The 57,671-nt window shown below is 47.2% G+C and carries 46 protein-coding genes (1 of these 46 running past the window's edge); 12 read left to right on the forward strand and 34 right to left on the reverse strand.

What is annotated here, in order from left to right; translation table 11 throughout:
• Positions 1 to 275: 275 nt before the first annotated feature.
• Together Q0Z70_RS03755 and Q0Z70_RS03760 are read right to left on the reverse strand one after the other, a co-directional pair.
• Positions 276 to 2,831 carry a hypothetical protein gene (locus Q0Z70_RS03755; protein WP_298072781.1) on the reverse strand — a complete coding sequence of 852 codons (2,556 nt, stop codon included), beginning with the start codon at positions 2,829 to 2,831 and terminating at the stop codon, positions 276 to 278.
• 760 nt (positions 2,832 to 3,591) lie between these two features.
• Positions 3,592 to 4,845 (reverse strand): ATP-binding protein, encoded by a 1,254-nt coding sequence (locus tag Q0Z70_RS03760; RefSeq protein WP_298072783.1) that lies wholly within the window; start codon positions 4,843 to 4,845, stop codon positions 3,592 to 3,594.
• A gap of 424 nt (positions 4,846 to 5,269) precedes the next feature.
• Between Q0Z70_RS03760 and Q0Z70_RS03765 the strand changes: the two genes are divergently transcribed.
• Positions 5,270 to 9,346 carry a two-component regulator propeller domain-containing protein gene (locus Q0Z70_RS03765; protein ID WP_298072785.1) on the forward strand — a complete coding sequence of 1,359 codons (4,077 nt, stop codon included), beginning with the start codon at positions 5,270 to 5,272 and terminating at the stop codon, positions 9,344 to 9,346.
• Between the two features lie 98 nt (positions 9,347 to 9,444).
• On the opposite strand, the gene Q0Z70_RS03770 is transcribed toward Q0Z70_RS03765, so the two are convergent.
• The 4 genes from Q0Z70_RS03770 to Q0Z70_RS03785 all read right to left on the reverse strand — a co-directional run bounded on the left by Q0Z70_RS03770 (position 9,445) and on the right by Q0Z70_RS03785 (position 15,756).
• A complete protein-coding gene (locus Q0Z70_RS03770) occupies positions 9,445 to 11,754 on the reverse strand; it encodes a DUF2264 domain-containing protein (RefSeq protein ID WP_298072787.1) in 2,310 nt (769 codons plus the stop codon).
• A gap of 16 nt (positions 11,755 to 11,770) precedes the next feature.
• Positions 11,771 to 13,057 (reverse strand): BNR repeat-containing protein, encoded by a 1,287-nt coding sequence (locus Q0Z70_RS03775; protein WP_298072789.1) that lies wholly within the window; start codon positions 13,055 to 13,057, stop codon positions 11,771 to 11,773.
• 138 nt (positions 13,058 to 13,195) lie between these two features.
• Complete coding sequence (locus tag Q0Z70_RS03780) at positions 13,196 to 14,287, reverse strand: endonuclease (protein ID WP_298072791.1); 1,092 nt, start codon at positions 14,285 to 14,287, stop codon at positions 13,196 to 13,198.
• Between the two features lie 11 nt (positions 14,288 to 14,298).
• Entirely contained in the window at positions 14,299 to 15,756 is a 1,458-nt protein-coding gene (locus tag Q0Z70_RS03785; RefSeq protein WP_298072793.1) for an aminoacyl-histidine dipeptidase, read from the reverse strand.
• A 191-nt stretch (positions 15,757 to 15,947) separates the two neighbouring features.
• Here Q0Z70_RS03785 and Q0Z70_RS03790 point away from each other — a divergent pair, with 191 nt between their 5' ends.
• The 3 genes from Q0Z70_RS03790 to Q0Z70_RS03800 all read left to right on the forward strand — a co-directional run bounded on the left by Q0Z70_RS03790 (position 15,948) and on the right by Q0Z70_RS03800 (position 17,715).
• Positions 15,948 to 16,133: a hypothetical protein gene (locus Q0Z70_RS03790; protein WP_298072840.1), complete on the forward strand. Its 186-nt coding sequence runs from the start codon at positions 15,948 to 15,950 to the stop codon at positions 16,131 to 16,133.
• Between the two features lie 49 nt (positions 16,134 to 16,182).
• Positions 16,183 to 16,782: an OmpH family outer membrane protein gene (locus tag Q0Z70_RS03795; RefSeq protein ID WP_298072795.1), complete on the forward strand. Its 600-nt coding sequence runs from the start codon at positions 16,183 to 16,185 to the stop codon at positions 16,780 to 16,782.
• A 120-nt stretch (positions 16,783 to 16,902) separates the two neighbouring features.
• Positions 16,903 to 17,715: an alpha/beta hydrolase family protein gene (locus Q0Z70_RS03800; protein ID WP_298072797.1), complete on the forward strand. Its 813-nt coding sequence runs from the start codon at positions 16,903 to 16,905 to the stop codon at positions 17,713 to 17,715.
• A 161-nt stretch (positions 17,716 to 17,876) separates the two neighbouring features.
• On the opposite strand, the gene clpB is transcribed toward Q0Z70_RS03800, so the two are convergent.
• The 3 genes from clpB to Q0Z70_RS03815 form a co-directional block, all read right to left on the reverse strand.
• Positions 17,877 to 20,471, reverse strand: coding sequence for an ATP-dependent chaperone ClpB (gene clpB / locus Q0Z70_RS03805; protein ID WP_298072799.1), 2,595 nt, complete (start codon positions 20,469 to 20,471; stop codon positions 17,877 to 17,879).
• Positions 20,472 to 20,853: 382 nt separating this feature from the next.
• A complete protein-coding gene (locus Q0Z70_RS03810) occupies positions 20,854 to 21,480 on the reverse strand; it encodes a response regulator transcription factor (protein WP_298072800.1) in 627 nt (208 codons plus the stop codon).
• Positions 21,467 to 22,174 (reverse strand): hemerythrin domain-containing protein, encoded by a 708-nt coding sequence (locus Q0Z70_RS03815; protein ID WP_298072802.1) that lies wholly within the window; start codon positions 22,172 to 22,174, stop codon positions 21,467 to 21,469. The genes Q0Z70_RS03810 and Q0Z70_RS03815 overlap by 14 nt, the downstream gene beginning before the upstream one ends.
• 221 nt (positions 22,175 to 22,395) lie before the next feature.
• Between Q0Z70_RS03815 and Q0Z70_RS03820 the strand changes: the two genes are divergently transcribed.
• Positions 22,396 to 22,758: a BlaI/MecI/CopY family transcriptional regulator gene (locus tag Q0Z70_RS03820; RefSeq protein WP_298072841.1), complete on the forward strand. Its 363-nt coding sequence runs from the start codon at positions 22,396 to 22,398 to the stop codon at positions 22,756 to 22,758.
• Positions 22,759 to 22,866: 108 nt separating this feature from the next.
• Here Q0Z70_RS03820 and miaA read toward each other — a convergent pair whose 3' ends face one another.
• The 7 genes from miaA to Q0Z70_RS03855 form a co-directional block, all read right to left on the reverse strand.
• A complete protein-coding gene (gene miaA / locus Q0Z70_RS03825) occupies positions 22,867 to 23,760 on the reverse strand; it encodes a tRNA (adenosine(37)-N6)-dimethylallyltransferase MiaA (RefSeq protein ID WP_298072803.1) in 894 nt (297 codons plus the stop codon).
• A 30-nt stretch (positions 23,761 to 23,790) separates the two neighbouring features.
• Entirely contained in the window at positions 23,791 to 24,354 is a 564-nt protein-coding gene (locus Q0Z70_RS03830) for a hypothetical protein (protein WP_298072805.1), read from the reverse strand.
• Between the two features lie 33 nt (positions 24,355 to 24,387).
• Positions 24,388 to 25,164 (reverse strand): acyl-ACP--UDP-N-acetylglucosamine O-acyltransferase, encoded by a 777-nt coding sequence (lpxA, locus tag Q0Z70_RS03835; protein ID WP_298072806.1) that lies wholly within the window; start codon positions 25,162 to 25,164, stop codon positions 24,388 to 24,390.
• 73 nt (positions 25,165 to 25,237) lie between these two features.
• The gene (locus Q0Z70_RS03840; protein ID WP_298072807.1) at positions 25,238 to 26,623 is read right to left on the reverse strand and encodes a bifunctional UDP-3-O-[3-hydroxymyristoyl] N-acetylglucosamine deacetylase/3-hydroxyacyl-ACP dehydratase; all 1,386 of its coding nucleotides are present in this window, start codon (positions 26,621 to 26,623) and stop codon (positions 25,238 to 25,240) included.
• 3 nt (positions 26,624 to 26,626) lie between these two features.
• Positions 26,627 to 27,667, reverse strand: a complete 1,041-nt coding sequence (gene lpxD, locus Q0Z70_RS03845) for a UDP-3-O-(3-hydroxymyristoyl)glucosamine N-acyltransferase (protein WP_298072808.1) — start codon at positions 27,665 to 27,667, stop codon at positions 26,627 to 26,629.
• A gap of 85 nt (positions 27,668 to 27,752) precedes the next feature.
• Positions 27,753 to 28,982, reverse strand: coding sequence for an HD domain-containing protein (locus Q0Z70_RS03850; RefSeq protein WP_298072809.1), 1,230 nt, complete (start codon positions 28,980 to 28,982; stop codon positions 27,753 to 27,755).
• Positions 28,983 to 29,185: 203 nt separating this feature from the next.
• Positions 29,186 to 29,665 carry a DUF6078 family protein gene (locus tag Q0Z70_RS03855; RefSeq protein WP_298072810.1) on the reverse strand — a complete coding sequence of 160 codons (480 nt, stop codon included), beginning with the start codon at positions 29,663 to 29,665 and terminating at the stop codon, positions 29,186 to 29,188.
• Between the two features lie 238 nt (positions 29,666 to 29,903).
• Here Q0Z70_RS03855 and Q0Z70_RS03860 point away from each other — a divergent pair, with 238 nt between their 5' ends.
• Positions 29,904 to 30,074, forward strand: a complete 171-nt coding sequence (locus Q0Z70_RS03860) for a hypothetical protein (RefSeq protein WP_298072811.1) — start codon at positions 29,904 to 29,906, stop codon at positions 30,072 to 30,074.
• A 3-nt stretch (positions 30,075 to 30,077) separates the two neighbouring features.
• Positions 30,078 to 31,187 (forward strand): alpha/beta hydrolase, encoded by a 1,110-nt coding sequence (locus Q0Z70_RS03865; protein ID WP_298072812.1) that lies wholly within the window; start codon positions 30,078 to 30,080, stop codon positions 31,185 to 31,187.
• 120 nt (positions 31,188 to 31,307) lie between these two features.
• Here the strand turns inward: Q0Z70_RS03865 and Q0Z70_RS03870 are convergent, their stop codons facing one another.
• From Q0Z70_RS03870 to Q0Z70_RS03950, 17 genes are all read right to left on the reverse strand, one after another.
• Entirely contained in the window at positions 31,308 to 33,083 is a 1,776-nt protein-coding gene (locus Q0Z70_RS03870; protein ID WP_298072813.1) for a hypothetical protein, read from the reverse strand.
• A 19-nt stretch (positions 33,084 to 33,102) separates the two neighbouring features.
• A complete protein-coding gene (locus tag Q0Z70_RS03875; RefSeq protein ID WP_298072814.1) occupies positions 33,103 to 35,862 on the reverse strand; it encodes a tubulin-like doman-containing protein in 2,760 nt (919 codons plus the stop codon).
• Between the two features lie 19 nt (positions 35,863 to 35,881).
• The gene (locus Q0Z70_RS03880) at positions 35,882 to 36,787 is read right to left on the reverse strand and encodes a hypothetical protein (protein ID WP_298072815.1); all 906 of its coding nucleotides are present in this window, start codon (positions 36,785 to 36,787) and stop codon (positions 35,882 to 35,884) included.
• Entirely contained in the window at positions 36,784 to 37,830 is a 1,047-nt protein-coding gene (locus Q0Z70_RS03885; protein WP_298072816.1) for a hypothetical protein, read from the reverse strand. Before Q0Z70_RS03885 ends, Q0Z70_RS03880 begins: the two co-directional genes overlap by 4 nt.
• Before the next feature lie 671 nt (positions 37,831 to 38,501).
• Positions 38,502 to 39,326, reverse strand: coding sequence for an orotidine-5'-phosphate decarboxylase (pyrF, locus tag Q0Z70_RS03890; protein WP_298072817.1), 825 nt, complete (start codon positions 39,324 to 39,326; stop codon positions 38,502 to 38,504).
• A 21-nt stretch (positions 39,327 to 39,347) separates the two neighbouring features.
• Positions 39,348 to 40,460 (reverse strand): peptide chain release factor 1, encoded by a 1,113-nt coding sequence (gene prfA / locus Q0Z70_RS03895; RefSeq protein ID WP_298072818.1) that lies wholly within the window; start codon positions 40,458 to 40,460, stop codon positions 39,348 to 39,350.
• A complete protein-coding gene (locus Q0Z70_RS03900; protein ID WP_298072819.1) occupies positions 40,461 to 40,664 on the reverse strand; it encodes a hypothetical protein in 204 nt (67 codons plus the stop codon).
• 86 nt (positions 40,665 to 40,750) lie between these two features.
• Complete coding sequence (locus Q0Z70_RS03905) at positions 40,751 to 41,029, reverse strand: hypothetical protein (RefSeq protein WP_298072820.1); 279 nt, start codon at positions 41,027 to 41,029, stop codon at positions 40,751 to 40,753.
• A gap of 138 nt (positions 41,030 to 41,167) precedes the next feature.
• Entirely contained in the window at positions 41,168 to 42,337 is a 1,170-nt protein-coding gene (locus Q0Z70_RS03910) for an AIR synthase-related protein (protein WP_298072821.1), read from the reverse strand.
• Between the two features lie 235 nt (positions 42,338 to 42,572).
• Positions 42,573 to 43,157, reverse strand: a complete 585-nt coding sequence (locus Q0Z70_RS03915) for a LemA family protein (protein WP_298072822.1) — start codon at positions 43,155 to 43,157, stop codon at positions 42,573 to 42,575.
• Positions 43,158 to 43,210: 53 nt separating this feature from the next.
• Complete coding sequence (locus tag Q0Z70_RS03920; RefSeq protein ID WP_298072823.1) at positions 43,211 to 44,113, reverse strand: YgcG family protein; 903 nt, start codon at positions 44,111 to 44,113, stop codon at positions 43,211 to 43,213.
• 24 nt (positions 44,114 to 44,137) lie between these two features.
• Positions 44,138 to 45,106, reverse strand: coding sequence for an alpha/beta hydrolase (locus Q0Z70_RS03925; RefSeq protein WP_298072824.1), 969 nt, complete (start codon positions 45,104 to 45,106; stop codon positions 44,138 to 44,140).
• An 11-nt stretch (positions 45,107 to 45,117) separates the two neighbouring features.
• Complete coding sequence (locus Q0Z70_RS03930) at positions 45,118 to 45,864, reverse strand: shikimate dehydrogenase (RefSeq protein WP_298072825.1); 747 nt, start codon at positions 45,862 to 45,864, stop codon at positions 45,118 to 45,120.
• A 15-nt stretch (positions 45,865 to 45,879) separates the two neighbouring features.
• The gene (ubiE, locus tag Q0Z70_RS03935) at positions 45,880 to 46,617 is read right to left on the reverse strand and encodes a bifunctional demethylmenaquinone methyltransferase/2-methoxy-6-polyprenyl-1,4-benzoquinol methylase UbiE (RefSeq protein WP_298072826.1); all 738 of its coding nucleotides are present in this window, start codon (positions 46,615 to 46,617) and stop codon (positions 45,880 to 45,882) included.
• Positions 46,618 to 46,923: 306 nt separating this feature from the next.
• Positions 46,924 to 47,904 (reverse strand): dihydroorotate dehydrogenase-like protein, encoded by a 981-nt coding sequence (locus tag Q0Z70_RS03940; protein WP_298072827.1) that lies wholly within the window; start codon positions 47,902 to 47,904, stop codon positions 46,924 to 46,926.
• A gap of 18 nt (positions 47,905 to 47,922) precedes the next feature.
• Entirely contained in the window at positions 47,923 to 48,588 is a 666-nt protein-coding gene (locus Q0Z70_RS03945; RefSeq protein WP_298072828.1) for a YggS family pyridoxal phosphate-dependent enzyme, read from the reverse strand.
• Positions 48,589 to 48,603: 15 nt separating this feature from the next.
• A complete protein-coding gene (locus Q0Z70_RS03950; RefSeq protein WP_298072829.1) occupies positions 48,604 to 49,068 on the reverse strand; it encodes a DUF4494 domain-containing protein in 465 nt (154 codons plus the stop codon).
• Between the two features lie 378 nt (positions 49,069 to 49,446).
• Here Q0Z70_RS03950 and Q0Z70_RS03955 point away from each other — a divergent pair, with 378 nt between their 5' ends.
• Entirely contained in the window at positions 49,447 to 50,010 is a 564-nt protein-coding gene (locus Q0Z70_RS03955) for a DUF4840 domain-containing protein (RefSeq protein ID WP_298072830.1), read from the forward strand.
• Between the two features lie 135 nt (positions 50,011 to 50,145).
• Here the strand turns inward: Q0Z70_RS03955 and Q0Z70_RS03960 are convergent, their stop codons facing one another.
• A complete protein-coding gene (locus Q0Z70_RS03960; protein WP_298072831.1) occupies positions 50,146 to 51,666 on the reverse strand; it encodes a VapE domain-containing protein in 1,521 nt (506 codons plus the stop codon).
• A 651-nt stretch (positions 51,667 to 52,317) separates the two neighbouring features.
• On the opposite strand from Q0Z70_RS03960, the gene Q0Z70_RS03965 reads away from it, so the two are divergent.
• The 4 genes from Q0Z70_RS03965 to Q0Z70_RS03980 all read left to right on the forward strand — a co-directional run.
• A complete protein-coding gene (locus tag Q0Z70_RS03965; protein ID WP_298072832.1) occupies positions 52,318 to 52,557 on the forward strand; it encodes a hypothetical protein in 240 nt (79 codons plus the stop codon).
• Between the two features lie 214 nt (positions 52,558 to 52,771).
• Positions 52,772 to 55,375, forward strand: a complete 2,604-nt coding sequence (locus tag Q0Z70_RS03970; RefSeq protein WP_298072833.1) for a DEAD/DEAH box helicase family protein — start codon at positions 52,772 to 52,774, stop codon at positions 55,373 to 55,375.
• A gap of 29 nt (positions 55,376 to 55,404) precedes the next feature.
• Positions 55,405 to 57,453, forward strand: coding sequence for a site-specific DNA-methyltransferase (locus tag Q0Z70_RS03975; protein ID WP_298072834.1), 2,049 nt, complete (start codon positions 55,405 to 55,407; stop codon positions 57,451 to 57,453).
• Positions 57,454 to 57,590: 137 nt separating this feature from the next.
• Positions 57,591 to 57,671, forward strand: partial view of an HNH endonuclease gene (locus tag Q0Z70_RS03980; RefSeq protein ID WP_298072835.1) — the start only. Its footprint extends 201 nt past the window's final position; 81 of the gene's 282 nt are visible here — the first part of the coding sequence; the start codon lies at positions 57,591 to 57,593; its stop codon lies off the right edge, out of view.

Consider the following 57,671-nt stretch of genomic DNA (forward strand, 5'->3'; position numbering starts at 1 on the left):
TGTGCGCTTAACGTACTTTGTTTCTGTCTTTTCCATAATGTTACTTTTTGTTGTAACGCTATTTCAGGACTAGACAAGTTGATAAAAAAGGGAGGATGTTTGTTGTCCTCCCTTTTTTATGGTCATCCGATATTTATTCCCAAAACGTAATTTCTATATTTGCCACCAATATGTAATATAACGTGAGTTCGAAATAAAATCAAAGTCATGTAAGCTGTCCGTTATTGATAAAATTCACATCAATGGTGTTTTTTTTCAAAGAAACTGTTCTTTTTTTATTTTTTCTTTCCTTTCGGGGTATAGTTAAATCTCCATTGGACGTGGAACATTGCATAGCGTGGTAATACCGTGCGGTAGGTTTCCGTGCGTGCCTGGGCATTCATGGTGTAGGATATGTTGCTTAGGTCATGCAGGATGTCGTAGCCGTCCAGCATCAATAACAGCTTGCCCTTCAATGCCTTGTAGGTCAACCGGGCGTTCCACACAAAGTTGTCGGTGTTCAAAGCTTCGTCTGTGTAACCGCGACGGTTGTAAACCGTAAAATCCGTAGCCAGTTGGAAATTGGCAGGAAGTTCAAAGATGGCGTTCAGGCCCGACTTCACCGTCCAAGTGTTTTGGGGTATGAAACTTGTGCGATTGGATGTGAAACGGTTGTGGCTCCCTTTTGCGTTTAAACCCAGCTGATGTTTGCCGATATGGTATTTCAAATTGAATTCGTCGGAAAAGCTCAGGTCATACACCTTACTGCGAGACAATATGGGAGAATCTTCGCCTACTAAGTCAACACTGGTGGCATGTCCGGCTACTAATTTATTGCTGACGGAAAACTTCCCGCCATGTTTGGCAAGTATAAGAAAGCCAGATGCGTTCCAATTCCCGTTTACATTATAATAACTTGCTTCGCGTATGCCGGTACTTGTGTCGTAGGTATAACCTTGTGACAAAGCATTGGAAATAATCGAATATTTTCCAGCGATTGTTATCTCACTTCTTTTTTCTTTATTTAACGTAAAAGTATATTGGAGTGCTGTATTGAACAATAGTGCATTTTTCAGTTTTTTATTCCCTTTTCGGATATAAAGCGGATTGGTGTCATCGGTAAAATCGATCATTGACTCCATATCGGGCATGCGGCTTTTCAATTCCCATGTCCACCAGGCGTCTTGTTTATTGTTGTCGGTCCAGTTGATTCTTGCATCGCCAATGTCAAAAACAATCGAACGATGTGTAAAAACTGTGTCAACGCGACCGCGTTGGTAGTCGAACTTTCGGTTCATCAAAGTTATGGGAAGTTGATAATAAGCATATATATGCTGGGTATGGCAGTGGTAGAATAGTGAAAACTCATGGCAATTATCCGTACTTCGACTTAGATAGCTGTTGTTAGGGTCAATGGCAGATACATAGTCGATGGCTGAAGGTAATTTACCAAACATGAATTCTTCGATGGATTCGGGTGAATCCAGTTGGAAAAGTGTGGAGGTTTCTTTCCGATAAATGCGGTCGTAGCGATAGGCGAGTTTCAATGTTCCCACAATTAACTTTCGCGAATAACTTATGCCTGCTCTAAATTTGGAATCGAAATCAGGATAATTCTTGAAATAACGGTTGGCTGTCTGTGCAGGAACCGGATTCTGACCGAAGTTTATGTCGTAGTGATTGAAACGTTCGTCATGACGGTTATTGTAACTTCCTGACAGGTCTATTTCTATTAAATCAGGGGTATTGGGTATTGTGAACCCTTGCCATAGATTGGCACCGGCAGAAAGAGAGTGCCCTTTACGGCGGTTCATGTTGAGATTTCGATTGATCAGACTGGTCAACGCCCCGTTGGTGTTACCGCTGTAGATGTTTTGGATGAAGTCAGTGGATATATCGTTGAACGCATCGCTGAAGGTGGCATCCACGTTCTCGTTATAATTATTCCAGTTTTTGTAATTGAAGAAGGGTTCAGTGCTAAGGGCATACCCTTTCTGTGCCTTGTATTGAATCTTGTGTTTGGTGTTAGTTGAAACTGATTTGCTTTCCAAACGATTGAACTGATAGTCGTAAGTATTGCCTGTAACGAGGTAATTGGTGCGTGTCACGTCAGTGCCGTCCGTTTCTCGACTACTTTCGGCATTTACGTTCCCGTTGAACTCCCAACGGCTGCCAATGGGCTTTATACTGTAGTCGAATCCACCTGATATGGTTTTCTGTACACCGGTAGGCATGGTTTCAGGTGTCCATGTGGTTGTCTGTCCTGGTTTGCGGCTGTCGTTGAGGTTGTTTGTGCTGAAATAGGCTGAATATTGTCCTGTAGGTGTAAAGGCCATAGCAAAGAGGCGTCCCAAGTAGCGGTCTTCGCTGCCATATCCTCCCTCCACGTTCAGAGCGGTTCCTATCATGTATTCCTTTTTTAGCTTTACGTCCATTACATACTGGGTATCATCTAAATCGGTTCCCGCTAACTCACCAGCTATTCCTCGTTTGTTGTATAACTCAATGTCTTTCACGGCATAAGCACCCAAATTCTGTAGCAGCAGTTGTTTGTTGCCGTCGAAGAAATGTCTGCCGTTCAGTAACAATTCTTCGACAAACCTGCCATTGACATAGATGGTGCCATCTTGTTTCAATTCTACACCAGGAAGCTGTTGTACAAGTACATCAAGCATGCTCCCTTCGGCCAGGTTGAATGCGTCGGCGTTGTAAACCAATGTGTCGCCCTTGTTATAGAATTTGACTTTAGATGCCTTTACAACCACCTCGTCCAGTATTTCAGACGTTTCCGTAAGGTAGATGGGATCCAACTCGTAATTGAATATTCGTTTGCCGATTTTACTTATGTCCACATTTATCGAAGTAGTCTTATAGCCGATGCAACTAACAGAAAAAATGTATTTTCTCCCTCTTGGAACCTCTACGGTAAATCCTCCTGTGAATAATTTCTGATTGTCTTCTCCAGACACATAATGTTCATACATATATTCTCCGGCTGAAGTGCCAGTGACAAAACTGCTGTCCACAGCGTTCAAGACTTTGATTGTGGCAGAAGCGACCGGTTGATGGAGACCGGAAGCTTCCAGTATCTTTCCTTTTATTCTGATATTATCAGCAAATCCCGTTATAGAGATTGTTGACAAAACAAATAGAACGACTAATGGACGTTGTAGTATTTGAACAGAGAACAAGTGTTTTATCCGATTTTTTTTTCAAAGTTTCTTTTGTTTCCATTGTTTTTAATTGAATTAAAAAAGAAGCAATTCAGCCTTTATAAAAGGCTATTGGTTCGTTAAACGTTAAACAAGAAAGAAGAATGGGTGTCCTCTTCTTTTCTTTTATGATGCAAAGATGTGCTTAATAGATTAATTACTGGTATAAAAAATGAGCAAACAATGTAGAAAATTTATTCATAGATGTCAAATGACGTATTATTCTACCTTGTTTGATTGATTTTTAGAAGTAGACGGTGCTCGTGACCCTTCAATAGACGATGTTCTTAATCGACCATGAAGGGTATTAATGACCTTTGATGATGGGTATTCAATGCCGTTGGTTTCATGCTATGATAATACTCTCATTAACCTAAATTGATTGTCAGAAAGTACCGGCTTATAAAAGAGTTCCCTTTGTATCTTTAAGGAAATCAACGATGTTAATGATTGATATGCCATCCTCATTTACATAAGATGGAACCAAACCTCCGACTATGATAATTTTAGGGAATCCATCTTTGATATAACGAAGGGAATTGGTTTCTTGATCAATTTTCTCTTGAGTAGGCATGTCAAATGCCGATTGGACATATAGACGTTTGTTACCTCTATTGCAGATAAAGTCCACTTCCAACGATTTTCGTTTTTTCTTTCCATCATCTGTTTCTCGTACTTCTACTTGCCCTACATCAACAGAATATCCTCTGATACGCAGTTCATTGTATATGATATTTTCCATGAGGTGCCCGCCGTCAATCTGCCTGTAATTCAAACGGGCATTGCGCAATCCTATATCTTCAAAATAATATTTGGATGGTGTATTGATATAGCGTTTTCCCTTAATATCATACCGGACGGCTCTTTCCAACATAAACGCATCCTGTAGCATACCAAGATAGCTCTGTATAGTTGTATCTGAAATACTGTGACCTTTTACCGATTTAAATGTGTTTTCAAGGTTGGTCGGATTGGTTAAGCATCCGATATTGGAGGCTATGATATCTATAAGCTCACTTAGATCATCATCATTTCTAATAGCATAACGTTCTTTTATATCATGGATATAAGTGCCTTGAAACAACGATTTCAGATATTTTTCCTTTTCCTCCTTTTTCGCAAAGGATACAATCTGTGGCATTCCACCATAAATCATGTAATCTTGCAATGCCGAAAGGTCGTTTTCATGCAGCCCAGCCTTAAGAAACTCGGAGAAGCTCAAGGGATGTACTCTGATTTCATACCCACGTCCACGAAATTCTGTTATTACATCACTTGATAACAAACGACTGTTACTACCGGTCACGTATACATCTGCATTTTTCACTTTCAGATAGCTGTTAAGCACATCCTCAAACTCTGGAACCATTTGGATTTCATCCAATAAAATATAGTACATTCCATCATCCGTCATACAGCTGTCAATATGATCCAATAGTGCATCCGGTTCCCTGATTCGTTTAGAACGGCGGTCTTCCAGATCAACTTGAATGATATGCTTTTCATCCACACCATTTTCAAGTAACGATTGCTTGAACAACTCAAACAGAAGGTAAGATTTGCCACAACGACGTATACCGGTAATGATTTTAATCATTCCGTTGTGCATTACGCTTCTCAGTTCCTGTAAGTATCTATCTCTTGGTATAATCATATTGCAAAAGTAATGAAAACTATCAGTAATCCATTATTCTATTGGAGAAAAATGGGAAAAGTACCATATTTCTCCAATAGCTTACTCTCAACTGGCAAGTGCAAAAATAGCGATTTGTCTGAAGAAAACATTTTTAGGAGAGTCGAAATAGAGTTTTTATCTCGGCTGAGTGTTGACTGACTGCACTCCGCTATGGAGGCGATTTCTTTTCCCGGAGTCTTTCTTTGCAGTAAGGCGAAAATTTGCGACCTTTGTTGCGAGATTAATCGGTAATACATAATGCAACACAAAATTAGTTAATCTCATGGAGATTTCGGCCCATGTTTTTTTATGAAACAGGGTAGAAAAATTAGTCATAATGATTGCTTTTTTCAGCATATTTCATTATTTTTGCCGAAAGCAACAATTAAATTTGTTTAATACGATGAAGAAAATCGGTAACCTTGTATCGCTTATAGTGTGGTTCATGTTTTTCCCTTTGAATGTACGTGCACTTCAGGACGATTTAATTCTGAAACGGATGGGCGTCGAACAGGGGTTGTCAAACAACTACGTGATGGATATTGCGCAGGACAACCGGGGCTGTATATGGATAGCGACGGAGTCCGGGCTTAATAAGTTCGACGGGCGTGAATTTACGGTCTATAACCGGAACAATTCGCCAATCTGCGGCAACGAGCATAACGTGTTGCTTTCCGTGCCGCAAGACAACACTATCTGGATAGGAACGCAACGCGACGGCATCAGCATTCTGGATGTGGGGCAACGGACGTTCGAGACGTTGGACGTACATAACGGACTGATTACAAACGATGTGACCGACCTGAAAATGGCGGCGGACGGGGGCATTTGGATTACCCACTTTCATTTGGGTATCGACCATTACAACCGGAAGACGAAGAAGGTGGAAAGCTATAACACGTCCAATGTCAAGGGATTTTCGGGGCGCAACTGGACTTCGTATGACGACGGGAAAGGCCATCTCTACGTGGGACATGCGGAAGACGGTCTCAGTATCATCGACTTGAAGGCGCGTACTTGCGAGAATTTCCGCCATGCACCTGACGATCCCAAGAGCATCCCGAGCAATACGGTTCATGCCATCCTGATAGACCGCTCGGAGCGGATATGGATCGGCACGGGGAACGGTCTGTCGCTGTTCAATCCCGTCACGAAAGAGTTTACGACCTTCCGCAGCCAGCCCGACAATCCCCATTCTCTTTTATCCAATCAGGTATATGACATCCGCCAGACGCGCGATGGAAACATCTGGGTTTGTACCAACATGGGCGGGGTCAGCATCCTCGATTTGCGCCAGAATTCCTTTATCCGTCCCGATCAGGTGCAATTCCGCAACATCGCGGTGACCAACGGCATTCACGGGCTGTCTTCACCCAATGCCCGCTGTCTGTTTGAAGATTCTTTCGGAAACATCTGGATAGGCAATTACCGGGGCGGGGTGGATGTCATCTGCCGTTTGCAGCCTCAGTTCAAAACACTGCCTTATCAGATGAGACGCTATGGCGCATACGCCAACAAACAGGTGTGGGGCATCAATGTCGATACGGGCGGACGCCTATGGTTGGGTGGAGAGAATGAGGTGGCGATATTCGTCAAGGGGAGGATGAAAGAGGTGCTAAATCCGCAAGCAGTGAAGAATACGCATGTGAATGTCATCTATACCGACCGCTCCGGCGATCTCTGGATGGGCATGTATCTGGATGGGGTGATGATATACCGCCACAGGACGGGACAGATGGAACGGCTCAGTGACGCATATCCCAACCTCGATGTCCGATGTTTCTACGAAGACGAGGACGGCAAGATGTGGATCGGTACGGAGAGCGGCATATATAGCTATGAGAGCGGGCGGTTTGCTTGCGAAGACAGCATCAATAATCAGCTGGCCGACAATATGATTCACAGCATTCTGCGTGACAAACAGGGGAAGCTCTGGATTGGCACCTTCGGCAAAGGCATTCAGATATTGAACAGTCATAACAACTTGGTTTATAGTCTGACTACCGACAATGGGATGGCTTCGAATGCCATTTCCCACTTGTCCATGAGCAGCCGCGACGAAATCTGGGCAGCCACGAGGAATGGCCTTGTCTTCTTCGAGCGGACGGACAACCCGATGGGGTTCCGTATATTTACGGAGAAAGACGGCATAGAGAACGGCTATGTCAGAGCCATACAGGAGGATGAGAGGGGCAATATCTGGTTCAGTACAAACGACGGCATTTCGTGCTATGAGAAGGCGTCGGGTGTGTTCAAAAACTATAATTACCATGAAGGAGTTCCTCGCGGCGATTTTATGGACGGCTCGGTATGTCGGACGGACGACGGCACGATTTATTTTGGCTCGCAGAATGGCGTGTGCTATTTCCGTCCCGCCACGCTTGATTACAGTGAGAAGGTGGCTCCGGTGGTCTTTACGGAGTTTCGGACTTTGACAGGCGACTTGCGGCCGGAGTATGCCGAGAAGATGGTGCCCATCATAAAGAATAAGATCAGGCTTTCTTACCGGAACAATAATCTGAGAATTGGCTTCAATGTGACCGATTTCTCGCAGGCGGGTCAGGTGGAGTATATCTATCAAATGGAAGGATTGAATAATTCCTGGTACAATACGCATGGCGAAAACCAGGTGATATTCAGGAACCTGCCGCACGGAAACTATACGTTCAAGGTGAATGCCCGGATGAGAAATCAAAGCTGGACGAACGACAACATCGCTTCACTGACGTTGATAATCGATCCGCCTCTGTGGCTGACGTGGTATGCCAAACTGTTCTATGTGATTGTGGCATGTCTGCTGCTCTACTATATGTTGCGTTTCTACAAGCATAAACTTGAGTTGGAGAATAAGCTGAACTTGGAGCACCAACAGTTGAAGAATGGGGAAAAGCTTAACGCGGAAAGGCTTCATTTCTATACCAGCATTACGCACGAACTGCGTACACCGCTTACGCTCATTGCCGGGCCTTTGGAGGATCTTTTGAGGGATAAGTCGTTATCGCAGAAACATCTGGAACGCATCGGCATCATACACAGCAATGCCAACAGGCTGTTGGCACTGATTAACCAGATACTGGAATTCCGAAAGGCAGAGACACTGAATCGGAAGCTGCTGATAGAGAAAGCCAATCTCGGTAGGTTGGTAAGGGAAATCGGTTTGGGCTTCAAGGAACTGAACCAGAACAGCCGGGTCAATATTGAGGTGAAGATTGAAACGGAAGAGACGGAACTCTGTTTCGACCCTGAAATAATCACGATTATTCTTAATAATCTGGTGTCCAATGCCATGAAATATACACCGGAGGGATTTATAACTTTGTCTCTCGGCAAACGGGAGGAAGACGGACAGCGATATACCGAAATCAAGGTGAAAGATACAGGATTCGGCATTGACTCGGAGTCAATCCCTCACATTTTCGACAGTTATTATCAGGCGGACGGCGAGCATCAGGCTTCGGGTACGGGCATAGGGCTGGCTTTGGTGAAAGCGCTGGCCGATTTGCATGAAGCAACGATCAGTGTGGAAAGCGAACTGAACGAGGGCAGCTGCTTTACTCTCAGCCTGTTGACAGACAATACCTATCCTCATGCCCGACATAAGCAGGTGGCGGCAAGCGGCGACAAACCGGCTGTAGCCGAGACAGTTGCCAGGGAGGTGTCGGCCGAGGGAGAGGATGCACGTCCCGTTCTGCTGGTGGTGGAAGATAACAATGATATTTGTGATTATATCCGAAGCTCATTCGAAGACATGTATGAGGTGCTTACTGCTTCCAACGGAAAAGACGGGTGGGACATCGCCAAAGTTCGCATCCCGAGTGTCATTGTCAGTGACATTATGATGCCCATCATGGACGGCATTGCTTTCTGCAAACGTGTGAAGCAGGATATGCGTACCAGTCATATTCCGGTAATATTACTGACGGCCAAAGATAGTATTCAGGATCGGGAAGAAGGGTATGCCGCTGGAGCCGATTCGTTTATAGCCAAGCCTTTCAGTGCCAGCCTGTTGACTCGGAGAATAGAAAATCTGCTGGCAGGCAGAAGGAAGTTGGCGGTACTGATTGCGGCAAAGACAGTATCGTCGGTAGGTTCGTCCACTGAAGAGGCTTTAAAGGATCTGGGTGAGGGAGATCGCACATTGAACAAGCTCGACCGCGAGTTCTTGGATAAGGTAGCCTGTATTATCGGAGATAATCTCAGTATGGAAAAGATTGATGTAGGTTTTATTGCCGACAAGATGTGTATGAGCCATTCTACGCTTTATCGGAAAATCAAGTATCTGACGGATATGTCGGTCAATGAATTTGTACGGAAAGTGAAGTTGAAGAAGAGTGTAGATCTCTTGTTGGACGGTGAGTACAGCATCGCTGAAATTTCAGATTTGGCCGGTTTCAGCAGTGTGGCTTATTTCAGGCAGTGCTTTAAGGATGAATATGGCATGGCTCCTTCGGAATACCTTAAGCAGAAAGGCGGGGGTTGATTATGAATCGTTCAGGCACGGATGATACGGATTTTCGCGGATATATGTTTTTCTCCGTGACGCTCCGTGTAATCCGTGCCTGAAGGTTATGTTGGAAATCAGAACAAATCCCCCGTACTGATTTCATCCTTCCAATAGTGGTCTTTGGGGAACGGTTGTTCGCTCCAAGCTCGTTTGCTGGTCCAGTCCTGGGGTGCATCGGTCCAGAATGGATGGCCGGCCGGCAGTCCTAAAGGCAGGAAAGCCAGGGAAGTCATGTACAGGCTGCCATTGTTGGTGTACCAGTCTGCAATGTTGGGCTGACGTCCGCTGAACCCGATGGTCAGATAACCTCCTTCGTTGAAATTGTTGCCACTGGCAAACATGCGTTTCATAACGGCTGTGAGGGCGCAGCGTACCTGGGCGTTGGTCACGCCGGCAGGCAGTTCCTGATACCAGGCCATCAGGGCGAGGGGTTGCATCGTAGCCATGCGGTATGGAATGGATCGCCCGAAGACAGGGAAGGTTCCTTCGGGTGAGATGAAGCGTTCCAGTATCAGGCTGTATTTTTGTGCACGGCGCAAGGCACGGTCATAATACTTGGAATAATGTAGGCGTGTATAAGCCTTAACATCTTTCATCGCCTGAAGAGTTTCAAGATACATGGGATGGAACACGTAGCTGCTGTAGTAGTCGAAAGCAAAGCTTGGGCCGTCGGCATACCAGCCGTCTCCGGTGTACCATTCTTCTACCTTGCGGATGGCGGAGTTGATGCGGTAGGCATCGTAAGATGCTCCGGCTTTGGCCAGGAAACTTTCGATAGTCGATGAGAAGAGCAACCAGTTGGTGTAAGGCGGGTCGATACGGCGTAACAGGGTGAACTCTTCGATGTAGCGTTGCTTGGTGGTCTCGTCCAAAGGTTTCCACAGCTGGTCGAACGCACGGAGAAAACTCTCGGCAATATAGGCTGCGTCTACTAAGGGCTGTCCTTCCTTACGCCACAGCAGGTAGTCGGGACTTTGCGGATCTACGGCGTTGGCATAGCTTTTCAACGCCCATTCGCGTAATTGCTTGCGCATGGTTCCTTCCGCCGTGTTGTCGTCGGGGAGTGTAAGCCAGGGAGCAATGCCTGCCATCAGGCGGCCGAAAGCTTCCATATAGGTTACCTTTTTGTCGCGGCCGTCCCATGTGGGACTTACTTCTACAATCATGTTCTTTTGAAGTTCTCCCTTAGCCATATTGCTCAAGATTGGGGCGGCCATCTTGTAGGCAAGGTCACACCAGTAAGCACGATCTTGGGTTTCGGGAGCTTCCAAGTAGCGTACATACTCACAGGCAGCCAACAGGAATGCACCTACACCGAAATTGGCGGTGGAGTTGGCATCGACTACCTGGCCGGGGATGGCTTTTTCGCCGATGGGTTGTACGTAGCCCACAGAGCCGTTTTTCTGAAGGGCGGTTTTCGACAGGTAGTTCCATGCTTTGTTGACAGTGGGCAGGAATTCGGCTTCGTCCAGATAGCCGTTGTTGATACCCCACAGAATGCCATAAGTAAAGAATGCAGTACCGCTTGTTTCAGGGCCGGGAGCATGTTCGGGATCCATCATACTGCGGGTCCAATAGCCTTCGGGTTGCTGAATGGCGGCTACTGCTTTAGCTAATTTCTGGAATTTCTCCACGAAAAAAGCGCGGTGTTTGTAGTCAGCCGGCAGGTCTTTCAACACTTTGGCCAGTCCCGCCAGTACCCATCCGTCACCGCGGGCCCAGAAGTCTTTCTTTCCGTTGACACTCTTGTGCTTGGGATAGACGTATTTGGCATCGCGGTAATAGAGATTTTCCTCTTTGTCGAACATAATCTGGTCGGAATAGGTGATGTATTCGTACAATTTGTCCAGATAGAGCGGATTGTGGGTAATCTTATACAATTTCGTCATGACGGGCATTACCATGTACAGGCCGTCGCTCCACCACCAATAGTCGTTTTGCGGAGTACTCATCTGATATTCCATGACTTCGCGGGCGCGCTTGATTTTATAATCTTCGGGAGCTAAGTTGTAAAGGTCGGCATAGGTCTGGAAACAAATCTGATAGTCGCCGAACAGAACGTACTCGTCCGATTCTCCGTATGAATATTTCCACTGGGAACGGTCGTTGCTTTTGGCTCCTTTCCATTCGTTGTGTTTGGCCCACGCTTCGGAATAGGCACGGTAGGTTTCGTTGCCTGTCAGGAAGTAGGCTTCCATGTTGCCGGTGTGATAGGCTGCATTGTCCCAGAAGGAACGTACTTCCGGCTTGTTTTCAGCTTGCCAGTGTTGGTTCACTGTGTCAATGATTTTTCGAACCTGTTCGGCCTCGGAAGTCTTGGCAAATGTTGCAGCCGGTAGTAGTCCGATGAAACAGGCTGCAAACGTTTTAAGAATTTTATCCATAAGTTTTGTATGTTAGTTATTGTTTGGTATTGATTTCGAGTACATATACGGAAGTCGGCTCGGAAACGATTGGTTTCTCACCGTCGCCCTGATGGGTTTCTTGTACGAAAACGTTGAGTTGTCGATTTTGTTTCCACAATTCCGTATCGAGACTGGGTTCCCATGCGTCAACACTGAAGTCAGTAAGATCGGTCACTTGCCATTCTCCGTTTTTGAGATCAGGGGTATAGGCCATAGATACCTTGCTTTCACGTTCAGCATCGCGGAAGAGAAAGAAAGCATGTCCTTTGTCTACAGCAATACGGGGGCGGGAAATGGGAATCATTTTGGTGCCTCCTCCTTTCAGCGAAAAAGCTTGTGTGCGATTCATGATGGAACGGTTGTGCCAGCCGGTGTCGTCATGCCAAACCAGACGATATTGGGGAATGGTACTGTCGGCATCACGCCAATAGGTGACAATGTAGGGATGGCCTTCCGTGTCGGCACTCATACTGGTTTGGTTGATAAGCTCACTGTTTTGAGGTATGCGGCAGGCATATTCGGCATTGGCTTCGCGTATGGGCAGGCTATAGGTTTCGCCGTTTGATTTTTGCCATGTTTTCCCACCGTCTGATGAGCAGGCGTAGCACAAGTCATGGTTGGTTTCTACCATCCATGTTTCCCGCCATACCCACGAAAGATGGATGACGTCTTTGGCATCTACGTATAGTTGCCAGTAGGCATTGCGCTGTCCCTCGCCATCAATGAGAATGTCTTGGACACGCTGCCATTTCCGTTGCTTCAGATGATAGCGGTTCAGTACGAGGTTTCCTCTTCCAGATGCTCCTGAACGATAGACAAAAAGCAGGTCTCCATTGGATAGGCGGTAAAATTCTGGATAGGTGACATCTGCTTCGTCTTTCCCCGTCATCGGTTCTTTTTCTCCTAAGACAAGGGATTCGGGAGCGGTACTGCGGCAGTAGTTCAGCAGCTGTCCATGATGATCGAAGGCTACATGCAAGTAGCCTTCACCGTCTACCATTAGGCTGATGACATTGTGGGCATCGGTTATATTACCTTTGTATTGTGATCGCCGAAGTTCCCATTGTTCGGAACCCAATTTACGTTTGCCGATGACCATATAGCCATCGGCATCGTAATAGGCCGTATATTGATTTTGCTTGAAGGTGACAAGCGAACTGTTGCGGAATACGGTTGTGTTGACTGAGGTGGAACTATAACCTTTTCCTATCTGAACTAAATGTTGAGCCGATGCAGACAGGCTGCTTATAAGGAATGTAAATAATAAGATGGCGTATTTCATGATAAATTGTAGATTATTGTTTGTGCAATATTCGCAAAATTATTTAATACCCGCAACGTGTGAAGGAGTAATTTCGATCCCGACAGGTCAGATTGACGGATTTATATATCTGAATGATTAATTTTTCGATGCCTTTCTTTAGTAAATCAGTCGGAATTCTGCCCATACCGGCAGATGATCGCTGATGCCTCCTTCATATAGGGGGCCGATATAAGTACGGAAAGGCCGGACTCCGCCGAATTTTTTATCCGGGACTAATAGGAACGGCAGGCGGGCTACTTCAGCCTGTGCTTCACCGGTAGTAAGCGGAGCATCGGACTTTAGCAGATTGCCTGATACAATGAGGTGGTCAAGCAATCCCCATTCTCCCTGATATTTGTAACTTCCATAGTTTTTCTCCTTTTGGGCCTTGCGGGCTAATAAATGGTATAACCGATCGTTACGAGGCGTACTGTCGGGAACGGGAGCTTCTGCCTGCATGATTTTCTTGATGGACTGATTGGTGGGATAGTCATTGAAGTCTCCCATAATCAGCAGCTGCGGATATTGGCGAAGGCCGATGATACTGTCTGCTGTCTGTTTCAGCCGGTGGGCAGCCTTTAGCCGATAAGGTTCACTCTCTTTCGCGCCACCTGAACGGGATGGAAAGTGAGCAATCAGTATGTCTAAGGTGTCACCGTTCAATAACATTCCGCTTACGTGCAAAATATCGCGTGTAGGCCGGTCGAATGGCCGAGATTTGTCGATGGCGATGCTGTGGCTGGCTAACAATTTGAACAAGCCGCGTTGGTAGAGCAAGGCTACATCAATGCCCCGTTCGTCTTTAGAATGGGTCATCACATAACGGTATCCGGCCTCACGTAATACGGAATAGCGTGTCAGGTCGTATAATACACGGTCATTCTCTACTTCGCAGAGGGCCACTAATGCTGGAGGGGTCCATCCGCCTACGGCAATAAGAGCACGGCCGATATCGTCCAGTTTTTTCTTGTATTTCGAATAGTTCCAATGACGGACAGACTCAGGCAGGAATTCGTAGTCGTTTTTTAGTGAGTCATGGTATGTGTCAAAAAGGTTTTCTACATTGTAACTGACAATGCGAAAAGTCAAAGTATCATTCGTTTGTGCTCTGCATAACAGATGGTAACTTGAGAAAACAAAGACACAGAAAGAATAAAATGCGAAACGCGTTTTCGTATTCTTCCTGTGCCTTTGTAAAAAGAGTGTCATCTGTCCCGTAATTATTTTGTAGGAATGTTCTTCAGAATATCCAACAGATGATCCCAGAATTTCTGAACCGTCGGTATCAGCATACGCTCATCCGGTGAATGCACTCCTTGCAGAGTAGGGCCAAACGAAATCATGTCGAGCGACGGGTATTTGTCGAGGAACAGGCCGCATTCCAATCCTGCATGAATGGCTTTTACCTTGGCATCGACTCCAAACAGGCGTTTATAGGAGGCAGTGGCCACTTCTAATATTTCGGAATGTGGATTGGGTTTCCAGCCCGGATAACCGTCGCCATAAGTAACAGTTGCGCCAGCCATTTCGAATACGGTGCGTACCATGTTGGCAATGTCCTGTTTCGACGAGGCAGTGGAACTGCGCTGACTGGTCTCGATGCGGATAATATGGTTGGGTTTCATTTTGACGGAAGCCAGATTGGTAGATGTTTCTACCAAACCGGGAATATCCTGGCTCATGGCGAATACACCGTGAGGACAGGCGTAGAGCGCCTGTAAGAGTCGGCGTGCGGTGTCGCGGTCGATTGCTTTTGCATGGAAATGGGCTGACTCCATGATTAATTGCAGGTCAGGATCGACGACGCTGTATTCACTTTGAACTTCAGCAGCAAATATATTCAGATCGGTTCGTAAATTATGCTTGTCCTTTTCAGGTATGGCAATGGTCGCATGCGCTTCTCGGGCTATGGCATTGCGTAAATTGCCTCCATCAATGTTACATAAATACAGGTCGTACTTTTGAGAGGCGAGACTTAGGAAGCGGGTCAGAATTTTGTTGGCATTGCCTAACCCCAAGTGAATGTCTCCTCCTGAATGTCCGCCTTTCAAGCCTTTTACTTGGATTTTACAGCAAAAGTATTCGGCTGGAACATCTATTTCGTGGTAATTGAATTCGGCAACGGAATCTACTCCTCCTGCACAGCCGATGAACAGTTCGCCTTCATCTTCCGAGTCGAGGTTCAGTAAGATTTCTCCTGTCATAAATCCCTCTTTCAGGGCGAATGCACCTGTCAAGCCTGTTTCTTCGTCTACAGTGAACAAGCATTCCAGTGGGCCGTGTTCAATCGTTTCGTTGGTCAGGATGGCTAACTCGGTAGCTACGCCGATGCCGTTGTCTGCACCCAGTGTTGTGCCTTTGGCCTTTAGCCATTCTCCGTTCACTTCGGTTTGGATGGGATCTGTCATGAAATCGTGCTTCACATCATTATTCTTTTCACAAACCATATCCACGTGCGATTGCAGGACTACGGTTTTACGGTTTTCCATGCCCGGTGTGGCCGGTTTTCTGATTAATACATTGCCGGCTTCGTCCGATAAAGTTTCCAAATGATGCTTTTGGCCGAAACTTTTCAGGTAGGCTATTATTTTTTCTTCATGTTTGGAAGGACGCGGTACTTGGCAGATTTCCTCAAAATAACGGAACACTTCTGCCGGTTTTAGATTTCTCTTTTCCATATTTCTTTTGTTTTGGTTTTGCCTTGTGACAATTTGTTTTTCATTTCTCTTAAAGGCTGTTGCATGAACGATACATTGCTAAATATGGTTAAATAGTGAATGGTTTGGCCGCCCCATCTTCTTTTTTTAGAAGAAAAAGGGCGGCTTAGTCCTTGCAAAGCCCTATATTTGCATCCACAAAATTAATGGAAATGCTCGAGACTGGGTTGATAACTTTGTTAATAGTTGCTATTTGTGTGCTTCTGTTGGGGGTAAAGGTCTTTTTTGTAAAAGGAGGACAGTTCCCTAACGGACATGTAAGCAGTAATGAGGCGCTTCGTAAGAAAGGTATCGGATGTGTCCAGTCGCAAGACAGAGCGGCACGGAAAAAGCTCTGAGTGAAAGTATGAACTAATTAATTCTAAAAATATGATTGTATCCAAAATTATGAAGAAATTGATTTACTGCCTGAACGCCCTGGCTGCTTGGGCCATCGTTGTTTTGTTTTCCCAATGTGCCGGCAATACAAACAATCTATCGGCTGAAGCTCCTGCCCAAGCCGGCTTGTCAGGCATGAAGATTGCTTATGTAGAGATAGACACATTGTTGGCCAAATACAATTTCTGCATCGACCTGAATGAAGCAATGGTGAAGAAGAGCGAGAATGTACGTCTGACTCTCAACCAGAAAGCTGCTGACTTGGAAAAGCAGAAACAGGAATTCCAGACCAAATATCAGAATAATGCCTATCTTTCACAGGAGAGAGCCCAGCAGGAATATAATCGCATTGCCAAGTTAGAGCAAGATTTGCAGGCTTTGAGCAATAAATTGCAGTCGGAACTGATGAGCGAGAATGAAAAGAATAGTTTGCAGCTGCGTGACTCTATCAATTCTTTTTTGAAGGAATATAACAAGGCGAAGGGTTACAGCATGATTATCAGCAATACCGGTTTTGATAACCTGCTGTATGCGGACAGCATTTACAATATTACGCAGGAAATTCTGGAAGGGTTGAATGCACGTTATTCTTCGCCGGCCAAGAAATAAGGAAATTGGGCGATGTGTAAGCGGTAAGGAGGGCGGTTAAAAACTTGAGCCGCCCTTTTCCTAAAACACACTGAATGAGGAGCAGTTTTGTAGTCTTTTGTAATAAAAACATCTGTAATAATGAAAAAAGAGTTCTTTTTGGCAGGTATGCTGCTGTGTTTTGTGGTGTTGTCCGTACAGGCGGCACGGGTGGATACGGTAATGGTCAGAAGCCGTTCCATGAACAAGGAAGTTCAAGTTGTTTATGTGGTGCCCGATAAGGTGGCGCAGGCATGTCCTGTAGTCTATTTGTTGCATGGTTACGGTGGAAATGCCAAGACGTGGATCGGCATCAAACCGCAGCTACCTTCCATAGCCGACGAAAAAGGAATTATATTTGCTTGTCCTGACGGGAAGAACAGTTGGTATTGGGACAGTCCGGTAAACCCTTCATACCGTTATGAGACATTTGTATCTTCTGAATTAATCGCTTATACGGATAGTCATTACAAGACGATTGCCGCTCCCCGGGGACGTGCGATTACCGGACTGAGCATGGGAGGTCACGGTGCCTTGTGGAATGCTTTCCGTCATAAAGATGTGTTTGGAGCCGCCGGCAGTACGAGTGGAGGAGTGGATATTCGTCCTTTTCCGTTGAATTGGCAGATGAATAAACAGTTAGGAGAGTATGCCGCCAACAGGAACCGTTGGGATGAACATACGGTGATTAATCAGATTGATAAAATCGGGAACGGAGATATAGCTATTATTGTCGACTGCGGCGAGAGTGATTTCTTTCTCGAGGTAAATAAAGAACTCCATCAACGTTTATTGGGGCGAGGCATTGAGCACGATTTTATCACGAGGCCTGGAACGCACAATAATACTTATTGGAATAATTCCATCGACTACCAGATTTTGTTCTTCGAAAAGTTCTTCGGAAAACAGGAATAAAAACATCGGCTTAGATTGATTAGGAATATCGACTCTTATCGGGTACGGAGTATCAATTCAACCCCTTTCAGAACACCTCTTGACGGGGGTCACGGACACCCGTTAAGAAAGGTATTGAATACCCTTTGAGAAAAGTATTCAATACCCTCGGACATTGATGGTCAGTTTTTGAACAGAAGTCCGTCTTTGGCGGCATTTATATCCACGATGATGGGGCGGCTGCGGTCGACTTCCTGTGCCAGTAGCTTCTTCGAGAGATCGTTGAGCAGATAGTGCTGGATGGCACGCTTGATGGGGCGGGCACCGAACTCAGGGTCGAAGCCGGCTTTTGCCATGAAGCTGATGGCAGGGTCGGTCAGTTGCAGTGACACTCCGTTTCCTTCGAGCATGTGGCGGATGCCGTTGATTTGTAACGTTACAATCTGACGGATTTCGGACTCGGTCAGCGGCAGGAACATGATGGTTTCGTCAATACGGTTGAGGAACTCAGGCCGTATGGTCTTCTTCAGCATGTTCATCACTTCGCGCTTGGTTTCTTCCACAATCTGTTCTTTGTTGCGGTCGTCCAGTCTCTCCATCTGGCTTTGGATGTAGGAGCTGCCCATGTTGGAGGTCATAATGATGATGGTGTTCTTGAAATTCACCGTCCGGCCCTTGTTATCGGTCAGACACCCGTCATCGAGTACCTGTAACAGGATGTTGAACACATCGGGATGGGCCTTCTCGATTTCATCGAATAGAACCACGGAGTAGGGTTTCCGCCGGACAGCTTCGGTCAGCTGACCGCCTTCATCGTAGCCGACGTATCCGGGAGGCGCTCCGACCAGACGGGAGACGCTGTGCTTCTCCTGATACTCGCTCATGTCGATACGGGTCATCATAGTCTCGTCGTCAAACAGAAATCCGGCCAAAGCCTTGGCCAGTTCGGTCTTTCCGACACCGGTCGTACCGAGGAAGAGGAAGGAGCCGATGGGTCGTTTGGGGTCTTGCAATCCGGCACGGCTGCGGCGTACAGCATCGGAGACGGCTTCGATGGCTTCGTCCTGACCGATGACGCTCTTGTGGAGTTCTTCTTCCAAATGGAGGAGTTTCTCTTTCTCGCTCTGCAACATCTTGCTGACAGGTATGCCAGTCCAGCGCGACACGACGTCGGCAATGTCTTCGGCATCGACTTCTTCCTTAATCATGGCGTTGTCGCTCTGCATTTGATGCAGCTTCTGCTGGGTCTCTTCGATTGCCCTATTCAGGGCCTGAAGCTTGCCGTAACGGATTTCGGCTACCTTGCCGTAGTCGCCTTCGCGTTCGGCCTTCTCGGCTTCGAACTTCAGGTTTTCAATTTCGACCTTGTTCTGCTGTATCCGGTTGACCAGTGCCTTTTCGCTCTGCCACTTGGCCTTGTAGGAGCTTTCCTGTTCCTTCAGTTCGGCCAGTTCCTTGCCGATTTGTTCCAGCTTGGTCTGGTCGTCCTCCCGCTTGATGGCTTCGCGTTCGATTTCGAGCTGCTTGATTTTGCGTGAAATCTCATCCAGCTCTTCGGGCACGGAGTCGACTTCCATACGCAGCTTGGCGGCGGCTTCATCCATCAGGTCGATGGCCTTGTCGGGAAGGAAACGGTCGGTGATGTACCGGTCGCTCAGCTCTACGGCGGCGATGATGGCATCGTCTTTGATGCGGACGTGGTGATGGTTTTCATAACGTTCCTTTAATCCACGCAGGATGGAGATGGTGCTCAGCGTATCCGGCTCGTTGACCATGACGGTTTGGAAACGACGTTCGAGGGCTTTGTCCTTTTCGAAGTACTTCTGGTATTCGTCGAGCGTCGTGGCACCGATGCTACGTACTTCGCCCCGCGCCAGTGCAGGTTTCAGGATGTTGGCTGCATCCATGGCTCCTTCACCCTTACCGGCACCTACCAGGGTATGGATTTCGTCGATGAAGAGGATGATGCTACTTTCGGACTGCTTCACTTCGTTGATGACGGCCTTCAGACGTTCCTCGAATTCTCCTTTGTATTTGGCACCGGCTACCAAGGCACCCATGTCGAGCGAGTACAGTTGTTTGTTTTTCAAGTTCTCCGGAACATCGCCTCGAAGGATACGTTGTGCCAGTCCTTCTACAATGGCTGTCTTGCCGGTACCCGGTTCGCCAATCAGGATAGGGTTGTTCTTGGTACGACGGCTCAATATTTGCAGAACCCGTCGGATTTCTTCGTCACGGCCGATGACCGGGTCGAGCTTGCCGTTTCGGGCGGCATCTATCAGGTTGATGGCATACTTCTCCAGTGACTGGTAGGTGTCTTCGCTCGACTGTGAGGTGACCTTCGACCCCTGACGCAACTCACTAATGGCTGTCCGCAGTTCTTTCTCGTTCATACCGGCATCTTTCAGGATGCTCGATGCGGTGCTCTTGACGGTAAGCAGGGCCAGCAGGATAGGTTCCAGGGAAACGAACTCGTCGTTCAGTTCCTTGGAGTAGTCCATGGCTTTCTGCAACACTTCATTGGTTTCATGGCTCAAATAGGGTTCTCCGCCCGAAACCTTGGGCAGCGATTCGATTTGTTTGTCCAGAACCAGCTCTATTTGCCGGGCATTCATACCCAGTTTCTGGAAGATGAAATTGGTGATGTTTTCGCCCACTTTCATAACTCCCTGCAACAGGTGCACCGGCTCGATGGCTTGCTGTCCTCGTTGTTGTACCAGATTTACAGCCATTTGTACGGCCTCCTGCGCTTTGATGGTAAAGTTGTTAAAATTCATATCATTTCTCCTTTCTTTAGTCTTGGTTAGGTTTTACGTCGATTGGCTTGCAAAACTCTTGCCATTCGTGTCGGGTGGACAAAATGGCTTATGGTTGTTGATTTTATCTGACAAAATGTAATTCATACGGCCTTTATGTCTTGTTTCTTCTTTATTTGTGTTGCCTTATGCACGTGTAATACCTATTTGTTGTTCTCTTGTCGTCAAAATACCTAAATTAGGTGATTGTAGCATCCGCACCGATACGCTATCTTTGTAGCATCAGATTTGAATGAATTAGTTAGTCATAATTACGTAACCACTTTTATTAAGGTAAACAAATTCCCGCTCTCCGATGCGATATCGTGGAGCGGGAATATTCTTTTATGATGGATGGAAATCCTTAAAGTTTCTCTTTGATTTCGCTCAGCTCTACCAGCTTGTTGACGATGGCATAGATGGTGAGGCCGGCAGGCGAGTGAATTTGCAGCTTGCGGGCGATGTTGCGGCGGTGGGTAATGACGGTGTGGATGCTTAGGAAGAGCTTTTCGGCAATGGCCTTGTTTGTCATGCCCTTCACGACGCAGGTCACGATTTCCTTCTCGCGCTGGCTCAGCGTGTCCGATTCGCTGTCCTTTTCCTCCTCTTGTTCTTCGTCGCTGCGGAGTAGGCCGCTCAGTTTGGTGGTGATGATGTCGAGGTCGTCGCAGATGGAAAAGCGCTCGTCGTACTCCTCCAGTACGTTTTTGTTCGTGACCGACGAGATGAGAGCAATATACTTCACACCCGCCAGGCGGGGATGTTCGGTCTTGAAAGCGGTCAGATTGAACCACCTGTCGAACGAGGGGTTGATGATAATCATGTCCGGTTGGTGCAGGTGGGCGTAGTGATCCAGCGCCTCGATGGAGTTCACTTCGATGGGATGAATGTCGAGATTGGGGATGCGTTTCAATGCGACTGATACTCCGCTTCGGATGATGACGGACGTTTCGGCCACGACTATTTTCAATGGCTGGCTATTGGTGCTCATCTTTCAGTCCCCTTTCCATCTGTGCCACAGCGGGCACAAACATGTAGTCTTCCACCTGACAGTGCGATGCCAGGTCCTGTTCGCAGTTGAAGATGTCGAACAGGACGGCGTTCAGCAGGTTATTGTTCCCCTTTTCGGGGTAATACTTGATGATGATGTTTTTCAATTCCGTCAGTTTGCGGTCTATCTGGTTGTGGTGACTGGCGAAGGTGGCAATGTTGTACGTCGGGGACAGGCATCCTCGCAACAGTCCATCCACGTAGGTGAAGACGGATTGGTTTTCGTACTCCATGTGGCGGCGTACTTCCTTGGCGTATTCGTCGAAGAACTTCAGGATGAGGAAGGCCACATCGTTGGTGCCAGAGCAGTCGATGGCCTCTATCAGTTTGCGTCGGATGGCGGGCAGATTGAAGTCGAGGAAGTACGTATGTGCCCGCTTCAGATAGTCCATCAGGGCGGTGAGCGAGAAGTCATCCTCCTCGCCGCTGTACGTGTAGGACTCGTGGCTGATGAAGTTGGCTACGGCTAAGAAGGTCTTATAGTCCACTCCCTGCGCCTGGCAGACGTCTTTTACCGACCCGTCGCCGAAGCCGAGCGACAAGCCGAAGCGGCTCATCACCATCAATAGAGAATAATTGTCGCAGATGAGGTCGCTCATCTTGTCCGTAATGCGGTATTTATGCGGTTCGTTCATAGGCGTAAATGCTTGTTCTGTTATAATGATTGTCTCCTGGCGGGCATTCGTTTTTTATTCGGCCGCAAATTAACGATTTTTTTGCGGACGGCGCAATCCCCATTTGTAGGTATTTCGCGGTTGTAAGGAAAGCAGTGCTTTCGTCCTCTCAAAACGATGCTTTCACCCTCGGAAAACTGTGTTTTCTTTCCTTCTTCATGTAACTAAACCTTTTAGTTATTATTAAAGGATTGACCGCAAAAGAAGAAGAAATCATGGGCTTTTTCTGGGAAAAAGGTCCGCTGTTCGTGAAGGAGATACAGGCTTTCTACGACGAACTGAAGCCGCATTTCAATACTTTGTCCACTATTGTGCGCGGACTGGAAGAGAAAGACTACCTGTCGCACAAGGCTTATGGCAACACCTATCAGTATTATGTCACGGTGAGCCGCGAGGACTTCAGTCGCCGCACCCTGCGGAGCGTTATCAGCAAGTACTTCAATAACTCCTATTTGGGAGCCGTTTCTTCGCTGGTGAAGGAGGAAGACATTTCGTTGAAAGAACTCAAGGAACTGATACAGAATGTCGGGGAGGGACGGTTATGAAGAGGCATATTCTCTTAATGGTATGGCTGCTGTGCGGCTTGGTACTGTCTTCTTGGGGGCAGTTCAAACAGATTGAGTCCTTTATTATATTGAAATCCGAAATAGAAATTACATTTGAGAACGGAGGTACGTCAGTATCTCCGTTTCTTGTTCGGGATGAAACCAGCGGATGTCGGCATCGCGCTTGAACCAAGTCATTTGCTTGCGGGAGTAGATGCGAGAGTTCTGCTTGATTTTCTCCACGGCGAAGTCCAGTGTCCACTCACCGTCCAGGTAGTTGAAGAGTTCCTTGTAGCCCACGGTGTTCAGTGAGTTGCAGTCTTTGTGCGGATAGACGCGGCGGGCTTCTTCCAGCAGACCATCGGCCATCATCTGGTCCACCCGCCGGTTGATGCGGTTGTTGAGTTCCTCACGGTCGCGGGTCAGACCCACTTTGATGATGTGGAAGGGGCGTGGCTTAGTTTGTCGGGTGCGGAAGGATGTGTAGGTTTTGCCCGTCATGTAGCATATTTCGAGGGCATGGATGACGCGCTTGGGGTTCTTCAGGTCGACTATCTGGTAGTATTCGGGATCGAGCAGGCGGAGTTCGGCGCACAAGCGGTCAAGGCCTTCCTCTTCGTAGCGTCGGATCATCAGCGATCGCGTCTCGCTGTCTACAGTGGGAATGTCGTCGATGCCTTTGCACACAGCATCCACGTACATCATGGAGCCGCCGGTCAGGATGACGACTTTTTTTTCCTTGAACAGCTGCTCAAGAAGTTTTATGACCTCTGCTTCGTATCGGGCGGCGCTGTAGTAATCGGTCAGACCCAGCATACCCACCATGTAGTGCTTCACCCGCCGAAGCTGTTCTTCGGTTGGGGCGGCCGTACCTATCTTCAGGTCGGCATACAGTTGGCGTGAGTCGGCCGACACGATGCACGTATCGAATGCTTCTGCCAGCCGCAGGCTCAGTTCCGTCTTGCCTACACCGGTGGGGCCTATGAGTACAAGGAGAGTCATTATAATGGATTATCCAGTTTCCCATTGGATTTAGTATCTGTCTTCGTCGTAAAGATTGCCGTTGCTGTCGTCGTCGAAACCTTCAAAACCGTCTTTGTCGAAGTCATCCATATCGAAGTCTTCGTCGCCGTAGAAGTTTTCGTCGAGGTCGAGGGTTGCATTGTTCTTGGCTTCAAATTCTGCGAAATCTACCATTTGTTTGGGAGCATCGCCTTTCTTCTTGGTACATTTGGCACCCTTCATGTTTTTGCCGGTGATGATTTCGGTAAGCTCGATGAAGAAGCAGCGTTCGGTCATATAGTCGAATACGTAGAGCAACTTCTGTTTTTCGTCTTCTACCAATTCGTCAATGCGGGTATTTTTCATCACCCAGTTGTCTGTTTCAGAGCTGTCGTCCATTTCTTCCAAGGTCACTTCTTTTTCCTTTTCCCAGTCTTCGTCGCAGATGAAGAACGATGTCATCTGGTCATCCGTATATCCGACAGATTGAAGAATTATTTCGTGGAAGTCGTAGAAAGTGGATTCCGGGTCGATCTGTATCTCTCTGACAAAATCATCCGATTCGTCAGAGATAAGGGTAAATCTATAAATCATAGTTTGAATTTGTTGGTTACTTTGTTATCTTTCTTATTTCCCTCCGGGGATAATACCCCGTTCGGAACTACGTATGAAGTCAACGATGTAGCGTATTTCAGGTGTCATCTCCATCTCTGCCTCTATTTTGTTAAGGGCTTCGGTCGTGTTCAGGCCGCTCTGGTAGACAAGGCGATAGGCATTGTGGATGGCTTCGATGATTTCGTTGGAGAAGCCTCGGCGGCGCAGGCCTACGATGTTAATGCCTGCATAGCAGGTGGGTTCTCGTCCGGCAATGATATAGGGCGGGACGTCCTTGCTGAAGCGGCATCCTCCCTGAATCATACCATAACCGCCTACGCGGCAGAACTGGTGCATCAGCACGCCTCCGCTGATAATGGAGTTGTCGTCAATTACGATTTCTCCTGCCATTTTCGTCGAATTGCCGATGATGCATCCGTTGCCTATTTGGGCATCGTGGGCTACGTGTACGCCTTCCATCAGCAGGTTATGATTGCCCACGATGGTACGTCCTTTGGCAGCCGTACCACGATTGATGGTCACGTTTTCGCGGATGGTGTTGTTGTCGCCAATCTCGGCGGTTGTCTCTTCGCCTCTGAACTTCAGATCCTGGGGGATGGCACCGATGACGGCACCGGGGAAGATTGTGTTGCCGTTTCCGATACGGCTGCCATACAGAATGCTGGCGTGAGCCATTATCTTATTGTTGTCACCGATGACTACATTCTTGTCAATGAAGACAAAGGGAGCGATTTCCACATTCTCGCCGATCTTCGCTTCGGGATGGATGTATGCTAAGGGACTAATCATACTATGAATTGAAAAATTAAAAATGGATAATGGTTTCGTTTATTTTTCATTCTCCATTTTCCATTGAATTTATTTATTTGTTCTTTACTATCTGTGCCATGAATTCAGCTTCACACACCACCTTTTCGCCTACAAAGATGTAGCCTTTCATGGTGGAGATGCTGCGGCGAATGGGGGAGACCAGCTCCACGCGGAATATCAGTGTGTCGCCGGGTACCACCTTCTGGCGGAACTTCACGCCGTCTATCTTTAGAAAGTAGGTGGAATAGCGTTCGGGCTCATCGACGGAGTTCAGCGCCAGCAGGCCGCCTGTCTGTGCCATTGCTTCGATTTGGAGTACACCTGGCATGACCGGTTCATGCGGGAAGTGGCCGACGAAGAAAGGTTCGTTGGCTGTAACGTTCTTCACGCCTACGATGTAGTTAGCGCCTATTTCGATCACCTTGTCTACCAGCTGCATGGGGTAGCGGTGGGGCAGGAGCTCACGGATGCGGTTCACGTCCATGATAGGCGGACGGTTGCAATCGTACGTCGGAGCCTGTATTTCGTGCAGACGGATTTCTTTGCGCATCTGGCGGGCGAACTTATTGTTGATGGTGTGGCCCGGGCGGGTAGCGATGATGCGTCCCTTGATGGGCTTACCGATCAGGGCCATATCGCCGATGACGTCTAGTAGCTTGTGGCGTGCACATTCGTTGGGCCATACCAATGGTTTGTGGTTGATGTATCCCAGTTGCTTGGCATCCATGTGGGGCACGCCCATCACATCAGCCAGCTTGTCGAAGTTTTCTTGCGACATCTCGCGTTCGTAGATGACGATGGCATTGTCCAAATCGCCTCCCTTGATGAGGCCTGCCTGGAGCAGATGCTCAATCTCCCGCACAAAGACGAAGGTGCGGCTGGCAGCCACTTCGTCCTTGAACTTGCCCATATCTTCCAGCGTGGCAAACTGGTTGGGCAGGATAGTCGAGTCGTAAGATATCAGTACGTTCAGGCTGAAGCTCTCGTCGGGCAGCAGGATGATGGACGAACCGGTCTTTTCGTCACGGAATTCCGTTTTCGACTTGATGATATAGAAATCTTTTACAGCGTTCTGTTCTTCAATGCCTACACGTTCTATTTCGTTTACATAATATTGGGCGCTTCCGTCCAGAATAGGGAATTCGGGGCCGTTCACTTGTATCAGGCAATTATCTATGCCCAAAGCATAGAGGGCTGCCATGCCATGTTCTATGGTGCTGACCTTCACATTGTTCTTGGCCAGTACAGTGCCGCGTGTCGTCTCGACTACGTTTTCAGCCACTGCGTCGATGACGGGCTGTCCTTCAAGGTCGGTCCGCTGGATTTTATATCCATGATTTTCGGGAGCCGGGTTGAAGGTTACGGTCAGGTGAAGACCTGTGTGAAGGCCTTTTCCACTGAGCGAAAAGCTGTCTTTCAGAGTCTTTTGTTTCAACATGGATTATTTCTTTAATTGTTGTTTCAGTTCGTTCAATTCTTTACGGAGTGCATCCAGCTCGAAATACATGTCAGGCAGCTTGCGGAAAATGGCCTGTGACTTGAAGTAAGATATTTCTTTCATGGGCGGCGTACCCATCAGACGCTGGTTGCTCTTAGTGCTGCTGGGTACACCCGACTGGGCGCCAAGCGTTACCTTGTCGCCGATACGGATATGGCCGGAAATACCTACCTGTCCACCGAACATGCACCATTCGCCCACCTTGGTCGAACCGGCGACACCAACTTGTGCGGCCATCACCGTGTGCGAACCTATCTCGTCGTTGTGGGCTATCTGGATGAGGTTGTCCAGCTTCACGCCGCTGTGTACGATGGTGGCTCCCATAGTGGCACGGTCTACGCATGTATTGGCACCTATCTCTACGTTATCTTCGAGAATCGTGATGCCGATTTGTGGAATTTTTTCGTAACCTTCGGACGTGGGGGCAAATCCGAAGCCGTCGGCGCCGATGACGCATCCGGCATGCAGAATGCAGGAGTTGCCCACGCGACAGTCGTGGTAGACGGTTGCGCCCGGATAGAGAATACAATGGCTGCCCACACGGGCTCCGGCACATACGGTGGCGTGCGGATGCAGGGCCGTATCGTCGCCGATTTCCACCCCATCGCCAACGTAGGCAAAGGGGGCTATGTAGACGTTTTCTCCCACCTTGGCTGTGGGGGCTACATAGGCCAGCGGGTCGATTCCTTTCAGCTGGGGTTTACTCTGTTCGTAGAGCGTAAGCAGCTTGGCAAGGCTCTCATAGGCATTCTCCACCTTGATGAGAGTGGCTTTTATTTCATGTTCGGGCTCAAAATCCTTATTCACCAAAATGATGCTGGCCTTCGATTTATAAATGTAATGAGTGTATTTCGGATTGGACAGGAAAGACAATGCGCCGGGGATTCCTTCTTCTATTTTGGCGAAAGTATGTACGGTCGCATTTTCATTCCCCACGATTTCTCCTTGTATATAGGCAGCTATTTGTTTGGCTGAAAATTCCATGTTCGTTTCTTGCTAAATGGTTTTCAAAACACAAATAACGGACTTTTTTTTTATATTTCCTTGTCATTGGGTGAATATTTTATACCTATGTATGTAACCTTAGGTAACAAAGGTAGTATTTTTTTACCTTCTTCGAGAGCAGATGGATGTTGAGCATATCCGATGCTTCGGAGATGTTCTTCGTGGTTCCGTCCTTGTAAAGGATGTCGATGCTGTCGTCGGCAGGGTTGTACATGTTCTTCTCGATACTGGGGACGGAGACGAACCAGGCGGCTTCGGCAGGCGTCACATTCAGCGCGGTGGCTATTTCTGCCACTAATTCCTGCTTGCGTTTCTCGGTGGCCGGCTTGGTGGAGATTTCTACCTTGAACAGGCGGCGGTTCACCATGCCCGTGCTCAGTGTGGAGAGCACCTTGTCGGGATGGTCGCTCCATACCTTGAGAGCTGTCCAGATGTCGTTGTCGTCCAAACGGATGAAGTTTTCCAGACAGGCCGGGTCGTTGTAGAAGCGGCTGCGGTCTACATCGTTATAGAGGAAGAAGCGCAGGGCGGGCGAGGCAAAGAGGTTTTCGCCTGCGGCAGCCAGCTCCTTGGCACGTAGCAGGGCGGCGATAAGCATCCGCTCGTAGGCTACGGAAACCTTGTGCAGATACACTTGCCAGTACATCAGACGGCGGGCCATGAGGAAGTTCTCGATGGAATAGATGCCTTTTTCCTCGACGACAAGGTGGTCGTCCTTCACGTCGAGCATCTTGATGATGCGTGCCGAGCCGATGTTTCCCTCGGTGACGCCCGTGTAGAAGCTGTCACGCCGCAGGTAGTCCAGACGATCCATGTCCAGCTGTCCGCTGACCAGCTGGTGAAGGAAGCGCTTGGGATACTCGTCTTTGAATATCTGAATGGCCAGTGTGAGTTGTCCGTTCATCTCGCGGTTGATGCGCTCCATCAGCAGCAGGGAGATGTCTTCGTGGGAGACGCCGCGCACGATGGTATCTTCCAGCACGTGCGAGAAAGGACCGTGCCCGATGTCGTGCATCAGAATGGCCGCTTTGACGGCTTCGGCCTCGCTGTCGAAGATGAAGTTTCCCTTGGCCGTCAGGTGCTGGATGGCTTCAGTCATCAGGTAGAAAGCGCCGAGCGAGTGCTGGAAGCGCGTATGTTGGGCGCCCGGATAAACCACAGACGACAAGCCCAACTGGCGGATGCGCGTCAGACGTTGCAGCAGGGGATGGCGCACAAGATCGTAGAGCAGCCCCTTGGGAATATTGATAAATCCGAAGACAGGGTCGTTGATGATTTTACGTTCGTAACTCATGGATTCTGTTATTAGGGTAGGGATGTGATGAGACGGTGGGCCGATGGGGCCCGTTCATCGTTTTTGTACTCCCGGTTCAAAGCCTTTGAACTGTCAGTTCACTCCGTTTGAACCGTCAGTTTAAAGGCTTTATACTCTCAGTTTATCACGCTTAAACTGAGAGTTTATTTTTATTAAACTGAAATAAACTGTTTGCCGGCTGATTACCAATAAGTTTCCTCGACGTAGCTATCGAACTCCGGTTCGGATTTAAGTCCCGCCCAACGGAAGACGTTGGCTATGGCCTGTTGCTCCTTGGGCGTGATAAGCCGTTCGCCCTTCCGGCTTTGGAAGTAATAGCTTCGGCAGGAGAAGCAGGCCATGATACGGCGCCTGATGTCCGCCTCCAGCCGGTGGGGGATTTCGTCGAACAATTTCGTCATGCCTTGTGCAAAGCGCACGGGCATGCTGTCGCGGTAGTATTCGCATCCGTCCTGAGCATGGGCAATGCAGGCAGGGTGCACGATGCGGATGGGGTTTGGCTTGTCCGAAGTTTCCGTTACCGGCAGACGGCGGTAGGCAATGGCACGCAGGCAGTGCGGGGCACGGGGACAAGCCTCGTCGGCAGCAGGGCAGCAGATATAGTCTTTGGGCATGTTGTCCGTCTTTCCTGAGACGGTGGCAACTTTGTTTTCGTGGTTCATGGTTGAATGTCTTTATTAGTTTACGCCCAAAGGTAGGGGATTTTAAGGAGATAAACAAGGAAGAGCGGGGAAGAGTGTGGAAGAAACCGGTGCATCTATCCGTAAATTCCGTCATTTTTTCCGTAATCCATATACATGCCGGAGGCGTCTGCCGCTGTATCTTTGCATCAAAAACTCGAAAGCTTTTTCGCCATGAAGACCTGCTTGTTGGTTGCTGTCTTCCTGTCACGGACTTTGGATGGCAGCGGCTTGCGCGTCGGACTTCGGATTGGATAGCGGTCTCACCGTGACCGGACAGCCCGTTCCGTATACCCACCTCAGCAAGATCGACAACATGTCGGAAAGTGAATCGAAAGCCGCTTTAGGTGAGGAAGATGTCACCGTGACCCTCGCTTTGGGCGATGAATAGTGTATGAACTATAATGATAAGATAGAAGACATGAACAGAAAGAAAACCATCCCCTGCCTGCTGGCAGCCCTCTTGCTGACAGGCCTCACCGCCCCAAGTGCGGCAAACGGGACAGATAAGTATAACCCTTTAAACCAGCATGATATGGAAAAATTGGAACTAACGAATGAATGGGACAAAGTGTTCCCGCAGAGCGACAAAGTAAATCATAGTAAAGTGACCTTCCACAACCGCTACGGCGTTACGCTTGCGGCCGATCTCTACGTGCCGAAGAACGTTACGGGCAAGTTGGCAGCCATTGCTGTAAGCGGACCGTTCGGCGCTGTCAAGGAGCAGTCGTCCGGTCTCTATGCACAGACGCTGGCCGAACGCGGCTTCCTGACCATAGCTTTCGACCCTTCTTTTACAGGCGAGAGCGGAGGCCAGCCCCGCTACGTGGCTTCACCTGACATCAATACGGAAGACTTCTGTGCAGCAGTGGACTATCTGTCTACCCGCGAAGACGTGGATCCCAAACGCATCGGCATTCTCGGCATCTGCGGTTGGGGAGGCATGGCGCTGAACGCCGCTGCCATCGACACACGCATCAAGGCCACAGTCACCTCGACGATGTACGACATGAGCCGCGTGAATGCCAACGGTTACTTCGACTCAATGGATGCCGACCAGCGTTACGAACTCCGCTGTCAGCTCAACGTCCAACGTACAGTCGATTACCGCAACGGCTCTTATGAACGGGCCGGCGGTGTGGTAGATCCGCTGCCTGCCGACGCTCCCCAATTCGTAAAAGACTATTATGCCTACTACAAGACGCCGCGCGGTTACCACACGCGTTCGCTCAACTCGAACGACGGATGGAACAAGACATCTGCGTTGTCTTTCCTTAACATGCCCATCCTGACCTATAGCAACGAGATACGCAGTGCCGTCCTGATGATTCACGGCGAGAAAGCCCATTCGTGCTACTTCAGCCGGGATGCGTTCCAGAAGCTGACGGGCGACAACAAGGAACTGCTTATCATCCCCGGCGCCAATCATACCGACCTGTATGACAACCTGAAAGTGATTCCTTTCGACAAGATTGAAAGTTTCTTCAAGAAATATCTGAAGTAAGCGGGGAAACTATTCGGGCGTGGATGACGCGGATTTCATGTTATAGCAGACAAATTGACAAAGCTGCAAGTTTAAAGATTTCTTTTTGTGGCTTTGTCAATTCGTCTGTTTTTCCACTCCTTAATTGATGCAATCTATCACATCTTCAGCTTTTGCGATATTTAATATTTGGAACACACCGATGGTATTGTCCATGTGCGATGACTGCAAAGGCTGTATATACATGTTTCTCAAATGATAACAGTCATCAAATTCTGTTTTGTCATATTTTATGGTATGACAGTCGGATGCCAAAAAGAAATTTATCTGTTGATTTATGTCCTGTCCATCCATCCGTGCATATCCAATGAAAGGACGGGACTTCTGAATTAATGGTTCAAACAGTTCGGAAAATGATTCTGGCGTTGATAGATCAATGATAAAGGGATTGTTCTTATCCCAAGTTAGTTTTTTATAATTATTGAAGAATGACTCATCCATATATTGGGTAATGATATCGTCGAGTTCTTTAATATCATCACGGTGTTGCCATTCATCCATAATATCACTCAATATATCCTGCAGTTCGAATGTATCTACTTTGCTTTTGTCTATCAAAGTTTCGCTTTTCGACGACTCATCCCAGACCTTACCTTTCAATGCTATGTTGGCATTCTTTAATGCTATTTCGGCCGATTCTACTTGAGAGCATATTTCCTGATAGTTTTCTAACTCTCCGAATAGTTTACGAAGCCGGGTATAATCTTTATCCAGTTGTTCTTTAAGACTGGTTATATCTTTCTTTTGAGGATCGGATTGAGGCATAGTGTGTGGTTGTCTTTTGAATTTAGGCCAAAAAGACAATAGACATCCATTTTTTCTTTTCTTATTTGTATCAGAAGGGTGGGTGGTGTTCGATAACGTTTTCTGCTCGATGTATTCACGCATTGCATTATATGCTTCATCTGTTCGCAGATACTGTTCGTATCTTTCGGTTTCCTGTATCAACTCCTCGAAATGATCATTCCTCTTTTTTGTAAAAGGAACGTTAAGATAAACTTTTAATATTTCTTCGATACTTGCCCCTTGCATTTGTTCGCCATACCGTCGCAGGTTAATCACGGCTTCTTTTAATTCCTTCTGCCAGCAGTCTGGTTGTTCTTCCAAAGGCTTCTTATAGTCGTAAAGTGTATTGAAATAGTCATTGGATTTATCTTTCAAATGGCGTTGGTCGTTAAGATTACTTTCTATAGCTGTTTTCTTCAGTTTCAACTTTAGATACTCGCAAATATCCACTGCCTGATATTGTCGTTCGGCATAGCCTACTGAGGTTATCTTATCCCTAAATGCACCTGATATCTTATAGTTGGAGTCCGCAGAACTCATTAAGCAGAATAGGCGTGAAAGCATGCGGGCTAATCGGTGGGAATTCATGTTGGTCGCCTTGTCCTCGAAATCTTGATTGTTTAGGTAAAGGATATTTGTTTGGATATGATCACTTTCCTGCATCTCCAATAATTGCTTTGCCACTGTGCATTCCGGCCTTATAGTGACATCGTCATACTTGTCTAAATCGTAAGCCAATGCTACAATAACAACTCGGATACTGGTTTGTTTCAGACCGTTGGTTCTTTCCAGTGCTTGATAAACCGTGATTATACTATCCGCATCCTCTTCAGAAAGTAACTCAGATAACATAAAAATGTTTAAGGAACTATTATTCTCGGATTTGTAGCGGTGCTGGGCAATCAAGTTTGATAAGTCGTCTTTCAATCTCGTTTGGTCAGAGAAATGGTCGGAGTCGATATTCCAACTTGATGACAGAGTTTCTCCTGCCGGATGAAACTTTTCGATTTCATCCAGCAGGGATTTAACAGATTCCTTTATTCCAAGAATAATGAAATTTGATGAAGCCATAACCCATAGATCTTAAAAATTACAATCCGTCGGCTACCAAATTGATTTCATCCATAACCAACTCTATCAAGGCTTGGTAGTGTAGTCTGTCTTCCAGGTGTCTTTTTTCTTCGTCAGGCAACTGTGAATAGTCGTTTTGATAGTTGTCGGAGTTCACTTCGTTCAATACCTCTTTTACATGTTCCAATCCTTTTCTTTTAGTTATCAAGTCTATCTCTCTCTTGACATCCTGATATAATTCCATGTTGACATAGTTTAAGTATGCCACTTCGCGTGTATCTCCAATGTCAAGACGGTAATGGTTGATGGGATTTCCTCTCTGACGAGACCTAATCCAATATTGTTGGCTTCCGTCATCGTAATGAATCAAACCGAAAATGAAGCCCTTCACCCAAAATTCTATTTTATTAGGTCCAACATCGGGCGGTGTGGGCATTAAATTAAACTTTTCACTTCTCATACGTAAGTTCCATTGTTCATCAATGTATCCGGCCAATGAGGTTTGAATGTATTCACGCTGATAGATTGTCGTGTTACCCACTGCATATATGGGAGCGCAACAACTCATAATCAGGATTAAAATTCTATTCTTTTCTTCTGTTGAAATGTAAGTAGGTTCGTGGCCGCTTTCAACAAACAAATTGGCCAATTTCGTTTCTTTAAAAATGTTTCTGTTGGCATCTGCACATCCAACCAAAATAAATTTGACCAACGGTAGCGGCTGATTTACATACCCTTGTGTGTTTATTTTCCAAAGAGGGGATGCCATTACTTTTACCTTTTCGATGTAACTATTTGCTTTTTCAGGTGTTTGTTCGTAAACTTTCTGAAGATACTCATTGATGGTTACGGCAAAGGCTGCGCGTACTTCTTGGGTTTCGTTTGCCCAACGGCGCATTACTTCAAATAATTCTAGATTATTCAAGCCAATCAGACTTTTTATATCTTGGTGTTTCAAAAAATCCAAAATGTCCTGTGCAGTGGCTTCACGTGTGCGATTTACTTCTTCGCCATGAATGTAGACTTGGAAATTTAAATCACGTTGTGCATCCCTTTGTATTTTCAAATTGGCAGAATCCATGTCTTTTGCAACTTGCTGGAGTGTGTTTTCAAGTGCATTTATTTTATTTTGCCACACCCCTATGCTTTGTCTTAAGTGGGCATACACTTGAATAGCATAGCTTCGGCGTATTGATTCTCGAATAGCTTCCACGTGCATACGGATTTCTTCGCTTAAGGCTTCTGCCGCATCCTTGTCTATGGGACTGAATAGTGCGGGTAATCCGCTATTTTTTATTGCATTGACCGCTTCGTTCCAAGGCTGATGATTATTCACTCTCTCGTCAAATTGTTTCTTCTCATTGTCCATTTCCTCTTCACAGGTTTGTATGGCAGTTAACAAGCTTGACAAGAAATCGGCAATATCTCCTACGCCATTTTGTGTGTTAATGTTATTGGTAATGTATTTATCTAACTCCTTGTCAACTGTGCATATCTTGTTGTCATACGTTTTTCTAATAGTAGACTCGGTTGCAGCCTTTATGTAATTGTCAATCTGATTTTGGTCACTGTCTTTACTTAGATCAATGGGAGAGAATGGGCAAATAGGATCCAAGAGGCTGTCTATGAGCATGTCCGCATTGTGTTCTTGTACAGCCACATTGGGGTCTGACATCCATGTCAAAGCATTTTGTAAGCCGTTATTATTTTTCTTGCAAAGTTCATCGCATGCGCTCTTTATCATGGAATATCCGATGTAATCGCCCACTGCCTGAGAATCGTATATTAGTTCTGCACTACCCATAGACGCCGTCCATGCTTTTTTATTGAGTACTTCGAAAGCTTTCATATGCTTTGCCACATTGTCCATTGGCGATGTGATACCTTGTCCCAATTGGTTGCTGGGCAAAAACATGCTTCGGCCTATCGAATCGGTTAATTCATTGATACTTTGAAAGCAGACGCCTTTTTCGTTCGTGTTATTGATGATATAGGCATATCTAATATTGGGGTCCAATGTATTAATCCTGTCGAACCCGAAATCTAAAGGATTTTGATTATCGGCCGGTAAATGGAACAGGTAGTCCAGTTCCTGTAAGAAACCGAATGCGTTGTTATGTACATTGAACGACGGTACGCCAGGAGCCATTCTGCGAAAGACGTCGGGCATCACAATCCACGGATAGATACGGTAATTAGTACCTAATGCCTGAGCCGCATTTGACACCAACATCAGGATATCAAGCATCATACCACTTCCTGTTCCACCGGCTGTACTGCCTACTACATTGATAATGGTAGGCCATTCGTTCCCATTGCTGTCATAGTCATATTGAAAACGATAATCAACAGGTAGAGGTGCGGCAATATTGCTTATCTTTTGTTGGACTTGATTTTGGATATGTTTGGCGTTGAATCGTGCGATGAATCGACCATTAGAACGTACCTGCCCTGCTCCATCAGCTGATATGGTTTTCAGCGAGTCTGTATTAACCGAGGGAATCCACGAATACAAATTACGATTGTTTGTGTAGACTTGCAGAGCCATAGGTACGGAACAAACCAACAACTCATTATGATCTAATGCTACCTTGCCATGCTTTGCCGAAATTATAAATTTGTTCTTCGCCTGCCCATCGGTATCAATAGCTAAGAAGCCTATCATCTTGGGGATTTCTCCATAGGTATCCAAAAAACATTGTTTGGTGCGGAGAATTGCCATTACACCGGTGCCACCTAATCCGATGTAGAGTGTCTTTGTAATTTTTGTTGTTGCCATAATGATACGGATTAATAATTTATTGTAATAGGATTGTCAATTTGTTTCCATCTCTCTGTTGAATGTTTATCCTGGTGTAGATATTTGCCGACGTAGGGGAAATTTGATAGGCGGAACTATTGTATCGAACGATTATCTTCTTTCCATTCGCCTTGGGTATGAGCGTAATGGGGGATGTGAAATTTAGGTCGTTCTTGTAAAGTACCTTTCCAATCCAAATGCGGTTCCAGATGGATTGCTTTTTTATATGTTGTCCTAATATTACTTTTCTGCAACCTCCCATGCGCAGTGTTGTTATTGGATTATGGGGAATAATAAGATTCTTTACTACAGTATGACGGAATGTTGGATAGACTATTCTTCTCAAAAATACAAACCAAATGAGAATACTACAAAGAATAATGGCATATAAAATGAGTACCGTCTTTTTTAATGGATTCATCCGTTTGGTAAATGTAAACTGCCATTTGAAAATCTTTGTTTCGTTTCCGTTACTTATCTCAGTATCGTTTATTCGGTCAAGGTTATGGCTTGTGATAGTCAGATAACCACCTTTTGTTCCTTCCTTAGCTTGTGGAATGCAACGCATTTTCAATATATTTTCCGTATAGTCGCTTTTTATATCAAAGTGTGGATATTGTAATTTCATACCGTCAATATAGATTTCAAACAACTGCATATCAAGTGGCTGATCTTTTTCGTCGGTGAAATATAGGGTGGCATGACTGCTTGCCTCCTTGGCTTCCTTGTTGAATTGATATCGGATAGTTCTCTCGATAAAAGTTGTATCAGCATCTGTCCACCAAAATGAACTTGTATAGACTGACTTTCCCAATGGGGTAGATGGTACCGTTTCTTGGAAAGAACAGGAAAATACAAGACTAAGTAATAGTGCTACGCTTGTTAAACTGATGAAGTTTTTCATTCGATAGATATTTTGAGAGTTCTTTCTTTTTTGTTAATGCAATGTATGGTGAGTTGTTCCGGGGTTATGAATGTGTATGGGCTTCCCCCTTCGTAATTAACCCTTAGATGAAGATCGAATTGTTCGGGAATATTCTGTGTATTCTTCAAACATAAAGAGAAGTGTATCTTTTCTTGATAGATGTCCATTGGAGCTGCCTGTAAAGTACAATATGGATTTTCTTCCAGATTTAAGTTAATCTTACCTTTAATATCCCGATAACTGCCAGACAGGGGAATGGTTAGATCCTTGTCGTCTCGCAAGTTATAGGCTACTTGAGTCGGCATATTGCATATTTGGATAGATACATTGGCATCGGGTACTACCCAAAAGTTGGTTTGTTTGTCTATTGCTTTGCGGATATAAGGGACATCTGCAGCAGGATGTACTAAAATATAGAAACCATAAGAATATTGACCGGGATTTTGTGACTTTCGGTTCCAATCATTCAGTTCGGCCTGTAAGTCGCCAACTTCGTTGACGCCGTCGGTAAAGAGGAATAAGTAATTCACATATCCGTCCCGACACATGTCGTGATATTTGCGGATAGCATCCACAAGGTTCGTTTTATTGTCACCTACCGGTTTATAATGGAAGTTAGTAATGAAGTCTTTTAGTTGTGATTTCCCTTCAGGAGTGGCTTTTACACATACTGGGTCAAGAGTACGCGTATAAAACGGTATGAGTATGATTTCGTTCATCGCATCATCTTCTATGTTTTCAATACTTTCTATCAACTTATATTTCAAAGATCTCCAGAGTCCATTACCTGAAGATATAAAGGGAAGCGGGGAGTTATCCAAGTCTTTTTCTCCTTGTCTCTGGGGTAACAGTGATCCGCTTACATCCCAAAGAAAAATTCTGCGTTCGTTCAGTTGGGTATAAGCTACAGTGGGCATCAAAAAGACGAAAAAGAAGAATAACAGGATGGAGAAAGAATGTGATGTGTTGAAACATTCTCTTTCTTGAGATCCTTTAAGATGATGATATACGCGGTTTGTCATGGCATCATTTATATGTCAATCAGCAGACTCCCCACACTGAATTATGTTATGGAATATTTCAGGTTGCCATATACAAAAAAGCGCGGGAATCTGTACTTGTTACTCGTCCCACGTATCAAGGCCTTCGCATTGCCCACTCAGTCAAAACGAGCAACGCAGAAGCCCACGCAGATATGTATAACAACTTCCTGCACATCTTCTATAAAGTACAGGAAGGGTATAAACATATCCCGCAGACATCTACTGTTGCTTTGTTTTAGACTGAGTTCAAAGTTTGCGAAGTTTTGATACGTCAAAAACAAAACGTAAAGTAAACGTCTTTTTTATATATGTTTGTTTCCATACATTCGCAACTATAGTTGAGAACTTGTATGGAACGCAGTGACAAATGTATGGAATAATTTTCTAATAGTAATGAGTTTTATAAAAAATGTAGATGCCTTTTTCAGATTTTTCCTTTTTATGTGTCTATATTTGTATTTCTTTTGACTGGATAAGGGATTTTTTCAGGAACTATTGATGTGAACGGAAAACGTGTTTATATAAAAATGGCACGCAGATAGCGCAAATGAATCAGATGACCGCAGATTAAATATATCTGTGCAAATTTTGTTCCATCTGTGTTATCTGTGTGCCAATATCTTTTTCTCAGCACATAACCCATCTGTGGGCTACAGAATAGCTTTCAGCTGCCCGGCCATCTGTGTCTGCACTTCCTGTGCGGCCTTGCGGCTGGCGGCGGCGAAGCTTTCCGTCTTATCCACGTAGATGATACCTCGGCTGGAGTTGACAATGAGGCCGCACTCCTTTGTCATGCCATACTTGCAGACTTCTTCCAGCGAGCCACCCTGTGCACCTACGCCCGGTACGAGCAGGAAGTGGTTGGGTACAATCTTACGGATGTCCTCGAACATGCGGCCTTGTGTGGCACCCACTACGTACATCATGTTCTCGTCGTTGGCCCATTCCTGTGATTTGCGGAGTACTTTCTCGAAGAGGCGTTCGCCATCTTTATCTTCTGTCAGCTGGAAGTCATGCGAACCCTTGTTGCTGTTCAGTGCCAGCAGGATGACCCACTTGCCTTCGTAGGTGAGGAACGGTGTTACGCTGTCTTCACCCATGTAGGGAGCCACAGTCACGGAGTCGATGTTCAGTTCCTCGAAGAAGGTGCGGGCATACATAGCCGACGTGTTGCCAATATCGCCGCGCTTGGCGTCGGCAATGATAAATTGGTCGGGATAGTTCTGTTTGATGTAGTTCACCGTCTTCTCGAAGGCCATCCATCCCTTCACGCCCATGCTCTCGTAGAAAGCCAGGTTGGGCTTGTAGGCGATACATAGGTCCTGCGTTGCGTCGATGATAGCCTTATTGAAAGCGAAGATAGGATCTTCTTCTTTCAGTAGATGTTCGGGAATTTTCTTGATGTCCGTATCGAGTCCTACGCAGAGGAACGATTGTTTGCGCTTGATGTTTTCAAAGAGTTGTTGCTTGTTCATATCTTCTGTTTTTAAATGGTGTTACAATTCGCTTTCCTTTAGCCGTTCTGCATTCTCGGCCACGATGAGGTGGTCGATGCAATCCTGTATGTCGCCGTCCATGAAGGCAGCCAGGTTGTAGACGGTATAGTTGATGCGGTGGTCGGTGATGCGTCCTTGCGGATAGTTGTAGGTACGTATCTTGGCCGAACGGTCGCCTGTGGAGACCATCGTCTTGCGTTTGGAGGCGATGTCGTCGATATACTTCTGATGCTCCTTGTCGTAGATGAAGGTGCGCAGGCGCGAGAGGGCACGCTCCTTGTTCTTGGGCTGGTCGCGTGTCTCGGTACACTCGATGAGAATTTCTTCTACTACGCCTGTTAACGGGTTCTTCCAGTTGTAGCGCAGGCGCACGCCCGACTCTACTTTGTTCACGTTCTGACCGCCTGCACCGCCGCTTCGGAAAGTATCCCATTTGATTTCGCCTTCATTGATCACCACGTCGAACTCCTCGGCTTCGGGCAGTACGGCTACCGAGGCGGCCGAGGTATGCACACGGCCTTGTGTTTCCGTAGTAGGTACTCGCTGGACGCGGTGCACGCCCGACTCATATTTCAGCGTGCCATACACATTCTCGCCCGTAACGAAGCAGATGATTTCCTTGAAGCCGCCGACGGCCCCTTCGTTGGCGCTGGATACTTCGAGCTTCCAGCCCTTGATGTCACAATATTTGGAGTACATGCGGAAGAGGTCGCCGGCAAAGAGGGCCGCTTCGTCGCCGCCCGTGCCGCCACGTATCTCGAGGATGGCGTTGCGGCTGTCCTGCGGGTCGGCCGGAACAAGCAGCAATTTGATGTGCTCCTCCAGTTCGGGCAGGCGGACTTGGCAGGTGTCGAGTTCCTCGCGGGCCATATCGCGCATCTCGGCATCGCTTTCGTTGGCGATGATGTCCTTGGCCTCGTCAATCCCGTTCAGCACCTGTATGTATTCCTTGCGGGTATTCATCAGATCGCTCAGTTCCTTGTATTCTTTCGTGAGCTTGACGTACCGCTTCTGGTCGGCAATGACTGCCGGATCGGTAATCAATGTCGACACTTCCTCAAAGCGGGCCACAAGGCTGTCTAACTTTTCCAGTATAGTGTTGTTTTCTGCCATTTATTTCGTATTACTTTCAGATAAATCTTCGTTATAGACTTCTTTCAACAGCTTGCGTGCTGAAACTTCAAGAGTTCCTCCGGCATAATTCCCTTCCACAACGTTTTCGTTGCGTAAAGCCTTTTCACGCAGGAGTATGTAGCGTGAGCGCTTCAGTCCTTCGCGCAACTTTTGCCTGAATTCGGTTCTTTCATTCTCTGACATATTGTTTCACTTTTAAATAGGTATTCGGCACCATTACATCCGCCTATTATATACAGAGTCTTTTCCGTCATAATCAGTTTTAATGTTTACCACAGCCTCCCTTCCAGCCACCACGCCAGCAATGCAGCCAGCAGGAAAAAGCCGGCAACAAGCCAGCTCCACGTCCGGCGCGAGAAGCGGTTCTTCACCCGCTGCTCCTCGTTGCTGAAATACTGACTACCTATGTAGGATCCGATGAGAGCCGGCAACAGGTAGCAAACGTACTTCAGGAATGGAATATCCCACTGGTAAGCCGCAAAGAGGATAACTCCACAGACGGCCAGCATGCCGATGCCTGTCAGGCAACCTTGATGTTCTCGTTTCATAAACAACTTCTTGTTACTTTCTTTATTCCTTTTTCTTCCGGCGGGTGGTATTGCTCCGGTAATATTGTCTCCAAGCCAGTGCACACACGACAATCAGAACGATGACTACATAGCCCATAGCACACAAGTCCGTTTCGATCAGTACTTGAACTCCCCGAACTCCGAGCGGATAATCAGCTCGCGCTTGTCGCTCTCTTCGATGTGGCCGATGACCTGTGCGTCGATGTTGAACGACTTGGAGATGGCGATGACCTCTTCGGCATGTTCGGGTGAGAGGTAGACTTCCAGACGGTGTCCCATGTTGAATACTTTGTACATTTCGGCCCAGTCCGTGTCGCTTTGTTCCTTGATAGTACGGAACAAGGGAGGTACGGGGAAAAGGTTGTCCTTAATGACGCGGCAGTTATCTCCCACGAAATGCAACACTTTGGTCTGTGCGCCGCCCGAACAATGCACCATACCATGAATTTCGGGGCGCAGGGCGTCGAGCAGCTTCTTGACAACCGGAGCGTAGGTACGGGTAGGCGAGAGGACGAGCTTGCCTGCATCCAGCGGACTGCCCTCTACGGCATCAGTCAGTTTCAGCTTGCCGCTGTACACCAGTTCGTCGGGCACGGCCTTGTCGTAGCTTTCGGGATATTTCTTGGCCAGATACTTGGCAAATACATCGTGGCGGGCCGAAGTCAGTCCGTTGCTGCCCATGCCGCCATTGTATTCCTTCTCGTATGTGGCTTGTCCGTAACTGGCGAGGCCCACGATGACATCTCCCGGACGGATGTTGGCGTTGTTGATGATGTCGCTTCGCTTCATGCGGCAGGTCACGGTAGAGTCGACGATGATGGTGCGCACCAGGTCGCCCACGTCAGCCGTTTCGCCGCCCGTAGCATATACACCCACACCCATTTCACGCAATTCGGCTAGCAGTTCGTCCGTACCGTTGATGATGGCGGAGATGACCTCGCCCGGCACAAGCAGCTTATTGCGTCCGATGGTAGAAGATACCAGAATGTTGTCAGTGGCTCCCACGCAGAGCAAGTCATCAATGTTCATAATGAGCGCATCCTGCGCAATGCCTTTCCACACCGAGAGGTCGCCTGTTTCTTTCCAGTACAGGTAAGCCAAGCTCGATTTGGTGCCTGCACCGTCAGCGTGCATGATGTTGCAATACTCAGGGTCGCCGCCCAGGATGTCGGGGATAACTTTGCAGAAGGCTTGCGGGAAGATACCTTTATCAATGTTCTTGATAGCGTTATGAACGTCTTCTTTCGATGCGCTTACGCCGCGCATCATGTATCGTTGATTGCTCATGAGTAGATAAGTTTTTGTTCTATTGAATATGCAAAAGTAGCAATTATTCAGCAGATAGCCTACTCTAATGGAAGGCATTTTCTTGATATTCTGCCTGCTGCTCCCTGTCGCATGGGAGATGAAGCCGTTTTCTTGCGGTAAAAACAATCGTTTTCTTGTACAAAAACGGCCGTTCCCGCAGATGGAAACGACCGTTTTTAATGTAGGAAACGCCGGCTGGCGTTATAGGATGTGCTTAGAACTGCACCTGCGGTGCTTGCTCGGCACCCTCGGCCGCTTCGAAGTAGGCGTGCTTATCGAAGCCGAACAGGCCGGCAAGGATGTTCTTGGGGAAACGGCGGATGGCGGTATTGTAGGCTTTGGCTGCGTCGTTGAAGTTCTTGCGGGCCACGTTGATGCGGTTTTCCGTGCCTTCGAGCTGGGCTTGTAACTCCAAGAAGTTCTGGTTAGCTTTCAGGTCAGGGTAGTTTTCAGTGATGGCCAGCAACTTGCCTAAGGCGGTGGCTAACTGTCCCTGTGCCTTTTGATATTCGGCAAGCTTTTCTTGTGTCAGATCCGTAGGGCTTACTTTGATTTGAGTGGCCTGGCTGCGGGCGGCGATAACGCCCTCCAGCGTCTCCTTTTCGTGGGCAGCATAGCCCTTGACGGTGTTTACCAAGTTGGGGATAAGGTCGGCTCGGCGCTGGTATTGCGTTTCCACGTTGGCCCATTGGTTGCTGACGTTCTCGTCCATGCTGACGAGATTGTTGTAGCCGCTGGTGGCCCAGATAGCGATGACGGCCACTACGGCCACAATGACGATGATAGTTACTTTTTTCATGTTCCTTTTGTTGTTATTTGGGGTTGATAATTGTTTTATGGGTGAGGCAAGGATTAAAAGCGGGAGCCTGCTCCGCCTCCTCCGCCCATGCCGCCGCCGAAGCTGCCTCCATTAAAGCCTCCTCCTCCGCCAAAGCTTCCTCCGCCGAAGATGACGGGGCCTCCTCCGCGTCCGCGATAGTTCTCGTCGTAGGACTGCTGGCGGCGTACCACCTGATGTCCACAATTTCGGCAGGTGTAGGTTACGTCTTCCGTTCTGATGCCATTACGGCGTGCCACGAGGTAGCTGGAACTGCGTTGCAGCTTGTGCTTGCCGCATTTAGGACACTTGGAGGCATGGCGCATGGCCAGTATGCCCAATATGCCGCCCACTGCCAGTATGCCAAGGAGAGCCAAGAAGATACTGCCCACGCTGTCGTCTTCGCTGTTGGCTGGCGCGTCGTTTCCCATCGAACCGTCTAAGTTGGCGCAGGTGGCGCGGATGCCGGCCACCATGCCTTCGCTCCATCGGTTGTTCTTCAGATAGGGTATCATGTAGCGTGTCTGGATGCGCTTGCAGATAGCGTCGGGCAAGAGACCTTCCAATCCATAGCCGGTATAGAACTGGATGCACCGCTGGTCGGTGACGAGCAGGATGACCAGGCCGTTGTCCTTCCCTTTCTGTCCCACACCCCATGAGTTGAGCAGTTGGTGGCAGAAGTCGAAGCAGTCTGCTTCGCCAATGGTGGGTACTACGGCCACTACGGTTTGAATACCTGTCTGCTGTTCCAAAGCGTAAAGCATGCGGTCGATGCTGTCGCAGGCTGCCATATCGAGTATGTTTTCGGGGTCACATACATAGCGGGTTTTGTCTAACAGGTGTACTTTCGGCAAATTTTCAGGGGTATAAACAGCTTGTGCCCATGTAGTTAAACTCAGCAGGTGACAGAACAGAATAGAAAGTATAATTTGTTTCATGAAGATGTGTGTGTATTCGTTCTTTTAGTGAATATATGTTCCAACAAACTCGCTGACTTTGCGGGTATAGGCTTCTGGGTTTTCTTTGTAAGCTGCGGCATGTTCGGCTCCGGGCACAATCCAAAGTTCTTTTGGGGTTGGTTTGGCTTCGTACAATGGATATACCATCCACGTGGGTACGAAGGTATCGGCATCTCCATGAATGAAGAGCATGGGCAGGGTGCATTTCTTTACTTGCTTCAATGGAGACGCTTCTTGAAAACTCCAACCGTATTCCATGTGACACAGCATACTGGCTATATAGAGTAGCGGGAAAGAGGGTAGTCCATACTGATTTTTTAGTTCGCCTTTAAATTCGTCCCAGGCACTGGTATAACCGCAATCTTCTACGAAGCATTTGATAAAGGGTTGTTGGTATATTCCCTGTTGAACTTCGCCCGACACACACATTGTTGTGGCTGCTCCCATTGAAATGCCATGTACTACCATCTCTGTGTTGCCTCCAAAAAGATGGTTGGCTTCTTCTGTCCAGCGAAGTACGTCGAATCGGTCTTTCCAACCCATTTGTACTTCAGTACCACCACTTAGTCCGTGCCCATAGAGGTCAGGCAATAAGATGTTGTATCCCAATTGCCGATTGTATAGATAGCCTATCATCATCATTCGGATGGAATTGTCTGTATATCCGTGTACAATGACTGCCGTATGGGTAGTTGAATCGGCTGCCGGTACATAAAGGGCATGTAGAGGAATACCTTCATCATTTTCGATATAGAGTTCGTGCAGAGCTTCAGCTGTTTGTAGACTGTCTATCCAATGCCCCACTTCAGGATAAGTTTGCCGTATATATTCCAACGAACTTTCAATGTTACGACTGCGGCTGACCAGCTCTTTAGGTTTCAAGGCATGTCCTACCATGTAGTATCCGGCACATAATAGCAGAGTCGCTAAGGCTATGACAGCTATCAGGCTGTATTTGATGGTTTTTCTCATTCTTTATTCTGCTATTTATTCCATATTTCCCATGATGCAAAAGCTTGGAGCAGGAGCATTTCCAATCCGTTTTTTACGGTGGCTTCCTGTTCTATGCCTTTCTTCATAAAAAGCGTTTCGCTGGGATTGTACAATAGGTCGTAGAGCAGATGTCTCGATGTCAGTTGGTTATAAGGAATGTCAGGACAAAAATCCACGTTGGGATACATGCCTAACGGAGTCGTATTCACGATGACAGTATATTCCTGCATAATTTCGGGTGTCAGTTCTCCGTAGGTTAATATATCATTCCTTTTTTTACTGCGTGATACGAAAGTAGATTGAATACCCAGATTGGCCAATCCGTGAAACACAGCTTTGGAAGCTCCTCCTGTTCCTAAAATAAGAGCTTTTGTGTGATGGGGTAGTAATAAAGGTTTGATGGAACGTGTAAACCCGATAATATCAGAATTGTAGCCTACCAGTTTCACTTTCCCTTTAGCTTGAGGGATTATTTTAATGACGTTTACGGCGCCTATTTTGGCTGTATCCTTATCTAACTCATCCAAGTAAGGGATGACTTGTTCTTTGTAAGGGATGGTGACGTTGAGACCACGAAGATTTGGATTTTCTTCGATAACTTCCATGACGTCTTCGATACGTGGTATTTCGAAGTTCACATATTCAGCATTAATATTCTCAGACTGAAATTTTTCGTTGAAGTATCCGATGGAGAATGAATGTTTCAGCGGATAACCGATTAAACCGTATTTGTCCATAATTGAAAGATAGATCTATTTGGTTGCTACATAAAGGGTACAGATACCGAAAGTTAATCGCTGGAAACGTACCCGGTTGAAACCAGCGTTGAGTATAGCCTGCTGCATCACCTCTCCCTGTGGAAAAGCGCGAATGCTTTCTGGCAGATAGGTGTAGGCACTGGTGTCCTTGGATAGCAGTTTGCCGATGAGCGGCATTACTGCTTTAGAGTAAAGGATGAATAGTTGCTTCATAGGGAAGTAGTCGGGTATAGATAACTCAAGGATAATCAGATGTCCGTTGGGGCGAAGTACGCGACACATTTCGCCGAGTGCAATATCCGTATGTTCGAAGTTGCGTACACCGAAAGCTACAGTCACTGCGTCGAACGTAGCATCGGCAAAAGACAGAGCGGTGCAATCTTCACGGACGAAAGATATTTTGTCCGTTAGACCTGCCTGCTGTACTTTTTCACGGCCCACTTCCATCATGCCTTCCGAAATGTCGGCACCGATAAGCGACTGCGGTTGCAGTTCGCGGCAAGCCAGAATGGCGAAGTCACCGGTACCGGTAGCTATGTCTAATATTTGTTGGGGATGATAAGGACGGAGTGTATGGATTGCTTTTCTACGCCAACTGCGGTCAATACCCATTGAGAGGGTATGGTTCAATTGGTCATAGGTCGGGGCGATGCGGTTGAACATGCGCTCTACCTGGACAGCTTTTGTATCTTCTTTGCCGTATGGTTTGATATATTCCTGAGGATAATCCATAAAAATAGGTATATTCTTGCACAAAGTTAAGAAAATAAGTAGTTCAGTGTGTAACTTGTGGCAAAATTCCCAATAGATTGTTATCTTCTATTTCGATTGCTACTATTCATTTTAATGGACAGTAGTGATGAATGATAAGTGGAAAATGTTTAAAATCACTCTTGGAGAACTGTTTTTTGTGCGAAGTAGTCCAGTATGCTGGAACTATACGATATAAGAAAAACCAAAAAAAGCAAGGACTGTATCACGAAGAAGAATATTCTTCGATTGTGATACAGTTCTTTGCCGTTATATTTTCGGAATCGCTTATTCGTGCGAAGCAAAATATTTCAGGAATTGTGTGCGTTCAAAGGTATTCACACCCTTTACGTCGCATACGTTCATTTTACCCTTGAACTGGGCGATGCTTCCCATGCCCTTGCTTGCCATCCAGTTAGCCACAAATTTGTTGTATTCGTTGATGACGGCAGATGATTCTTTGTAAAGAACACTGCATATTTCTACGGCGGAAGCTCCTGCCAGAATGGCTTTTACAATGCCTTCAGCCGAGTGAATGCCGCCTGAAATAGCATAATCTATCTTGCTGACAGCCGCCGAGGCAATGCCTGTCCAGCGAAGTGAGTTGGAGAGGTCGGCCTCATTGCTGAATACGTCACCTGCAATCTGCGTCATATTGTCGATATTGATGTCCGGCTGATAGAAGCGGTTGAACAGTACGACGGCCGCAGCTCCGTTGGCATAAAGCTGGTCAATGAGAGCCACAGGGTTGGTCAGGTTGTTGCCCAGTTTCATGATGACGGGGATTTTGACCGTTTTCTTGATGTGACGAAGGATGTCGATGTGGCGTTGCTCAAAGCTGCCATAGGTGTATTGTACATCCGTTTGCAAAGCTAAAATATTGATTTCCAGCGCATCGGCTCCGGATTCTTCAATCTGCTTGGCGAAGTCGGCCCATACGTCATCTTTATAGCAGTTGATACTGGCGATAACGGGGATGTCGCACACCTTCTTGCTTTCACGTATCAGGTTGAGATATTCGCCTAATTTGTGGTGGAGGATATAGACGGATAGTTTGTCTGCTGCTTCGGGTGACATGGAAGGATCGTCGTGCTGATAGACTTCCATCATGATCTGCTCTTCGAAGAGAGACTTCAGTACGATAGCTCCTGCTCCTGCTTCGCAGAGTCTTTGATTTTTGGCTGCACTGTCTGTCAGACCTGAACTGCTGACGATAATGGGATTTCTTAAGGAAAGCCCGGCAAAAGTTGTTTGTAACGTTGTTGCCATGATGTTTTATTTTTTAAATTAATAAATTCGTTCTCCGAAAATGCTGCTTCCTACACGTACCAGTGTGCTCCCTTCAGTAATGGCTTCGTGGTAGTCGTGTGACATGCCCATTGAAAGTTCGCGGAAAGTTTCTTCATCGGCAAACCATGTAGACTTTACTTCACGGAAGAAGTCGCTTAAAGATCGGAATTCCTTCTTGATTTGTTCGGTATTGTCCGTGTTGGTGGCCATGCCCATAAGTCCGCATAGGCGGATGTACTGAAACTGACGCCATTGGCCTTCGGCCAGCATCTGGCGACATTCGTCGAAGCTGAAGCCGAATTTGGTCTCTTCGCAGGCGATGTGTAATTGTAGCAGGCAATTCACCCTGCGGCCCGCTTTGGCAGCCTGCCTGTCCACTTCGGTCAGGAGTTTGAAAGAGTCGATGCTGTGGATGAGCGAAACATAAGGTACGATGTATTTCACCTTGTTGGTCTGTAGGTGACCGATGAAGTGCCATTCGATATCTTTTGGAAGACTTTCATGCTTGGCAGTCATTTCCTGTACCTTACTTTCGCCGAAGATACGTTGTCCTGCCCGGTAAGCTTTTTCGATGGCCTCGTTCGGGTGAAACTTCGATACGGCTACCAACCGTACCCCTTCGGGCAGTTCGTTCCGTATTTCTTTGATGCGTTCTCCAATCATCTCTTTTTCGTATCTTTACACTTCCGGCTTATTGTCGGGCTCGACACTGTAAGGATATACATCCATGATAGGTGTTTCGGTTACAGAGGCTATCTGATAGTCGGCCATGGTGCCTTTCATCCCTTCATCCAGTTTCTTTACGGCATCACGCAAATCGGCAGCTTGTACCAATACTTGAGTAGATGTTTTTTTCTCCGCACCGCTCTTTTCATCGAGTGTGATAAAAAGAAGTTTGCACTTGAACCAGCGGTCGGCAGCTTCTTCGTCGCAGGGGAAAAGTTCGCTATAGTTGGCACGTTTGATGTCGGCTACCGTGAATTCCCCGCTGATGAAAGGAGTAATCTCTTCGATGATGCGTGCTTCGGCTTCGGTAAAGCTGAGTGCATCTACCAGATAAGGCTCCGTAACCTTCTTGTTCATGCCGTTTTCCATTGTTTTTTCATATCGAACTTTACATTCGAACCATGTATGCATTGCCATAATTTTCAGTCTTTTAGTTTTCTATTGATAAGAATATGTCTATTAATTCCCCACAAAGATAAAACTTTTCAAACAAAGAATACAAGAGAAGGTTTAAGATTTACGCACATTCGGATGCGAAATGCTTGCAAAACTCATCCATCATACAGAAAATGTCCATAACTTTGTCCTCGGTAATCATCGTTTCTATTCTTGTAAGCTGTTGTAAGTCACCTGTAAAGATGCAAGATATTTGCGGGTTAACAACTTTTATGAGACTTTTCTTATTCCGAATGGGTGCGTTAATTAATCATAAATGCTACATTTGCGACATTAATAGAGCTTTGTTAAAAAGTTGTGCTGATTAAGAGTAGATACATAAATGTTAATTAAAGTAATATGAAAACAAAGAGTTTATTTGGAATAATGATATTATTCCTGCTTACATTCACCTTTATCGGTTGTAATAAAGAGGAAGAGAAATTTTCTAAAGAAATAATACAACAAACTCTATTTGACATGAAAGGTACTTATCATGGCACTGTTCATGTTGTGAGTTCAAATGGTTACGACAAGACATTACAAAATGCATTAGCAGTTTCGCGTGACTCTCTGAAGTTTAATATGCCATTACAGCCGTTATCGGAGTTGATTTCAGACGAAACTCTTTCAGAACGTTTGCGTGATATAAGCGAAGTGACTGTTGTAGCCGGATATGACATTACACAGCTTGATTATAGTGTTGTTAATTTCGGGTTATATCCCAAAGATGTCACTATATTAGGTGGATTGGGCGCACCTCCTACAGTCAGAATCGTATTTGCTAAAAACTATGGCGGTGATGCCGAACCCAAAAGAAACTCTATAATCTTCAATATGTCCCCTACGGAATTATGGATGGGTGACAATAAATATGAAAATTTGCCTAAGATAACATATCATTTCGAAGGTGTATATGAATAGTGCGAACAATAAGTAAATGCTTATAGTTTATATAATCCTGCTCATCTGTCATGCTGAACAGCGTGAAGCATCTCTGTTATGAGAAAGAGATCCTTCACTTCGTTCAGGATGACATTACATAATGATTATGCCTTTTCATTTTGGCACACTCCCATCATCCGACGCTTTCACCCAGTACCCGTTGCCGTACCGCGTATGCACCCTTCTTCCCATCTGCGCCAGCAGGTGACTGAACGCCGTGCACGAACAGCCCCTTAACGCTGCCGGGTTCTTCTTCTTCAAGGCGGCGTAGATGTCTGCCGCAGACATCAGATGCGCACCCTCCTCACTTGCTTCGGCAAACTCGAAGCAGCTGCCAATGAGTTCCTCGGCGGGCTTCACGCGGTAGAACGGACGGTTCGCCGCCTGGATTTCCGCCTCCTCCGCCTTGCTGAACCAGCAGCGTCCGCCGTTATTCAGCTCGTGCAGGAGCTGGGCGTACAGTTGGGCATGGTCGAGGGGAGTCGTACAGTCGATGGCCCGCTCCACTTCCACACAGATAAAACGTCGGCTGCCCGACAGGTCGGTCAGCAGGTCACGGCGGTTGCTCGTGCCGATGAACGAGGCGATTCTTGGCAAAGCCTCCGCCGAACGGCGGTAGGCACGGCGCACGCGCAGGTCTTCCATCTGCATCAGGTTCTTCAGCTGCGGCAGGCGGGAGGCAGGCAGGCGGTCGAACTCGTCGAGGTTGATCAAACCGTAGGACGCCAACTTGTTTTCCGCCGATGAGGCGTTGGTCAGGTCGAAGCTCTCGGTGAAATAGTCGCGCAACTCTTGGGGGAGCAGCATCCGGCAGAAGGTGGACTTGCCCAATCCCTGCGTGGTGCTGATGAGGAGCGGGGCCACACTGTTGGCACGACGGCCCCGGTCGCCCGTGCCTGTCCACTGGGCGGTGACGGCCAGCATCCAGCGGTGGAAGGAACGTATCCAAACCCCGTTGCCGGAGACCCGCTTTGCCAGGTCTTCCACCCGGTCCTTGCCGTCCCATTCAGGCAGGTGCTTGAAGTACAGGTCGAACGGATGGTAAGCCCTTACGTGGTCGGATTCCACGTATCGCTTCACGTCCCTGTCCCAGCAATCCACTCCGTCCTCCATAGCACCGAGGGCGATGCCGTTCAGGACACGGCTATCCACGGGCGTATAAAGAAGGCGGTGCGAATCGTCCGCAGCCTCCGTGTCGAGGCGGGCGCACTCCGTGCGCTCCGTCAGCAGGTTGTAGCGGAAGGCGTAGTGCAGCTTCAGGTAGCGGGTCAGGCGCTGCATGATCCGGCGTTGCCTGGAGTCCTTCCGGTCGACGGCCTCTTCAGCTTGCTCCTTGTCTTTGTCTTTCAACGTATCCGTCTCCGGTTCGGCCTCTTCCTGCTCTATCCATTCCGTCACCTCGTTCCGCCCGTTCAGGCTGAAGATGCGCTTGTCGGGGCGGGGTGTCTGGGGCGTCCAGGTCAGTTGGACGGTGAACTCGCCGTCGCCCGTGACGAGGAAGACTTCGCCGCCCGGCAGGCGGCCGCAGTATTCGTTGAGGTTCGACAGAAGTTCCCTGTAGGAGTTGGCGGGAGCCGGCAGGGGCGCTTCCCGGCGGGAAGTGAACAGATCTCTTAGCTGGTAAATCAGGTTCATAAGCGGATGCGGTTGGTTCTTATTTTTTCCTGTAAAGATACAACATTTTAAGGCCTTTGTCAAGTCCTCCGGCTGCGTCCGGGGCTGCCTTTAGCGTCTTTTATATCTTTCACCGGAAACAGGGGATGTGCCCCGGTGAAGTTTCACCGGAACGGGCTGACTGTAAGCGGGTTGCGGTGAAAGCAGGAAACAAGCCGTTCGGGGCATCGCACACAAATGTTCTGCGGTATTCCCATTCTCCGTGAAAGAACTTTCACGCCTTCACCCCATCTTTCACACTATCTCGCTCGTTGACAGGCGTTTGCCGGCCCGTGAAACCGTGAAGGCGGAAAACGGGAAACTTTTTTTCTTGCCGCCTTGCCCGCCTTGCCCGCCTGCTTCAGCGGAATCATGTGATGCGGAAGGTCGTATTTTCTGAAGGGAAACATAGAGTTCCGGGCAAAAGCGGGACAGTTTCGGGAGGGAACCGGGCCGCCTTTTTCCGGGTTCCCATGCAGTGCTTCATGAGAAGGTAACGAAGCACTTCGTCAGGGTGCCATGCAATGCTTTGTCCGAGTGTCAGGAAGTGCTTTGTCGGCAGGCATGAAAGCACGTCGTTGGCGTGCGCCTGCCGGCTTCTTCACGGACAGAACATGGTGAAATATTGTTAGTTTGATGCGTAATGTTGACAGCTACAGAAGTTTGCCATTTCAAAATGGCTACGACATTGTTTTAACAGGAGCTTATCCCGGACTCACATTAAATAATATTTCGATAAAATATGATAGCGTTTACTTTGATATATCAAAAGATGTGCATATTTTTGTGCATAATTGTGAATTGTGTAACAAACAAAACACTGTAAATAATTTTAAAGAGGAAAAAGAAAGAGATATTGACATATTAAAATAAGGCGTTAGCATTTATTCTGTGATTCTGAAACTTCGACACTTTCAAAAAATCACTCTACGGAATAAAGTTGATGCTCACGTGTTATACACGTGGGCTTTATTCCATATATTGAGTGATAGGTAGTCGAAGACCTCAGAATCAGTATCGGAAATAGTCCACGTTTTTTGTATCTGTACTTATCGGGATAAATGCTATCGCGCAATAAATCCCGACCATGAACACTAATCCATTCCAAATTCTTACGCCGCAGGAGCGATGGCGACCGGAAAACGCCGACAGTGCCACAGCCCCACTTGTAGAGAAAATCCGTGTGGCGGTTGCCGAATGGCGCAAAGCGGGTTATCCGCACACGAGCGAAACATCGTTGGCATTGCTTCGCTTTTGGTTCGACACGCCGCATCCCGATAATTTCCGATTCTTTTTCTCGCAGCGGGAAGCCATTGAGAGCATCATCTATCTTTACGAGGCTGCCGAAGCCCGCGACAAATACCAACTGATTGCACAATTCGATTCGAGCGGCGAACTTACGCCCGATGCCTTTGATGAGAACTGGACGCGGTATGTAGTGAAAATGGCGACGGGTGCGGGAAAGACGAAAGTCGCCGCGTTGGTTATCGTATGGTCTTATTTCCATAAGTTGTACGAACCCGACAGCATCCTGTCAAAAAATTTCCTGTTTATCGCTCCGAATATCATTGTCTTTAATCGGCTGCTCAAAGATTTCGAGGGTCTGCGAATGTTCTTTGACGAACCGTTCCTGCCCGACGATGACTATTGCGACCGCTATTGGCGTAGCGATTTTCAGCCGACACTTCATTTGCAGGACGATGTTCATGGCATATCCGAATCGGGCAACATATTTCTAACGAATATACACCGCGTCTATGTGTCAGACCCTGCAAGGTTGTCGGTCGAGGAAACCTTTTTAGGCATCAAGCCAAAACCCGACGCAGATACCGCCAGCGGAATAGATTTGGGCAAGTTGCTCCGCAGCGGTCAGATAAAGGATTTAGTTGTCGTGAATGATGAGGCGCACCACATCCACGATGAGGACTTGCAATGGCACAAGTGTATCAGCGACATACACAACCGCCTCAAATTGAGATACGGCAACGGGCTTTCTTTGCAGGCGGATTTCACGGCAACCCCGAAACATGCCAATGGCGCAATCTTCGTGCAGACGATATGCGACTATCCGCTGGTCGAGGCTATTCGGCAGCAGGTTGTCAAGTCACCGACCCTGCCCGATGAGGCTTCACGCCTGAAATTGGAGACACAGGATAGTGTCGAATTTGTGGAGCGTTATCGCAGTTTTATCGAGCTGGGTGTGGTGGAGTGGAAAAAGCAATACGACGCCCTCAACGGCGTAAAGAAACCCGTGCTGTTCATAATGACGACCAACACAAGGGAGGCGGATGCCGTAGCCGATTTCCTGCAACGCGAATATACTTTCCTCAACAATGCCGTACTGACGATTCACACCAACAAGAACGGCGATGTGGTCGATTCGGGCAAAAGGGATAAAGAGGAATTGATGATGCTCCGCACGGCTGCCGATGAGATAGACAGGGACACTTCACGATACAAGGTCATCGTTTCGGTGTTGATGCTCCGCGAGGGCTGGGATGTGCGGAATGTTACGACGATTGTCGGTTTGCGACCGTTCAAGGCGAAATCGAATATCCTGCCCGAACAGACCATAGGGCGCGGTCTGCGCAAGATGTTCGACCTCAACACGCCCGAAGAATTGGTGGTTATCGGCACACGGGAGTTTTTGGAGTTTGTAGAAACACTCAAAGATGAGGGTGTAGAGTTTGAATATGCACCTATGGGCGCAGATACACAGGTAAAGGGTAATATCAGCGTGTCGATCGATAAAGATAAAGATGCCGATGCACTCGATATTCGGATTCCGCAGATGCGCCCAAAGATAATCCGTGAACAAAAGAACCTCGCAGAGTTGAACGTCGCAGATTTTGAGAGCGAACAGGCTCCGTTTAGGCACTATTCCGACGATGAGATAAAAGAGATTGTATATCGAGATATAGAGGGCAAAATCACGCATACGACAATTTTCAGCCATAGCCATACTCCCGACTATCGCAATGTACTGACGGCTATTACGCATTCGATTCTGCGCGAAGCCCGCCTGCTGAACGGACACCATATTCTCTATCCGAAAGTCGAAAGTTTCATTAAGTATCGGCTATGGGGCAGGGAGGTCGTTTTGTCTGATCCGCAGACGCTCCGCAATCTGTCTGAGGCAACGGCTATCCGCATTGTTTACGAAACATTCAAAAAGGCTATCTCCCGTCTCACTATCGTAGAACGTACAGATATGACAAATCGCGGCTATGCCTCTGTTGCAAAGAGCCGTCCGATTGTCGTCAAGCACCAACCCTATATAGCCGCGCCAAAAAAATCGCTCTTTGACAAGGTTATCGGGGACAGCGAATACGAATTGCAGTTTGCGGCGGCAATGGAAAAATGGGGAGATGTGGTAGCCTATGCAAAGAATACGGAAACAGGTGTGGGTTTCAGCATCGAATATCAGAACTCGGAGGGGCGGATAGCTGCCTACTACACCGATTTTTTAGTCCGATGCAGCAACGGTCGATGCTATGCCGTCGAACTGAAAGGCGTTGAGGATGAAGATGTCCGATTGAAGCGGGAACGGTTGCGACAATGGTGTGTAGATGTAAATAGGGTACAAGAGCAGCAATGGTCGTCGCTCTATATTCTGCAAAAAGAATGGGATAAGTACCGCGACAAACTGCGGACTTTTGCCGATGTCGTAGAACTGTTTGAAGTAAAATAATTTATGTAAGATTAAACGATTATACCATTATGGCTGATATTAGAAAAAACGAGATGATAGAACTTATCCGACAGGGTAAGAAGTTGGACAAGTCGATGATATACGACCTTTTTGCGGGGGACGATGAGGAAGTGTTCCTGTTTTGGAATGGACGCAACGAGCAGGTGACGAATGTTGCGCTGCCGTTTCACAGCATCGAACAAATCGACGAACCGCGAGCCGAACACAATGCGGAACTTGCGATATTCGATACCCGGGGACGCCAACTCAAAGGCTGGACGAACAAACTGATATGGGGCGACAACAAATTGGTCGTCTCCTCGTTGCTGAACGGTCCGATGCGCCGTGCGATAGAGGCTGTCGGCGGAATGAAACTGGTTTATATCGACCCGCCGTTTGCCGTCGGATCGGACTTCGGCTTCGATATTGCCATAGGCAATGACAGCGTAACCAAGAAACAGAGCGTTATCGAAGAAATTGCCTATCGGGACACGTGGGGACGGGGTATTTCCTCTTACTTGTCAATGATGTACGAGCGCTTGCGCCTGATTCACGACTTGTTAGCAGATGACGGCTCAATCTATGTGCATTGTGACTGGCGGGTTTCAAGTGTTTTGCGGTTAATGTTGGATGATGTCTTCGGAAAAGGTAATTTTAGAAATGAAATAGTATGGTGCTACACAGGCCCTCAAAGGTCAAGAAATTGTTTCCCTAAAAAGCACGATTCTATACTATTTTACTCAAAATCCATAGAATCAATATTTAATCCTCAACGGGTTAAGCATAAATCGGGACTCCATGGAGTCGGAGGATTCGGATTTAAGGGTTCAGATACAGCAAATACAGTACTGAAGGAATTAGAAGAGAAAGGGAAATTATTAGAAGATTGGTGGCCTGATATTTCAACAGTTGGTCGTCTAATAAATGAATTTGAGGGTTATCCAACACAAAAACCTGAAGCCCTGTTAGAGCGCATTATCAAGGCATCGAGCAACGAGGGCGATTTGGTCGGCGATTTCTTTTGCGGAAGCGGCACAACTGCTGCCGTCGCCGAAAAACTCAACCGCAAATGGATTGCTTGCGACTTGGGACGTTTTGCCATACATACTACTCGCAAACGACTTATCGGCGTACAGCGCGAACGCTGCAAGGCGGGTCAGGACTATCGCGCATTCGAGGTGCTGAACCTCGGCAAATACGAACGGCAGTTCTTTATGGATGATATGTGTAGGTCTATTGGAAATATCCGTAATGAAGAGCAATATATCAATCTGATTCTCGAAGCCTACAAGGCGAAACGCATCGACAACACACCCCTGTTGCATGGCGTGAAGGGCGACCGCTTCGTGCATATCGGTGCGTTGGATATGCCCGTAACGCAAACCCGCCTTGACGACCTGTTCGAGGAATGCCGCAAGCAAATGGTGACGGCGGTCGATGTGCTCGGCTTCGAGTTCGAAATGGGACTTACCCCGCAATATATCCAGAAATTAAAGGAGCAGGGTGTCGATTTCAGGCTGAAATATATCCCGCGCGATGTGTTCGACCGTCGGGCCGTAGAACGGAACCAGGTGCATTTTTACGATGTCGCCTATCTCAATGCACAATGCAAGGTCGTCGGTCGCCGGCTGACCGTAAGCCTGTCGGATTTCGTTTCCAACTACACGCAGGACGATTTGGACGACGTCGAGGTCAAGGCAGGGAAGTCGCGTATCGTTATCGACGGCGGCATGATTATCAAAAAAGAAGTCAGCAAAGAGGGCATCTTGAGCGAACAGATATTGACGGAGAATTGGCACGACTGGGTCGATTACTGGGCTATCGACTACAACTACGAGGACAAGCGCGAAATTATCTGCACTACGGACAAGGAGACGGGCGAGGTACATGAGAAGTGGACGGGCAACTACATCTTTGAGAACGAATGGCAGAGTTTCCGCACGAAGCAGTCGCCGACGCTCGAACTGACCGCTCCGTCGCACCAGTACGACCGTCCGGGCCGTTATAAAATCATGGTGAAAGTCGTGGATATTCTCGGCATTGATACCAGCAAAGTGATAGAAATCGTAATACCGTAAAGCAATGAACAAACAGGAAGAGAAAATGTGGGTGATAGTGACGGATTGTACTGTTCGTGGGATTATATCAACCGTTTATGGATAATATCTAAAATGTTTTTAGTATATTTGCTGTATAATAACAAAACCTGTTTATTATGATAAGAAATGCCTGGACAGATGAGGAAATGATTTCAACTAATGGGATTTGTCTTTCTCCTTTGTATGACAAAGCCTTT

Origin of the sequence: uncultured Bacteroides sp., from assembly GCF_947632445.1 — a bacterium.
In the GTDB taxonomy this organism is placed as follows: Bacteria; Bacteroidota; Bacteroidia; order Bacteroidales; family Bacteroidaceae; genus Bacteroides.

What these genes read in the sequence shown, in the direction of transcription:
- Q0Z70_RS03760 (WP_298072783.1), bottom strand. Translation starts at nt 4,845, where the DNA reads ATGATTATACCAAGAGATAGATACTTACAGGAACTGAGAAGCGTAATG.
- Q0Z70_RS03765 (WP_298072785.1), top strand. Translation starts at nt 5,270, where the DNA reads ATGAAGAAAATCGGTAACCTTGTATCGCTTATAGTGTGGTTCATGTTT.
- Q0Z70_RS03770 (WP_298072787.1), bottom strand. Translation starts at nt 11,754, where the DNA reads ATGGATAAAATTCTTAAAACGTTTGCAGCCTGTTTCATCGGACTACTA.
- Q0Z70_RS03775 (WP_298072789.1), bottom strand. Translation starts at nt 13,057, where the DNA reads ATGAAATACGCCATCTTATTATTTACATTCCTTATAAGCAGCCTGTCT.
- Q0Z70_RS03780 (WP_298072791.1), bottom strand. Translation starts at nt 14,287, where the DNA reads ATGACACTCTTTTTACAAAGGCACAGGAAGAATACGAAAACGCGTTTC.
- Q0Z70_RS03785 (WP_298072793.1), bottom strand. Translation starts at nt 15,756, where the DNA reads ATGGAAAAGAGAAATCTAAAACCGGCAGAAGTGTTCCGTTATTTTGAG.
- Q0Z70_RS03790 (WP_298072840.1), top strand. Translation starts at nt 15,948, where the DNA reads ATGCTCGAGACTGGGTTGATAACTTTGTTAATAGTTGCTATTTGTGTG.
- Q0Z70_RS03795 (WP_298072795.1), top strand. Translation starts at nt 16,183, where the DNA reads ATGAAGAAATTGATTTACTGCCTGAACGCCCTGGCTGCTTGGGCCATC.
- Q0Z70_RS03800 (WP_298072797.1), top strand. Translation starts at nt 16,903, where the DNA reads ATGAAAAAAGAGTTCTTTTTGGCAGGTATGCTGCTGTGTTTTGTGGTG.
- clpB (WP_298072799.1), bottom strand. Translation starts at nt 20,471, where the DNA reads ATGAATTTTAACAACTTTACCATCAAAGCGCAGGAGGCCGTACAAATG.
- Q0Z70_RS03810 (WP_298072800.1), bottom strand. Translation starts at nt 21,480, where the DNA reads ATGAGCACCAATAGCCAGCCATTGAAAATAGTCGTGGCCGAAACGTCC.
- Q0Z70_RS03815 (WP_298072802.1), bottom strand. Translation starts at nt 22,174, where the DNA reads ATGAACGAACCGCATAAATACCGCATTACGGACAAGATGAGCGACCTC.
- miaA (WP_298072803.1), bottom strand. Translation starts at nt 23,760, where the DNA reads ATGACTCTCCTTGTACTCATAGGCCCCACCGGTGTAGGCAAGACGGAA.
- Q0Z70_RS03830 (WP_298072805.1), bottom strand. Translation starts at nt 24,354, where the DNA reads ATGATTTATAGATTTACCCTTATCTCTGACGAATCGGATGATTTTGTC.
- lpxA (WP_298072806.1), bottom strand. Translation starts at nt 25,164, where the DNA reads ATGATTAGTCCCTTAGCATACATCCATCCCGAAGCGAAGATCGGCGAG.
- Q0Z70_RS03840 (WP_298072807.1), bottom strand. Translation starts at nt 26,623, where the DNA reads ATGTTGAAACAAAAGACTCTGAAAGACAGCTTTTCGCTCAGTGGAAAA.
- lpxD (WP_298072808.1), bottom strand. Translation starts at nt 27,667, where the DNA reads ATGGAATTTTCAGCCAAACAAATAGCTGCCTATATACAAGGAGAAATC.
- Q0Z70_RS03850 (WP_298072809.1), bottom strand. Translation starts at nt 28,982, where the DNA reads ATGAGTTACGAACGTAAAATCATCAACGACCCTGTCTTCGGATTTATC.
- Q0Z70_RS03855 (WP_298072810.1), bottom strand. Translation starts at nt 29,665, where the DNA reads ATGAACCACGAAAACAAAGTTGCCACCGTCTCAGGAAAGACGGACAAC.
- Q0Z70_RS03860 (WP_298072811.1), top strand. Translation starts at nt 29,904, where the DNA reads ATGGCAGCGGCTTGCGCGTCGGACTTCGGATTGGATAGCGGTCTCACC.
- Q0Z70_RS03865 (WP_298072812.1), top strand. Translation starts at nt 30,078, where the DNA reads ATGAACTATAATGATAAGATAGAAGACATGAACAGAAAGAAAACCATC.
- Q0Z70_RS03870 (WP_298072813.1), bottom strand. Translation starts at nt 33,083, where the DNA reads ATGGCTTCATCAAATTTCATTATTCTTGGAATAAAGGAATCTGTTAAA.
- Q0Z70_RS03875 (WP_298072814.1), bottom strand. Translation starts at nt 35,862, where the DNA reads ATGGCAACAACAAAAATTACAAAGACACTCTACATCGGATTAGGTGGC.
- Q0Z70_RS03880 (WP_298072815.1), bottom strand. Translation starts at nt 36,787, where the DNA reads ATGAAAAACTTCATCAGTTTAACAAGCGTAGCACTATTACTTAGTCTT.
- Q0Z70_RS03885 (WP_298072816.1), bottom strand. Translation starts at nt 37,830, where the DNA reads ATGACAAACCGCGTATATCATCATCTTAAAGGATCTCAAGAAAGAGAA.
- pyrF (WP_298072817.1), bottom strand. Translation starts at nt 39,326, where the DNA reads ATGAACAAGCAACAACTCTTTGAAAACATCAAGCGCAAACAATCGTTC.
- prfA (WP_298072818.1), bottom strand. Translation starts at nt 40,460, where the DNA reads ATGGCAGAAAACAACACTATACTGGAAAAGTTAGACAGCCTTGTGGCC.
- Q0Z70_RS03900 (WP_298072819.1), bottom strand. Translation starts at nt 40,664, where the DNA reads ATGTCAGAGAATGAAAGAACCGAATTCAGGCAAAAGTTGCGCGAAGGA.
- Q0Z70_RS03905 (WP_298072820.1), bottom strand. Translation starts at nt 41,029, where the DNA reads ATGAAACGAGAACATCAAGGTTGCCTGACAGGCATCGGCATGCTGGCC.
- Q0Z70_RS03910 (WP_298072821.1), bottom strand. Translation starts at nt 42,337, where the DNA reads ATGAGCAATCAACGATACATGATGCGCGGCGTAAGCGCATCGAAAGAA.
- Q0Z70_RS03915 (WP_298072822.1), bottom strand. Translation starts at nt 43,157, where the DNA reads ATGAAAAAAGTAACTATCATCGTCATTGTGGCCGTAGTGGCCGTCATC.
- Q0Z70_RS03920 (WP_298072823.1), bottom strand. Translation starts at nt 44,113, where the DNA reads ATGAAACAAATTATACTTTCTATTCTGTTCTGTCACCTGCTGAGTTTA.
- Q0Z70_RS03925 (WP_298072824.1), bottom strand. Translation starts at nt 45,106, where the DNA reads ATGAGAAAAACCATCAAATACAGCCTGATAGCTGTCATAGCCTTAGCG.
- Q0Z70_RS03930 (WP_298072825.1), bottom strand. Translation starts at nt 45,864, where the DNA reads ATGGACAAATACGGTTTAATCGGTTATCCGCTGAAACATTCATTCTCC.
- ubiE (WP_298072826.1), bottom strand. Translation starts at nt 46,617, where the DNA reads ATGGATTATCCTCAGGAATATATCAAACCATACGGCAAAGAAGATACA.
- Q0Z70_RS03940 (WP_298072827.1), bottom strand. Translation starts at nt 47,904, where the DNA reads ATGGCAACAACGTTACAAACAACTTTTGCCGGGCTTTCCTTAAGAAAT.
- Q0Z70_RS03945 (WP_298072828.1), bottom strand. Translation starts at nt 48,588, where the DNA reads ATGATTGGAGAACGCATCAAAGAAATACGGAACGAACTGCCCGAAGGG.
- Q0Z70_RS03950 (WP_298072829.1), bottom strand. Translation starts at nt 49,068, where the DNA reads ATGGCAATGCATACATGGTTCGAATGTAAAGTTCGATATGAAAAAACA.
- Q0Z70_RS03955 (WP_298072830.1), top strand. Translation starts at nt 49,447, where the DNA reads ATGAAAACAAAGAGTTTATTTGGAATAATGATATTATTCCTGCTTACA.
- Q0Z70_RS03960 (WP_298072831.1), bottom strand. Translation starts at nt 51,666, where the DNA reads ATGAACCTGATTTACCAGCTAAGAGATCTGTTCACTTCCCGCCGGGAA.
- Q0Z70_RS03970 (WP_298072833.1), top strand. Translation starts at nt 52,772, where the DNA reads ATGAACACTAATCCATTCCAAATTCTTACGCCGCAGGAGCGATGGCGA.
- Q0Z70_RS03975 (WP_298072834.1), top strand. Translation starts at nt 55,405, where the DNA reads ATGGCTGATATTAGAAAAAACGAGATGATAGAACTTATCCGACAGGGT.